General features: G+C 73.8%; 58 protein-coding genes and 1 riboswitch (1 of these 59 running past the window's edge). Of the genes, 16 read left to right on the top strand and 42 right to left on the bottom strand.

Features of this window, described 5'->3' with window-relative positions:
- Together H9624_RS08870 and H9624_RS08865 are read left to right on the top strand one after the other, a co-directional pair.
- Window positions 1–310: the 3' portion of a nitroreductase family protein gene (locus tag H9624_RS08870; RefSeq protein ID WP_251839528.1), read on the top strand. 248 nt of this gene lie to the left of the window's left edge; the window shows 310 of its 558 coding nt (coding positions 249–558); its start codon lies beyond the left edge, outside the window; the stop codon is at window positions 308–310.
- A gap of 68 nt (window positions 311–378) precedes the next feature.
- On the top strand, window positions 379–1,545 hold the full coding sequence (locus tag H9624_RS08865) for a class I SAM-dependent methyltransferase (protein WP_251839527.1): 1,167 nt from the start codon (window positions 379–381) through the stop codon (window positions 1,543–1,545).
- Window positions 1,546–1,623: 78 nt separating this feature from the next.
- Here H9624_RS08865 and H9624_RS08860 read toward each other — a convergent pair whose 3' ends face one another.
- From H9624_RS08860 to H9624_RS08850, 3 genes are all read right to left on the bottom strand, one after another.
- Entirely contained in the window at window positions 1,624–1,992 is a 369-nt protein-coding gene (locus H9624_RS08860; protein ID WP_251839526.1) for a hypothetical protein, read from the bottom strand.
- A 73-nt stretch (window positions 1,993–2,065) separates the two neighbouring features.
- Window positions 2,066–2,716 (bottom strand): dihydrofolate reductase family protein, encoded by a 651-nt coding sequence (locus H9624_RS08855; protein ID WP_251839525.1) that lies wholly within the window; start codon window positions 2,714–2,716, stop codon window positions 2,066–2,068.
- 55 nt (window positions 2,717–2,771) lie between these two features.
- Window positions 2,772–3,638, bottom strand: a complete 867-nt coding sequence (locus tag H9624_RS08850) for a CPBP family intramembrane glutamic endopeptidase (protein WP_251839524.1) — start codon at window positions 3,636–3,638, stop codon at window positions 2,772–2,774.
- Window positions 3,639–3,811: 173 nt separating this feature from the next.
- Between H9624_RS08850 and H9624_RS08845 the strand changes: the two genes are divergently transcribed.
- The 6 genes from H9624_RS08845 to H9624_RS08820 all read left to right on the top strand — a co-directional run bounded on the left by H9624_RS08845 (window position 3,812) and on the right by H9624_RS08820 (window position 7,884).
- Entirely contained in the window at window positions 3,812–4,552 is a 741-nt protein-coding gene (locus H9624_RS08845; protein WP_251839523.1) for a VOC family protein, read from the top strand.
- A gap of 318 nt (window positions 4,553–4,870) precedes the next feature.
- On the top strand, window positions 4,871–5,311 hold the full coding sequence (locus H9624_RS08840; RefSeq protein WP_251839522.1) for a hypothetical protein: 441 nt from the start codon (window positions 4,871–4,873) through the stop codon (window positions 5,309–5,311).
- A gap of 78 nt (window positions 5,312–5,389) precedes the next feature.
- Window positions 5,390–5,902, top strand: a complete 513-nt coding sequence (locus H9624_RS08835; RefSeq protein ID WP_251839521.1) for a hypothetical protein — start codon at window positions 5,390–5,392, stop codon at window positions 5,900–5,902.
- A 125-nt stretch (window positions 5,903–6,027) separates the two neighbouring features.
- Window positions 6,028–6,963: a hypothetical protein gene (locus tag H9624_RS08830; RefSeq protein ID WP_251839520.1), complete on the top strand. Its 936-nt coding sequence runs from the start codon at window positions 6,028–6,030 to the stop codon at window positions 6,961–6,963.
- A gap of 287 nt (window positions 6,964–7,250) precedes the next feature.
- Window positions 7,251–7,490, top strand: a complete 240-nt coding sequence (locus H9624_RS08825) for a PspC domain-containing protein (protein WP_251839519.1) — start codon at window positions 7,251–7,253, stop codon at window positions 7,488–7,490.
- A gap of 100 nt (window positions 7,491–7,590) precedes the next feature.
- Complete coding sequence (locus tag H9624_RS08820) at window positions 7,591–7,884, top strand: DUF4287 domain-containing protein (RefSeq protein ID WP_251839518.1); 294 nt, start codon at window positions 7,591–7,593, stop codon at window positions 7,882–7,884.
- A gap of 14 nt (window positions 7,885–7,898) precedes the next feature.
- On the opposite strand, the gene H9624_RS08815 is transcribed toward H9624_RS08820, so the two are convergent.
- The gene (locus H9624_RS08815) at window positions 7,899–8,213 is read right to left on the bottom strand and encodes a hypothetical protein (RefSeq protein WP_251839517.1); all 315 of its coding nucleotides are present in this window, start codon (window positions 8,211–8,213) and stop codon (window positions 7,899–7,901) included.
- Between the two features lie 73 nt (window positions 8,214–8,286).
- The gene (locus H9624_RS08810; RefSeq protein ID WP_251839516.1) at window positions 8,287–8,742 is read right to left on the bottom strand and encodes a hypothetical protein; all 456 of its coding nucleotides are present in this window, start codon (window positions 8,740–8,742) and stop codon (window positions 8,287–8,289) included.
- A gap of 201 nt (window positions 8,743–8,943) precedes the next feature.
- Here H9624_RS08810 and H9624_RS08805 point away from each other — a divergent pair, with 201 nt between their 5' ends.
- The gene (locus tag H9624_RS08805; RefSeq protein WP_251839515.1) at window positions 8,944–9,852 is read left to right on the top strand and encodes a hypothetical protein; all 909 of its coding nucleotides are present in this window, start codon (window positions 8,944–8,946) and stop codon (window positions 9,850–9,852) included.
- A gap of 53 nt (window positions 9,853–9,905) precedes the next feature.
- On the opposite strand, the gene H9624_RS08800 is transcribed toward H9624_RS08805, so the two are convergent.
- From H9624_RS08800 to H9624_RS08785, 4 genes are read right to left on the bottom strand one after another with little or no spacing between them, the layout of a single operon-like run.
- Window positions 9,906–12,278: an ATP-binding cassette domain-containing protein gene (locus tag H9624_RS08800; RefSeq protein WP_251839514.1), complete on the bottom strand. Its 2,373-nt coding sequence runs from the start codon at window positions 12,276–12,278 to the stop codon at window positions 9,906–9,908.
- Window positions 12,279–12,300: 22 nt separating this feature from the next.
- The gene (locus H9624_RS08795; protein WP_251839513.1) at window positions 12,301–12,708 is read right to left on the bottom strand and encodes a VOC family protein; all 408 of its coding nucleotides are present in this window, start codon (window positions 12,706–12,708) and stop codon (window positions 12,301–12,303) included.
- Between the two features lie 5 nt (window positions 12,709–12,713).
- Window positions 12,714–13,157, bottom strand: coding sequence for a helix-turn-helix transcriptional regulator (locus H9624_RS08790; protein ID WP_251839512.1), 444 nt, complete (start codon window positions 13,155–13,157; stop codon window positions 12,714–12,716).
- A 33-nt stretch (window positions 13,158–13,190) separates the two neighbouring features.
- Entirely contained in the window at window positions 13,191–14,150 is a 960-nt protein-coding gene (locus tag H9624_RS08785) for a TetR/AcrR family transcriptional regulator (protein WP_251839511.1), read from the bottom strand.
- Window positions 14,151–14,239: 89 nt separating this feature from the next.
- Here H9624_RS08785 and H9624_RS08780 point away from each other — a divergent pair, with 89 nt between their 5' ends.
- A complete protein-coding gene (locus H9624_RS08780) occupies window positions 14,240–15,139 on the top strand; it encodes an ABC transporter ATP-binding protein (RefSeq protein ID WP_251839510.1) in 900 nt (299 codons plus the stop codon).
- Window positions 15,136–15,930: an ABC transporter permease gene (locus H9624_RS08775; RefSeq protein ID WP_251839509.1), complete on the top strand. Its 795-nt coding sequence runs from the start codon at window positions 15,136–15,138 to the stop codon at window positions 15,928–15,930. The genes H9624_RS08780 and H9624_RS08775 overlap by 4 nt, the downstream gene beginning before the upstream one ends.
- Before the next feature lie 28 nt (window positions 15,931–15,958).
- On the opposite strand, the gene H9624_RS08770 is transcribed toward H9624_RS08775, so the two are convergent.
- Window positions 15,959–16,291, bottom strand: coding sequence for a single-stranded DNA-binding protein (locus H9624_RS08770; RefSeq protein ID WP_251839508.1), 333 nt, complete (start codon window positions 16,289–16,291; stop codon window positions 15,959–15,961).
- A gap of 200 nt (window positions 16,292–16,491) precedes the next feature.
- On the opposite strand from H9624_RS08770, the gene H9624_RS08765 reads away from it, so the two are divergent.
- Window positions 16,492–16,980 carry a hypothetical protein gene (locus H9624_RS08765; protein ID WP_251839507.1) on the top strand — a complete coding sequence of 163 codons (489 nt, stop codon included), beginning with the start codon at window positions 16,492–16,494 and terminating at the stop codon, window positions 16,978–16,980.
- Window positions 16,981–17,004: 24 nt separating this feature from the next.
- Here the strand turns inward: H9624_RS08765 and H9624_RS08760 are convergent, their stop codons facing one another.
- Window positions 17,005–17,958, bottom strand: a complete 954-nt coding sequence (locus H9624_RS08760) for an aldo/keto reductase (RefSeq protein WP_251839549.1) — start codon at window positions 17,956–17,958, stop codon at window positions 17,005–17,007.
- Between the two features lie 153 nt (window positions 17,959–18,111).
- On the opposite strand from H9624_RS08760, the gene H9624_RS08755 reads away from it, so the two are divergent.
- Window positions 18,112–18,462 (top strand): RNA polymerase-binding protein RbpA, encoded by a 351-nt coding sequence (locus H9624_RS08755; protein WP_251839506.1) that lies wholly within the window; start codon window positions 18,112–18,114, stop codon window positions 18,460–18,462.
- Window positions 18,463–18,528: 66 nt separating this feature from the next.
- Here H9624_RS08755 and H9624_RS08750 read toward each other — a convergent pair whose 3' ends face one another.
- The 9 genes from H9624_RS08750 to H9624_RS08710 all read right to left on the bottom strand — a co-directional run bounded on the left by H9624_RS08750 (window position 18,529) and on the right by H9624_RS08710 (window position 28,351).
- Entirely contained in the window at window positions 18,529–19,272 is a 744-nt protein-coding gene (locus H9624_RS08750; protein WP_251839505.1) for a polyprenol monophosphomannose synthase, read from the bottom strand.
- Window positions 19,269–20,822, bottom strand: coding sequence for an apolipoprotein N-acyltransferase (lnt, locus tag H9624_RS08745; protein ID WP_251839504.1), 1,554 nt, complete (start codon window positions 20,820–20,822; stop codon window positions 19,269–19,271). The genes H9624_RS08750 and lnt overlap by 4 nt, the downstream gene beginning before the upstream one ends.
- Window positions 20,823–21,201: 379 nt before the next feature.
- The gene (locus H9624_RS08740) at window positions 21,202–24,033 is read right to left on the bottom strand and encodes a DEAD/DEAH box helicase (RefSeq protein ID WP_251839503.1); all 2,832 of its coding nucleotides are present in this window, start codon (window positions 24,031–24,033) and stop codon (window positions 21,202–21,204) included.
- The gene (locus tag H9624_RS16880; RefSeq protein ID WP_251839502.1) at window positions 24,030–24,968 is read right to left on the bottom strand and encodes a diacylglycerol/lipid kinase family protein; all 939 of its coding nucleotides are present in this window, start codon (window positions 24,966–24,968) and stop codon (window positions 24,030–24,032) included. The genes H9624_RS08740 and H9624_RS16880 overlap by 4 nt, the downstream gene beginning before the upstream one ends.
- A complete protein-coding gene (gene tatC, locus H9624_RS08730; RefSeq protein ID WP_251839501.1) occupies window positions 24,965–25,765 on the bottom strand; it encodes a twin-arginine translocase subunit TatC in 801 nt (266 codons plus the stop codon). The genes H9624_RS16880 and tatC overlap by 4 nt, the downstream gene beginning before the upstream one ends.
- A 24-nt stretch (window positions 25,766–25,789) precedes the next feature.
- The gene (gene tatA / locus H9624_RS08725) at window positions 25,790–26,068 is read right to left on the bottom strand and encodes a twin-arginine translocase TatA/TatE family subunit (RefSeq protein WP_251839500.1); all 279 of its coding nucleotides are present in this window, start codon (window positions 26,066–26,068) and stop codon (window positions 25,790–25,792) included.
- 48 nt (window positions 26,069–26,116) lie between these two features.
- The gene (locus H9624_RS08720) at window positions 26,117–26,428 is read right to left on the bottom strand and encodes a hypothetical protein (RefSeq protein WP_251839499.1); all 312 of its coding nucleotides are present in this window, start codon (window positions 26,426–26,428) and stop codon (window positions 26,117–26,119) included.
- Window positions 26,425–27,396 carry a helix-turn-helix transcriptional regulator gene (locus H9624_RS08715; protein WP_251839498.1) on the bottom strand — a complete coding sequence of 324 codons (972 nt, stop codon included), beginning with the start codon at window positions 27,394–27,396 and terminating at the stop codon, window positions 26,425–26,427. The genes H9624_RS08720 and H9624_RS08715 overlap by 4 nt, the downstream gene beginning before the upstream one ends.
- A complete protein-coding gene (locus H9624_RS08710; RefSeq protein ID WP_251839497.1) occupies window positions 27,389–28,351 on the bottom strand; it encodes a helix-turn-helix transcriptional regulator in 963 nt (320 codons plus the stop codon). The genes H9624_RS08715 and H9624_RS08710 overlap by 8 nt, the downstream gene beginning before the upstream one ends.
- A 256-nt stretch (window positions 28,352–28,607) precedes the next feature.
- Between H9624_RS08710 and H9624_RS08705 the strand changes: the two genes are divergently transcribed.
- Window positions 28,608–29,702, top strand: a complete 1,095-nt coding sequence (locus tag H9624_RS08705; RefSeq protein ID WP_251839496.1) for a DUF3866 family protein — start codon at window positions 28,608–28,610, stop codon at window positions 29,700–29,702.
- A 43-nt stretch (window positions 29,703–29,745) separates the two neighbouring features.
- On the opposite strand, the gene H9624_RS08700 is transcribed toward H9624_RS08705, so the two are convergent.
- From H9624_RS08700 to rpe, 6 genes are all read right to left on the bottom strand, one after another.
- A complete protein-coding gene (locus H9624_RS08700) occupies window positions 29,746–30,198 on the bottom strand; it encodes a PH domain-containing protein (protein WP_251839495.1) in 453 nt (150 codons plus the stop codon).
- A complete protein-coding gene (gene hisG / locus H9624_RS08695) occupies window positions 30,195–31,037 on the bottom strand; it encodes an ATP phosphoribosyltransferase (protein WP_251839494.1) in 843 nt (280 codons plus the stop codon). Before hisG ends, H9624_RS08700 begins: the two co-directional genes overlap by 4 nt.
- A gap of 26 nt (window positions 31,038–31,063) precedes the next feature.
- Window positions 31,064–31,327: a phosphoribosyl-ATP diphosphatase gene (locus H9624_RS08690; protein ID WP_251303076.1), complete on the bottom strand. Its 264-nt coding sequence runs from the start codon at window positions 31,325–31,327 to the stop codon at window positions 31,064–31,066.
- Window positions 31,328–31,377: 50 nt separating this feature from the next.
- A complete protein-coding gene (locus H9624_RS08685) occupies window positions 31,378–32,352 on the bottom strand; it encodes an ABC transporter substrate-binding protein (protein WP_251839493.1) in 975 nt (324 codons plus the stop codon).
- On the bottom strand, window positions 32,349–33,203 hold the full coding sequence (locus tag H9624_RS16505; RefSeq protein WP_286010973.1) for an ABC transporter permease: 855 nt from the start codon (window positions 33,201–33,203) through the stop codon (window positions 32,349–32,351). Before H9624_RS16505 ends, H9624_RS08685 begins: the two co-directional genes overlap by 4 nt.
- A gap of 89 nt (window positions 33,204–33,292) precedes the next feature.
- Window positions 33,293–33,416: riboswitch (FMN riboswitch) on the bottom strand.
- Window positions 33,417–33,650: 234 nt separating this feature from the next.
- Window positions 33,651–34,310, bottom strand: coding sequence for a ribulose-phosphate 3-epimerase (rpe, locus tag H9624_RS08675; protein WP_251839492.1), 660 nt, complete (start codon window positions 34,308–34,310; stop codon window positions 33,651–33,653).
- A gap of 417 nt (window positions 34,311–34,727) precedes the next feature.
- Here rpe and H9624_RS08670 point away from each other — a divergent pair, with 417 nt between their 5' ends.
- Entirely contained in the window at window positions 34,728–36,233 is a 1,506-nt protein-coding gene (locus H9624_RS08670) for an HNH endonuclease signature motif containing protein (protein ID WP_251839491.1), read from the top strand.
- A gap of 170 nt (window positions 36,234–36,403) precedes the next feature.
- On the opposite strand, the gene H9624_RS08665 is transcribed toward H9624_RS08670, so the two are convergent.
- The 3 genes from H9624_RS08665 to H9624_RS08655 are packed head-to-tail and all read right to left on the bottom strand — an operon-like array spanning window position 36,404 to window position 39,484.
- Complete coding sequence (locus H9624_RS08665) at window positions 36,404–37,885, bottom strand: RsmB/NOP family class I SAM-dependent RNA methyltransferase (protein ID WP_251839490.1); 1,482 nt, start codon at window positions 37,883–37,885, stop codon at window positions 36,404–36,406.
- Complete coding sequence (fmt, locus tag H9624_RS08660; RefSeq protein WP_251839489.1) at window positions 37,882–38,823, bottom strand: methionyl-tRNA formyltransferase; 942 nt, start codon at window positions 38,821–38,823, stop codon at window positions 37,882–37,884. Before fmt ends, H9624_RS08665 begins: the two co-directional genes overlap by 4 nt.
- Before the next feature lie 31 nt (window positions 38,824–38,854).
- Window positions 38,855–39,484, bottom strand: a complete 630-nt coding sequence (locus tag H9624_RS08655; protein WP_251839488.1) for an HAD family hydrolase — start codon at window positions 39,482–39,484, stop codon at window positions 38,855–38,857.
- An 88-nt stretch (window positions 39,485–39,572) separates the two neighbouring features.
- On the opposite strand from H9624_RS08655, the gene H9624_RS08650 reads away from it, so the two are divergent.
- Window positions 39,573–40,634 carry a YeiH family protein gene (locus H9624_RS08650; protein ID WP_251839487.1) on the top strand — a complete coding sequence of 354 codons (1,062 nt, stop codon included), beginning with the start codon at window positions 39,573–39,575 and terminating at the stop codon, window positions 40,632–40,634.
- Window positions 40,635–40,894: 260 nt separating this feature from the next.
- On the opposite strand, the gene H9624_RS08645 is transcribed toward H9624_RS08650, so the two are convergent.
- From H9624_RS08645 to pyrR, 13 genes are all read right to left on the bottom strand, one after another.
- Window positions 40,895–41,305, bottom strand: a complete 411-nt coding sequence (locus tag H9624_RS08645) for a VOC family protein (protein ID WP_251839486.1) — start codon at window positions 41,303–41,305, stop codon at window positions 40,895–40,897.
- A 52-nt stretch (window positions 41,306–41,357) separates the two neighbouring features.
- Complete coding sequence (locus H9624_RS08640; protein WP_251839485.1) at window positions 41,358–43,388, bottom strand: primosomal protein N'; 2,031 nt, start codon at window positions 43,386–43,388, stop codon at window positions 41,358–41,360.
- Between the two features lie 90 nt (window positions 43,389–43,478).
- Complete coding sequence (gene metK, locus H9624_RS08635) at window positions 43,479–44,684, bottom strand: methionine adenosyltransferase (RefSeq protein WP_251839484.1); 1,206 nt, start codon at window positions 44,682–44,684, stop codon at window positions 43,479–43,481.
- 14 nt (window positions 44,685–44,698) lie between these two features.
- Complete coding sequence (gene coaBC, locus H9624_RS08630) at window positions 44,699–45,898, bottom strand: bifunctional phosphopantothenoylcysteine decarboxylase/phosphopantothenate--cysteine ligase CoaBC (RefSeq protein WP_251839548.1); 1,200 nt, start codon at window positions 45,896–45,898, stop codon at window positions 44,699–44,701.
- 20 nt (window positions 45,899–45,918) lie between these two features.
- On the bottom strand, window positions 45,919–46,182 hold the full coding sequence (rpoZ, locus tag H9624_RS08625; RefSeq protein WP_110851226.1) for a DNA-directed RNA polymerase subunit omega: 264 nt from the start codon (window positions 46,180–46,182) through the stop codon (window positions 45,919–45,921).
- A 65-nt stretch (window positions 46,183–46,247) separates the two neighbouring features.
- Entirely contained in the window at window positions 46,248–46,829 is a 582-nt protein-coding gene (gene gmk, locus H9624_RS08620) for a guanylate kinase (protein WP_251839547.1), read from the bottom strand.
- A 2-nt stretch (window positions 46,830–46,831) separates the two neighbouring features.
- A complete protein-coding gene (gene mihF, locus H9624_RS08615; protein ID WP_110851360.1) occupies window positions 46,832–47,143 on the bottom strand; it encodes an integration host factor, actinobacterial type in 312 nt (103 codons plus the stop codon).
- 339 nt (window positions 47,144–47,482) lie between these two features.
- Window positions 47,483–48,328, bottom strand: coding sequence for an orotidine-5'-phosphate decarboxylase (gene pyrF / locus H9624_RS08610; RefSeq protein WP_307784948.1), 846 nt, complete (start codon window positions 48,326–48,328; stop codon window positions 47,483–47,485).
- 89 nt (window positions 48,329–48,417) lie between these two features.
- Entirely contained in the window at window positions 48,418–51,705 is a 3,288-nt protein-coding gene (gene carB / locus H9624_RS08605) for a carbamoyl-phosphate synthase large subunit (protein WP_251839483.1), read from the bottom strand.
- Window positions 51,705–52,919, bottom strand: coding sequence for a glutamine-hydrolyzing carbamoyl-phosphate synthase small subunit (gene carA, locus H9624_RS08600; protein ID WP_251839482.1), 1,215 nt, complete (start codon window positions 52,917–52,919; stop codon window positions 51,705–51,707). The genes carB and carA overlap by 1 nt, the downstream gene beginning before the upstream one ends.
- Complete coding sequence (locus tag H9624_RS08595; RefSeq protein ID WP_251839481.1) at window positions 52,916–54,235, bottom strand: dihydroorotase; 1,320 nt, start codon at window positions 54,233–54,235, stop codon at window positions 52,916–52,918. The genes carA and H9624_RS08595 overlap by 4 nt, the downstream gene beginning before the upstream one ends.
- Window positions 54,232–55,218, bottom strand: coding sequence for an aspartate carbamoyltransferase catalytic subunit (locus H9624_RS08590; protein ID WP_251839480.1), 987 nt, complete (start codon window positions 55,216–55,218; stop codon window positions 54,232–54,234). Before H9624_RS08590 ends, H9624_RS08595 begins: the two co-directional genes overlap by 4 nt.
- The gene (gene pyrR, locus H9624_RS08585; protein ID WP_251839479.1) at window positions 55,215–55,775 is read right to left on the bottom strand and encodes a bifunctional pyr operon transcriptional regulator/uracil phosphoribosyltransferase PyrR; all 561 of its coding nucleotides are present in this window, start codon (window positions 55,773–55,775) and stop codon (window positions 55,215–55,217) included. The genes H9624_RS08590 and pyrR overlap by 4 nt, the downstream gene beginning before the upstream one ends.
- Window positions 55,776–55,954 lie beyond the last annotated feature (179 nt).

The following is a 55,954-nucleotide window of genomic DNA, read 5'->3' as shown; positions in this document are numbered from 1 at the left end:
CGTGGCGGTCGAGGGGGAGGGGCGCTCCGTCGCCTACGACGACGGTCGGCTGGCCGAGCGCGTCATGCTCGCTGCCGCCGCGCTCGGCATCGGCAGCGGGACGGCGTGGTTCAGCAGCCCTGCTGGGCGGCAGCAGGTGCGCGAGCTCCTCGGCCTGCCCGGACACCTCGAGCCGTGGTCGGCGATCGGCCTCGGCTACACCGACACGGGCCAGGCGCAGGCGACCCCGCAGATGTCGGGTCGCAAGCCGCTCGAGGAGATGACGAGCTGGAACCGGTACGGCCGGCCCCCCGAGACACGAGCGACGTGACGCTCCGTACACGCCCGCCGTCGACGAGCTGAACGCCGGCGGGGGAGCCGTGCTGGGATGATGGCGGGATGAGTGCCCTCGCGTTCGACCTCGACCAGCTCCGCAGGTACCCCGACGTGGAAGCCCCCGATCTCGTCGCCGTCGACGCCACCGACCGGCTGGTGCTCGACGAAGCCGCGACGGCGCTTGCCGCGGCCGGCCCGGGGGAGGTCGTCGTGGTCGGCGACCGGTACGGTGCGCTCACGCTCGGCGCGATCGCCCTGCACGGGGCGCGCGACGTGCGGGTGCACCAGGACGTCATCGTCCACGAGCGCGCCCTCGAGGCCAACGCCGAGCGGGTGGGCCTCGCCGGGACCTACCGGTCGCTGGGCCTCGTCCCGGAGCTCGTGACCGGCGCGCGGGTCGTCCTGCTGCAGCTGCCCCGCGGGCTCGCCGCGCTCGAGGAGATCGCCGAGCTCGTCGCCGCCCACGCAGCACCCGACGTCGTCGTCGTCGCGGGCGGGCGCCTCAAGCACATGTCGCGCAGCATGAACGAGGTCCTGGGTCAGCACTTCGCCGACGTCTCCGCGTCCCTCGCCCGACAGAAGTCACGCTGCCTCGTCGCGCGGCAGCCGACCTCGCTCGGGACCTTCCCGTCCTTCCCGCGCAAGCACTTCGACGAGCAGCACGGCGTGTGGATCGCTGCACACGGTGCCGCCTTCGCCGGCCCGTCCCTCGACCTCGGGACGCGCTACCTGCTGACGTTCCTGGGGGAGATGAGCCCCCTGGCGCGCGACGCCATCGATCTCGGCTGTGGCACCGGGGTGCTCGCCGCACAGCTCGCCGCCGCCCGCCCGGACCTCAAGGTCGTCGCGACCGACACGTCCCGCGCGGCCGTGCGCTCCACGCGCGTGACGCTCGAGGCGAACTCGCTCGGCGAGCGCGTCCAGGTGGTGCGGGAGGACGGGCTCGAGAGCCAGCCGCCCGTGTCGGCCGACCTCATCGTGTGCAACCCGCCCTTCCACGTCGGTGCCAGCGTGCAGCCCGACGTCGCGATCGAGCTGTTCAAGGGGGCCGCCCGGGTGCTCCGTCCCGGCGGTGAGCTGTGGACGGTGTTCAACTCCCGGCTCGGTCATGCCGGCGCACTGCGCCGGATCGTGGGGTCCACCAAGGTGATGGGCGACAACGGCAAGTTCACCGTGACGCGCTCGATCAAGCAGCCGACCCGAGGGGAGAGCGGCGCGGCGCCTCAGTAGGCGCCGGAGCCGGGGCGTCCTCTGCGGAGCCAGGGTGGAATGACATAATGTACATTATCGGCGATACACCCAAGACGGTCAGCCGGGCTGTCTGGCAGCGGTGACCGTCCACAGCACGATGACGACCGCCTCGTCGTCGGCTGGGTCCTCGAGACAGCGCTCGGCCTGCTCGGGATAGCTGGCGACGAACGGTTCCTCCCCGCCGCCCGCCTCCAGCTCGTCGCCGATGCGGACGGCGCGGCCTCGATCGTCCAGGATGCTGCCGTCGTCGTCGAGCCTGGTGCCGGCAGGCCAGATGACGACGGTGGCGACCTCGTCGTGCGGGCCGGCGAGCCCCAGACACCCCTTCTCGTTGACACCCAGCGTGCCGAACCACGCAGCATCGCCCCCGCCGACGTCCATGCCCTGGATCAGTGCCACGTGGCCGGCGGCCTCGGCGGTGCGCACGCCGCCCACTGCGCCACAGGACGCCAGGAGAAGCACGGCGCCGACGGAGACCAGCGTGCGCCGCCGTCGGACTTCACTCACTCGAGCGTCTCGTGAACGTCAGGTGGGTGACGCCGCTGGACGTCGAGACCACGTCGATGTCATAACTGTGCTCCAGCCCCTCCAGACCGTCCCACAGCAAGGCGCCGCGCCCGAGGACGATGGGCACCTGGACGAGGTGGATGTGGTCGACGAGGCCCGCGGCGATGAACTCTCGCGCGACGGTCGCCCCGCCACCGATACGGACGTCGAGGCCGCCGGCGGCCCGACGTGCGACGTCGAGCGCCTCCGCCGGTGAGGCGTCGAGGAAGTGGAAGGTCGTGCCGCCCGCCATCTCGATCGGCGCGCGCGGGCGGTGGGTGAGCACGATGACCGAGGTGTGGAACGGGGGCTCGCTCCCCCACCAGCCCCGCCAGTCGGCGTCGTCCTGCCAGCCGGGTGGCCCGAACTTGCCCGCCCCCATGATCTCCGCACCGATGCCCGGCTCGTGCCAACGAGCCATCGCGTCGTCGACCCCGGCACTGCCCGTCGGTGCGCCCACCAGCCTGGCCCCGAAGCTGGTGGCGAACATCCACTCGTGGAGCCGCTCCCCCGCGTGCCCCATCGGGGTCTCGAGACTCTGCACCTCCCCCGCGACATAACCGTCGAGTGAGATCGACAGGTTGTGGATCCGGGTCCTGGACATCGCTACCTCCTCCGGCCGACTGTGCGGTGGTGCTGACCGCCGGCGCGTGCCGAAGTCATCGGCCAGGCACGACATCGGGCTCGGGCCGGGTCCAGTTCTCCTTGCCCGGCCACAGGAACCCGGCGACCGTCGGCGACGTCGCGAAGGCCACCACCGCCGTCGCCACGACGAACACGGTCTCGTCACTCACCGTGACCTCGAGGTACTGGCCGGAGACGACGAGCTGCATGACCACCTGGAACGCGAGGTGCCACCCGACCGTGGCCCACACCGAGCCGGAGATCAGCCGGATGCACCCGACGACGACCCCCATCCCGAGGAACAGGACCAGACGCTCGAGGAGGACGCCCCATCCCTCGGTGATCACCCACAGCGCCGTGCCGAACAGCATGAAGAGGAGTGCCTGGACGAGGACGGCGAGCCAGGGCGCCATGGCGGCGGTGAGGTTGCGGTAGACGTACCCGCGGAAGAGCAGCTCCTCCGGGAACGCCTCGTAGACGAGGACCAGGACGACGAGCAGGAGCACGGCGCCGACGGTCTCGGCGAGCGTCGCGTCGATCTCGATCCGCAGCCACCCGGCCGCCAGGGCGACCGCCAGCCCGACCGCCGCCGGCACCAACCAGCTCAGGGCCCCGGAGACCAGATCACGGACCGCGCGCCGCCCACCGGACAGCCCCAGCGTCCCGACGGGGCGCCTGTCCAGCAGGCGCCGCGCCGCCACGACGAGGACACCGGCGACGATCAGCGCCGCCACGGCACTGACGGCGTGCCTCGCCAGTGAGAGCCCCTCGCCCCACACCCGAGTGGTCAGGGCCGCGATGCCCAGCCAGCCCAGGAGGGCACCCGTGACGACGACGGCCAACCGAGCCGCGACGGGCAGACGCACGGCCTCCGACACCTGACCGCGATCGGGATGGGTCATCTCTCGACGCTATGCCAGCCGCTCCGTTCCCCGCAGCCGTTTTCCTCGAGTCCTCCCGCGCGGCGCGGTGGACCCGTCGACGGCGAGGTCGGCGACCGCGTCAGGTGCGACGTCGGTGGTGAAGTGGGAGGCCTGGGGTGTACCGCTCCCCCGGCCGGTCCTACCGTGGTGCCATGCGTCTGGAGAACATCGTGCTCGACGCCGTCGACCCGGGCCGGGTCGGCCGGTTCTGGGAGGCCGTCCTCGGGGGCGAGCGGCTCAGTGACGGGCCGGAGGGGTTCGAGACCCGGCTCCCGATCCCCGACGGCCCGGTCATCGACCTGTGCGTCCAGCCGGTCCCCGAGCCACCGGCCGAGCCGCTGCGACTGCACCTCGACCTGCTCGGCGGGGACCGCCAGCTCGAGCTCGTCGACAGGTTCCTCGAGCTCGGTGCCCGGCACCTCGACATCGGGCAGGGCGACGTGCCGTGGGTCGTCCTCGCCGATCCCGAGGGCAACCCGTTCTGCGTCATGGAGCACCGGGACGTCTACAGCGACACCGGGCCGATCGCGGCTCTCCCCCTCGACTCCGCCGACCCCGAGCGCGACCTCGAGTTCTGGTCGTGGCTCACCGGCTGGACCAGGGCCGACGGCGTCGCGCCCTGCTCGCTGCGGCACCCGTCCCGTCGCGGTCCGCTCCTCGAGCTGTGCACCGAGCCGGCCCCCAAGGGCGGCGCGAAGAACCGGGTCCATCTCGATGTCCGCCTCGAGCCCGGTGACGACGCCGACGACGTCGCCGCGGGCATCGTCGCGCGTGGCGGACGGGAGCTCGACCCGGGCTGGGGTGACCTGCCGTGGCGGGTGTACGCCGACCCGTCCGGCAACGAGCTGTGCGTACTGCCCGCAGCTCCCCCCTCCCCTCCCCCCGGTCCGTAGCCGGCGAGCACCGGCACCAGCTCGTCGTGCCGATCTTCCCGTCCGACTTCACCTGGGAGGACGGGGCCGGCACGCTCTCTGGGCTCAACCACACGTTCTCGGCAGGTGACTCCGTGTCACTGGGAGCGGATACAGCGAGAATCCTCCGTCGGTCGCTGAGCACCTTCCGGATGGCTGTGAAGGCGACCAGTACTTCATCGTGCACTCGGCGTGAGAATGAGCGCCCTCGTCGGCCAACACCGCGCCACCTTCCAGGAATCGGGCACCCGGCGCGCACTCCTTTCCAACGCCCCCTCCTGCGGACGTACGGTTACGTGCATGATCACGCCGGTGCGCCCGATCCTGATGGCCATTGGTGTCCTCGCAGCTGCGTCGGCTTGTACCAGTGCGAGCGTGGCAGTCGAGCGCGTCCAGTGGTCGGTGAGCGAAGACGCCAGCGGGCACCAGCTCTCTCTTCTGGTGTACGCGGGAGGAAGCACATGCGTCGACTACGACAGAGTTGACGTCGACGAGGGCGGCGAGGTCGTGGAAATCAGGGCGTATCTGCGCGTGGACAAGAACAGCCCCTGCAGTGAGGACCTCCGGATCGAGGAAGTCGCCGTAGAGCTGACTGAGCCCCTTGGGGACCGCAGCCTCGTGGGGTGTGCTGGACCGGACACGATCTGGCCCGAATGGAGCTTCGGGGATGCCACGGACTGCGCAGCACCTTCGAGCTGGGCGAAGCAGACCCTCGAGCGCGACTCACACAGTCCGGCATGATCGCGGGATCGTCACATTCGACGGAACTTGCCCGGCGGCCCGAGCGTTAGTGGTTCGACACCGGACGAGGGAGCACACGTGGGTAGGCAAGAAGCACATGGGACGGCGGGCGACGCCGTCCTCAACGGCGTGCTGACCGGCGTCTGGTACGCGCTGCCCGACGTCGTCGCGTCGCGTCGAGCACGCGGGTGGCTCAAGGTGGCGGTGATCGTCGGGGGTGCGGCGTGGGCCGCGCGAGCCGCTCGGGTGGCCGACGGCGGCACCCCGGACGCCGCCGAGGGAGGCGGGAAGGCGCCAGCAGCAGAGGCGGTGCCCACCGCCCTCGTGGCACGCATGGCGACCGCGCCCGTGATCGACGCGCAGGCACTCGGGCTGGGTGACACCCCACCGAACCGGGCTCGGCCGGTCAGGGCGGTGGCCGGCGTGGCGTTGGCCGCGCTGGGTGTCGGCGCGTCGGTGGCAGGCGAGCGCGCGATCCACCGGTGGGGCGAGCGGCTGACGGCACGCGGTGTGCGGTACGCACACACCCGGATCGGGCTGGTGGCCGGTGGCGTGACCGGCCTGAGCACCTGGGCGTTGGCGCGTGACTGACTACTGAGGGGTCGTCATCGCGCCGGCGGGGTCGGCGCGGAGACCCGTCCGCGCGCCCGTCACGGGATCCCTGGAGGGATGCCGTTCCGACGACCGCTGACACTGGCGGGCGTAGTGTTCCGCGCATGGACGTCGTGGCCTGGCTGCTCGACTCGGACCCCGCACTGCGCTGGCAGGTGTTTTCCGACCTCACCGACGCACCGGAGGACGAGGTGAGCGCGGAGCGCGCCCGGGTCGCGACGACCGGCTGGGGCGCGCAGCTCCTCGCCGAGCAGGCCGACGACGGTCGCTGGGACGGCGGCACCTACCGCCCCGGGTGGGTGGACGAGTCGCGTCCGTTCTTCGACGCGTGGACGGCCACCCACTTCGCCCTCCAGCAGCTCGCCGACCTCGGCCTGGACCCGCGCAGCCGACAGGCCGGACGCGCCCTCACCCTGGTACGCGAGCACGTGCGCTGGGAGCACGAGGGCGAGCCCTTCCTCGACGGCGAGGTCGAGCCCTGCATCAACGGCGTCGCGCTGCGCACGGCCGCGTACTTCGAGCAGGACGCCTCCCCCATGGTCTCCACCCTGCTGGCCGGCCGCCTGCCGGACGGCGGGTGGAACTGCTGGGCCGAGCACGGTGCCTCGGTCTCCTCCTTCCACTCCACCATCTGCGTCGTCGAGGGCCTGCTCGCGTGGGAGCGTGCCGGCCACGACGATCCCGACGTCCGCGAGGCCCGGCTCGCGGGCGAGGAGTACCTGCTCGAGCGCGGCCTGTTCCGTCGTCGCTCCGACGGCGCCGTCGCCGACCCGCGGATGACGATGCTGTCCTACCCCGTGCGCTGGTACCACGACGTCCTGCGCGGCCTCGAGCACTTCCGGCTGGCCGACCGCCGCGACCCTCGCCTCGCGGAGGCGGTCGAGCTCGTCCGGGGCAAGGCGGACGAGCGAGGGCTGTGGACGCTGGAGCTGCACCACGAGGGACCCACCCTCCTCGACCTCGGCGAGGGCGAGGGCTTCCCCAGCCGGTGGGTGACCCTCCGGGCCCTGCGCGTGCTGCGCTGGTGGGACGCGGCCTGAGTCGCCACAGGGTGGCCACGAGTGCGACGAGCGGAGTGACGTCCTGGCTGAGCGCTCGCATCACCTGGCTGCCACCACACGGCGCAGGACCACCTCCCGCGGTGTTCGCCAAGTCGGAGACGCGCAGCCGTGGCGAGCTCGGCGCCCGCCCCCACCCGCTGGGGACGCCCTGAGGCCTCGCCGGAGGGTGATCCCCGCGTGCCCCGCGCGCACGGCAACGCGGACCAGGGTGGGATCAGGGTGCTCCCCGATGCCCGGGCACCGGCGGCGGCCCTAGCGTGGACGCCATGAGCACCTTCTTCGACAGCATCCGCCGCACCGGCTTCCGGCGCGGCCCCCAGCGCATCCTCGGCGGCGTCTGCGGTGGGGTCGCCGCCCGCCTCGGCGCCAACGTCATGATCGTGCGCCTGCTCCTCCTGCTCGCGTTCCTGCTGCCGGGCATCGGGTGGGTGCTCTACGTCGCGCTGTGGGCCCTGCTCCCCTGGCAGGACGGCAGCATCCCGCTCGAGCGGGTCCTCTCCCGCTGACGCGGCTGGCGCGCCGCTGCCCTCGGACGGCGGGGTTGACCGCCTCTGTACGGTGAGGCGCACCGGGCGCGCGCCGGCGCTCCCGCGGAGAGGAGCAGCGATGTCCTTCCAGGCCTACCTCGACGCCGTCGAGACCAAGACCGGCCTCACGCCGCGCCAGCTGCTGGAGCAGGCCAACGACCGGGGCTTCGGCCCGGACACCAAGGCCACGCCGATCGTCGAGTGGCTGCGCGACGAGCACGGGCTCGGACGAGGCCACGCCATGGCGATGGTCCACGTCATCACCAAGGGCGAGCGCATCAGCGCCACGCACGTCGGCTCCGGCGGCTCCCACGCCGACGCCTCCGACCGCCTGTGGCTCGACGGCAAGGACACCCGGCCCGACGACTCGTGAGCCCGGCGCCCCGGTCAGGGGTTGAGGAACAGCGCGGCCGTCGTCAGCACCGCGAGGACGGCCAGCACCCGGACCGCGCGGCTCCGAGCACCTGCCGGCCGCGCCGCGCCGAGCGCGGCGGCCACGGCCAGGCTGAGCGGCACGAGCCACCAGCCGAGGAACCCGTAGGCGTCCCACGGCCAGTGCGAGACCTCGCCGATGTCCCGCAGCTGCGGGAGGAACGCGAGCACGACCCCGATCGGGACGGGGACAGCGAACACGAGCATGAGCCAGGTCAGCGCGCTGCTGCTGGCGGTGGGGACTGCGGGGCTGGGGGCAGGCGTTGCCACGAGCGGGCCTTCCGTGAACGTCGTCGTCATCCGGTCCCCCGGGGGCAACGCTACCGGTCGCGGGCTCGTGCCGTCAGCCCTCCGCAGCGCCGACGCCGTCGAACGGCGTGATGAGTGCGAGGCCGGCCTCGGTGCCCTCGATCCCGAAGTCCGAGTCGCTGAGGTAGAGCCGGAGACGGCCCGCGCCGTCCAGGGGGTCACCGTCGGGGTACGCGCCTCCTGCCTCGCACGAGCGCGGGGTGGCGGCGACGTCGATGGTGGTTCCCGGCTCGGCCGTCCCCTTGAGGACGCGGTCGACCTCCACGCGCCACACCGTCGCGGTCACCCCGAACATGGCCCGCTCCCCCACCCGCTCGAGCGGCCGGCCCTCCACGACGACGTTGGCCAGCTCGGTCCGGGCGGCGTCGTCGTCGGCGGGTGCCCAGGAGATGCAGGCGCCCTGTGCGGCCGGGACACCGCAGCCGGCAGCGACGAGCAGCGCGATCAGCGCGGCCCAGGTCCCGGGCCTCTGTCGGCGGCGTCGCTCCATACCTGTCTGTGTCGCCGCGGTCGCTCTCCTTGCACGCCTCAGCAGTCCAGCTGCACCAGGGGGGACTCGTCCGTCGTGCTGCCCGTGGGGATCCCGGAGGCGGCCGAGGAGACCGGGTCCACGAACGGTGCCCCCCGGACGTGGTTGTCGGTGGTGGACGCCATACTGGCGCGACACAACGACTGAAGGGACCACACCGCCGTGACGACCGAACGAACCTTCTCGACCTACCGGATGGCTCGGACCGCCGCAGCGCTGGCGGTTGGAGCGCTCCTGGCCGGCGGGCTCGCCGTGCCCGCCTCTGCCTCCGGCTCGACCACCGTGCCGACCGCCCAGCCCGGTATCCCCGCCGATGACGGCTCGAGCACGAGGGACATCGACGACGGCGGTATCGGCGGCACCGGCAACGAGTTCCACCTCGCGGACTTCTTCGGCAACACGCAGTACTCGTTCCGCTACGGGAACCCGGGCGGCCGCTTCTACGTCGGCGACTGGGACTGGGACAGCTTCGACTCCTTGGCCTACCGGATCGGCAGCACGTTCTACATCCGCAACAGCTACACCGCTGGGCGCCCCCACGAGGTCCTCTCCTACGGCCGGCCCGGGGACCGGATCTACGTCGGCGACTGGGACGGGGACGGCAAGGACACCCTCGCCGTTCGCCGCGGAGTGGAGTACCACATCAAGAACTCCCTCACGGGTGGGCCCGCGGACGCCGTCGTCTACTACGGCCGCGCCGGCGACGACGTCCTCGTCGGCGACTGGGACGGGGACGGCAAGGACACGTTCGCGGTCCGGCGGGGAAACACCTACCACATCAGCAACACCTTCGACGGTGGGGACGCCGACAAGGTGGTCACCTACGGCCGCGCCGGGGACGAGGTCTACGTCGGGGACTGGGGCGGCGGCCCGTGGGGTCCCGACGGCATCTCCACGCTGGCAGTCCGGCGTGGCAAGACCTACTACTTCAAGGACCGCATCGCGGGAGGCGACGCCGACCACGTGGTGACGTACGGACGCGAGTCGGACACCACGGTGGTCGGCAACTGGTACGGCGCCGGCGTGGACGACAGCCTCACCCCTGACACCCTCGGCATCCGCCGCCCCTGAGTGGGCACGAGAAGGCCCCCGCCGTGTGTCACGGCGGGGGCCTTCTCGTGCGATCAGCCGCCGACGTACGCGGCGAGGTGCTCGCCGGTGAGGGTGGCCCGGCCAGCGACGAGGTCGGCGGGCGTGCCCTCGAAGACCACCCGTCCGCCGTCGTTCCCGGCGCCCGGGCCGAGGTCGACGAGCCAGTCGGCGTGGGCCATGACGGCCTGGTGGTGCTCGATGACGACGACCGTGCGGCCGGAGTCGACGAGGCGGTCGAGCAGCGCGAGCAGCTGCTGGACGTCGGCGAGGTGCAGGCCGGTCGTCGGCTCGTCGAGGACGAGGACGGACCCCTTCTCCCCCATGTGGACGGCGAGCTTGAGCCGCTGGCGCTCCCCGCCGGAGAGCGTGGTGAGCGGCTGGCCGAGGGTGAGGTAGCCGAGGCCGACGTCAGCGAGGCGCTCGAGGATGGCGTGCGCGGCCGGGGTGCGGGACTCGCCGTCGGCGAAGAAGGCCTCCGCCTCGGCGACGGGCATCTCGAGCACCTCGGCGATGTTCCGCCCCCCGAGGGTGTACTCGAGCACCGCCGCCTGGAAGCGCCGGCCCTCGCACTCCTCGCAGGTGGTGGTGACGGTGTCCATGAACCCGAGCTCGGTGAAGATGACCCCGGCGCCGTTGCACACGGGGCACGCCCCCTCGGAGTTCGCGCTGAACAGCGCGGGCTTGACGCCGTTGGCCTTGGCGAAGGCCTTGCGCACCGGCTCGAGCAGGCCGGTGTAGGTGGCCGGGTTGGAGCGGCGCGAGCCCTTGATCTGGCCCTGGTCCACGACGATGACGCCCTCGCGTCCCCCGAGGTTCCCGTGGATGAGGGAGCTCTTGCCGGAGCCGGCCACGCCGGTGACGACGGTGAGGACCCCGGTGGGGATGTCGACGTCGACCCCGGTGAGGTTGTTCTGTCGCGCGCCGCGGATCTCCAGGGCGCCGGTGCGCTCGCGGACGGTGTCCTTGAGGTGCACCCGGTCGTCGAGGTGGCGGCCGGTGAGCGTGCCGCTCGACCGCAGACCCTCGAGGCTGCCCTCGTAGACGATCTCCCCGCCGCCGGTGCCGGCCCCCGGACCGAGGTCGACGACGTGGTCGGCGATGGCGATCGTCTCCGGCTTGTGCTCGACGACGAGGACGGTGTTGCCCTTGTCGCGCAGCTGCGTGAGCAGGGCGTTCATCCGCTCGATGTCGTGAGGGTGCAGCCCGACCGTGGGCTCGTCGAAGACGTAGGTGACGTCGGTGAGGGAGGAGCCGAGGTGACGGATCATCTTGACGCGCTGGGCCTCGCCGCCGGACAGCGTGCCCGAGGGGCGTTCGAGGGACAGGTACCCCAGGCCGATCCCGACGAAGGAGTCGAGCAGGTGGCGCAGGTTGTCGAGCAGCGGGCCGACGGAGGGCTCGTCGAGCCCCCGCACCCACTCGGCGAGGTCACTGATCTGCATCGCGCAGGCGTCGGCGATGCTGACGCCGCGGATCGTCGACTCGCGGGCGTGGGGGGCCAGCCGCGTGCCCTCGCAGTCGGGGCAGGTCTGGTAGACGACGGCGCGGTCGACGAAGGCCCGGATGTGCGGCTGCATCGCGTCGCGGTCCTTGGCGAGCATCGACTTCTTGATCTTCGGGACGAGGCCCTCGTAGGTCATGTTCGCCCCGCCGACGGGGACCTTGACGGGCTCCTTGTAGAGGAAGTCGTGCAGCTCACGCTTGGTGTAGTCGCGGATCGGCTTGTCCGGCTTGAGGAAGCCGGACTCCATGAAGAGCTTGACGTACCAGCCGTCGGCGACGTACCCCGGGACGGTGATCGCGCCCTCGGCGAGGGACTTGGACTCGTCGTAGAGCTGGGCGAGGTCGATGTCGGTGACCGCGCCGCGTCCCTCGCAGCGGGGGCACATGCCGCCGAGCTGGTTGAAGGTCGCCTTGACGGCCTTCTTCCCGCCGACGGAGATGGCTCCCTGCGAGGTGACGGACGGGACGTTGAAGGAGTAGGCGTTCGGGGACCCGACGTGCGGCTCACCGAGCCGGCTGAAGAGCATGCGCAGGAACGCGTTCGCGTCGGTCACCGTGCCGACGGTGGAGCGCGGGTTCGCGCCGAGCCGCTCCTGGTCGACGATGATCGCCGTCGTCAGGCCCTCGAGGACGTCGACGTCGGGGCGTGCCTGGGTGGGCATGAAGCCCTGGAGGAAGGTGCTGTAGGTCTCGTTGATGAGCCGTCGCGACTCCGCGGCCACGGTGTCGAAGACGAGTGAGCTCTTGCCCGAGCCGGAGACCCCGGTGAACACCGTGAGCCGCCGCTTGGGGATGTCGACGTCGACGTCCTGGAGGTTGTTCTCCCGGGCGCCGCGCACGCGGATGAGGTCGTGAGTGTCGGCCTGCGTCGCGGGGGCCGTCGAGGTGTCGGTCGTCGTCATCCGGGTCTCCGTTGGTGTGTCGTCAGCTCTGCTGGAGCCGGACGGTGTTGCCGGCCGGGTCGCGGAACGCGCAGTCCCGCACGCCCCAGTCCTGGTCGGTGGGCTCCTGCATGATCTCGACGTCGGCGGCCTGGGCCCGCTCGAAGGCGGCGTCGAGGTCCGGGGTGGCGAGGAGGACGCTGGCGAAGGTGCCCTTGGCCATCATCTCCGCGATGGTCTGCTGCTCGTCCTCGGTGATGTTGGGGTCCGCCGTCGGCGGGTAGAGGACGATCGAGGTGCCGGGCTGGCTGGGCGCGCCGATGGTGATCCAGCGCATGGCGCCCTGGCCGACGTCCTGGCGGACCTCGAAGCCGAGCGCGTCCCGGTAGAAGGCGAGCGAGGCCTCCGGGTCGGTGGTGGGCAGGAAGCTGGCGTGAATGGTGATGTCCATGGCGGTCACGCTAGGGGCACGGCAGCGACGCGGGCTTCTTGATTCCTGACCGGTCTGGTGACGCGCTTGGAGACGCACGGCGGGATCCCGCCGGGCAGGTCCGAGGCGCGCTCGCGGTACGCGCTGGGCGGCACCCCGACGAGCTCCCGGAAGCGCGTGCTGAACGTCCCCAGGGAGGAGAAGCCGACGGCGAAGCAGATCTCGGTGACGCTCAGCTCGCCCCGGCGCAGCAGCGTCATCGCGCGCTCGATGCGGCGGGTCATGAGGTAGGAGTAGGGCGGCTCGCCGTAGGCGCGACGGAACTCCCGGCTCAGGTGCCCGGCGGACATGTGGACGCCGCGAGCGAGGGCGGGGACGTCGAGGGGCTGCGCGTACTCGCGGTCGATCCGGTCGCGGACACGGCGGAGCAGCGCGAGGTCCTGCAGGCGCTGCTCGGCGGCGGTGTCCACGGCGCCGATCGTGCCACGTCCGGCCCGGCGTGCCTAGGCCCCGCCGCCCGTTCCGCGTGCCGCCCGCTCCCGCGCACGGGCCACCGCCTCCCGCTCCCGCTTGAGGGCCTCTCGCAGCCGGCGCTCGCCCTCGCGGACCGCCTTCTCCGCCTCGCGGCGCGCGGCTCTGGCCTCCCGCACCTTCGGGTCCTTGGGGAAGCCCTCGGCCGGGGCGCCAGCCGGCTCCTCGGGAGACTGCCTGGGGGCGTCGTCGGCCCGCGAGTCGACGTAGAGCGCGACGCCGTCGAGCAGGCGCTCGAGCCCGAAGGCGAAGGGGTCGCTGTCGTCCGTGAGCACCCCGCTGTCGAGTGCGACGCGCAGGCTCGGGAAGGCCTCCGCGGTCACCAGGGTGCCGAGCACCTGGGCCATGACGCGGTCCAGGTCGTCAGGGGTGACCCCGTCCGCAGCGGCTCGGGCGTCGTAGCCGCGCTGGACGCTCGCGGTCCAGCGGACCTGGCCCATGACGAGGAGCAGGACGGCGGTGCGTTCCAGCCAGCTGAGCGGCGTGTCCGCGAGGGTGCCCAGTCCCGCGTCGAACCAGGCGGCGTTCCCCGGGGTCCCGGGGACACCGGCGATCGGAAGGTCGAGCAGCCACGGGTGGGCCTCGTACACGGCGAGGACCTCGCGGTGGTACGCGGCCAGGCGGGCACGCCAGTCCCCTGCCTCCGACAGGCTCAGCGGCGGGAGGCCCAGGGCCGTGTCCCCCATGACCATGAGGAGCTCGTCCTTGTTGGTGACGTAGCGGTACAGCGACATCGTCGTGAACCCGAGGCGGCTCGCCACTGCCGTCATCGACACGGCCCCCAACCCGTCGGCGTCGGCGATCTCGATCGCTGCCTCGACGATGCGCTCGATGCTCAGCTCGCGCTTGGGACCACGCTGGGGGTGGGCGGCCACGCCCCACGCCAGTGCCACGCCACGTGGCAGCGGCACGTCCTCGGGCTCCGTGTCCATTCGCCCAGCCTAACCGTGTAGGGGGTAGACACCTCTGTGTATGCCATCTACTGTTTAGGCCATACACACCACTGAGACGGGAGATCACCATGGACCCGACGATCCTCGTCCGCGGCGTACGGAAGTCCTTCGGAGCCCTGGAGGTCCTCACCGGGGTGGACCTCACCGTCGACCCCGGCATGGTCCATGCGCTGCTCGGGCCGAACGGCGCCGGCAAGACGACGCTGGTCAACATCCTCGCCACCCTCGTCCGGCCGGACGCCGGTACCGTCACGGTCGCCGGGGCGGACCCGGTCCGCGACCCCGTCGCGGTCCGCCGCAGGATCGCCCTCACCGGCCAGGCGGCCGCCGTCGACGAGCTCCTCACGGCGACGGAGAACATCCGGATGATGGCCGCCCTCCAGGGGCTGGGACGCCGCGCGGCGCGCCTTCGCAGCCGCGAGCTCATCGAGAGCTTCGGGCTCGGCCCGGCCGCCTCCCGCCAGGTGCGGACCTACTCGGGCGGCATGCGGCGGCGCCTCGACCTCGCACTGAGCCTCGTGGTGGCGGTGCCCGTCGTCTTCCTCGACGAGCCGACCACCGGGCTCGACCCGAGCAGCCGCCGTGAGCTGTGGGACGTCATCCGCTCGCTGCGGGAGGGCGGGGCGACGGTCCTGCTCACGACGCAGAACCTCGAGGAGGCCGACGAGCTCGCCGACCGGGTCTCCATCCTGCGTGAGGGCGCCATCGTCGCCGAGGGCACACCGGCCGAGCTCAAGCGGGCGGTCGGCCAGGACGTCGTGGAGCTACGGGGGCCGGGCGGCGAGGTCCTCCACGCCGAGCCGACGGACGGCAGCCCCGCCGGGCTGCGGGACGCGCTCGACACCATCGACGCCCTCGGGCTGCGCGGCGAGCTCCACCTGCGCCGCCCGAGCCTCGACGACGTCTTCTTCGCCATGACCGAGGCCGCGCCCGGTTCCCCCGCTCTCACCGGAAGGACGCCCGCATGACCGTCCTCAGCACCGCCCCTCCCGCCCGTCCCCTCAGGCTCGGCACCGAGGAGGCCGTCTTCATCGGCCGCAGCCTGAGGCACAGCACGCGCAACGTCGAGTCGCTCCTCATGGCCGTGCTGCTGCCCGTGCTGCTCATGCTGCTGTTCGTCTACGTCTTCGGCGGCGCCCTGGACCCGGGCGGCGGGTACGTCGACTACGTCGTGCCGGGGATCATCCTGCTCTGTGCCGGCTACGGCGCAGCCTCCACCGCCGTCGACGTCGCCGGGGACGCTGCCTCCGGGATCATGGACCGCTTCCGCACGCTGCCGATGCGCAGCTGGGCCGTCGTCACCGGGCACGTCGTCGCCAGCCTGCTCCGCAACCTGCTGGCCACCGGGATCGTCGTCGGGGTAGCGGTGCTCGTCGGGTTCCGGCCGACCGCGAACGCGGCCGAGTGGCTGGTGGCCGTGCTCGTCGTCGCGGTCTACGTCCTGGCGATCACCTACCTGTTCGCCGCGATCGGGCTGGCCACCGGCAGTCCGGAGGCCGCGACGGGCTACGGCTTCGTCCTGCTCTTCCTGCCCTACCTGTCCACTGCCTTCGTCGGCGCCGACTCCTTGCCGACCTGGCTGCGCGGCTTCGCGGAGCACCAGCCCATCACGCCCGTGATCGAGACCCTCCGTGGCCTGCTCATGGGCGCCAACGCGGGCAGCGCACCCGTGCTCGCCGCCGCATGGCTGGCGGGCATCCTGCTCGGGGCGGTCCTCTGGGCAGCCGTCCAGTTCCGGCGGCGCGCGGGGCGGCGGTGAGAGGCATGCCCCGTCGGGCGGCGCCCGGCTACGTGCCGGGCAGCCGGCGCAGGCGCTGCGCCTCGACCTCGTAGCGCGAGGCGCGGCCGGCCCCGGTCGCGAAGAACCGGCGTCGCAGCGCGCCCTCGACCGCGACGACGCTCCCCTCCCCCACCCGCCCCGCGACCCGGCGGGTGCGCCCGCTCCAGCAGGCGACGTCGATGGTGTCGACACGAGCTCGCCCCTCGCCGGCGTCCGGGCGCGGGACGACGAGCCGGAAGGTCGACAGCCGGTCCCCGCTCGGCAGCTCCCGCTCCTCGACCTCCCCGCTCACCCGGCCGACGAGGCTGACGGCGTTGTGCCCCACCTGGTCACTGGTCATCGTGTGCTCCTCTCCGCCCCCAGCATGGGACGACCGCGCGACACTGCCGGCCCTCGCGACGGTCACCGGTGGACGAGCACCGCGACCGGGGCGCTGGGGAGCGCTCGTCGTTGCTCCACAGCGCGGTCACCGGTCCGGCCGTCCCCAGCCCCGCCGGTGGAGCCGGCCGCAGGTCGCCGCCTCCTGGGAGCGTCAGTCCCATGACCACAGACCACACACTGGCACCGGACACGTGGGCCTCCGCCCTCGACAGCACCGGGACGGAGGACGAGGCGTGGCTGCACGCCGGAGGGATCGTCCTGGGTGACGACGACGCCGTCGCCTGCGCGGCGGGCGCGGTCCGTGCGGCAGCAGGCGGCGACGGGTTGTCGATGTGGCTCATCGCCCTCGACGAGGACGGCCGGTCCACGGGCCTGGTCGTCGAGCTCGCCGGGCTCGCCGACGCTCCCCCGCCGGGTGAGGTGCTCACCGTGCTCACGCGGATGAGCCGCGCGATGGACCGGGTGAGCCCACTCGGTTCCCTCGTCGTCGCCCTCGCCTCGCCCGGCGGCGGGGACCGGGTCGCGCGCGAGGTCCGCTGGGGCGACGCCGTCGCCGACGCCGCGCGCTCCGGCGTCCTGCCCGTGCGTGCGGTCGTCGCCGTCGGTGCGCACCGGGCCCGCCTGCTGCACGCGGCGGTCCGCAGATGAGCGTCAGGCCGGCAAGCTGCCAGTTCAGCCCGCGGCGGGGCCGGGGGCCGCCTCGTCGATCGCGAGGAGCGTGTCCGCGTCGGGCTCCCACAGGCCGGCGGAGACGTTCTGCTCCACCTGCTCGGGCGAGCGCGCACCGGCGATGACGCTCGCGACACCGGGCTGGGCCGAGAGGCCACCCATGGCGAGGGTGAGGAGCGGGACGCCGGCCTGCTGAGCGACGGCCTCCAGCGCCTCGATGCGGTCGAAGTCGGCGCTCGCGAGGCGCTCGGGCCGCTGCTCGAGGCGGCTGCCCGCCGGGGCCGGCTCGCCGCGCCGGTACTTGCCGGTGAGGAGGCCGGAGGCGAGCGGCCAGTACGGCAGGATGCCGGCACCGACGTGCGCGGCCGCCGGGACCACCTCGGCCTCGATCTCGCGGGACAGCAGCGAGTAGGCGTTCTGTACCGAGATGAAGGGAGCCAGACCGCCCGTGCGCGCCGTCCAGTCCGCGTCGACGAGCTCCCAGCCGGTGACGTTCGAGCAGCCCGTGTAGAGGACCTTGCCCTCGCGCACGAGCTCGTCCAGTGCGCCGAGGGTCTCCTCCAGCGGGGTGACGGGATCGAGGCGGTGGACCTGGTAGAGGTCGATGTGGTCGGTGCGCAGGCGGCGCAGCGAGCCCTCGACGGCCCGGCGGATGTACCGGCGCGAGCCGCGCACGCCGTAGTCGTCGCCGTTGAGCCCCCGGGTGTCCATCCCGAACTTCGTCGCGACGACGACGTCCTCGCGTCGGCCCGCCAGGGCGGCGCCGAGGAGCTCCTCGCCCTGGCCCGGCTCACCGCCGTAGACGTCGGCGGTGTCGAACAGGGTGATACCGGCCTCAATGGCTGCGCTCACCACGCGCTGCACCTCGTCCGGCGGTAAGGTCGCTCCGAAACTGTTGCACCCCAGGCCGACAGCGGACACCACGAGGCCGCTGGAACCCAGCTGGCGATACGTCATCTCGGTCACACCGGGACCCTACCCGGCGAAGGTCTGCGGGACCTTCACAGGACGTTCACCACGACCGTGGAACAACTCGACACCATCGTTCGTTGGGCCCAGTAGAAGCTTTCACACCGGCGCGTCTCGCACGCGCCCGAGAGGAGACGCGTCATGGCAGATCGATCACTGCGCGGAGTCGGGATCGGCGCGAAGAGCCTCGAGAGCGAGGTGGGCGTCCAGTACGCCGAGCGTACCGAGGCCCACTACGAGTGCCCCAACGGCCACACCATCGTCCTGCCCTTCGCGGCCGAGGCCGAGATGCCCGCCCTGTGGGAGTGCCGCTGCGGCGAGGAGGCGCTCCTGCGCGACGCCACCCGCCCCGAGCCGACCAAGCCGGTCAAGAAGCCGCGTACCCACTGGGACATGCTGCTCGAGCGTCGCACCATCCCCGAGCTCGAGGAGCTGCTCACCGAGCGGCTGGAGCTGCTGCGCAGCGGTCAGCTGCGTCGGCGCAGCGCCTGACGCACGAGGCACGACGACGAGGGCCCGCAGGCACAGCCTGCGGGCCCTCTCGCGCGTCCTGGTGGCTCAGCGGCGCCGGACGAGCGCGAGCAGCTGGCGGGTGCGGTGCGACAGCCCCCACACGGTCGTGCGGACCAGCGCCTCGGTGATGATCGAGCGGCTCATCTTCGACACGCCCTCCGCCCGCTCGACGAAGCTGATCGGCACCTCGGCCACCCGCCCGCCCGCGCGGTGCACCCGCCAGGTCATGTCGACCTGGAAGCAGTAGCCCTGCGACTCGATCTCCCCCAGCGGGAGCGCCCCGAGCACGTCCGCCCGGAAGACCCGAAAACCGGCGGTGGCGTCGCGCACCGGCAGGCCCAGCGCGAGCCGGACGTAGGTGTTGGCGCCCCGCGAGAGGAGCTCGCGGTGGCGGGGCCAGTTGACGACCTCTCCCCCGGGCACCCACCGGGAGCCGATGACGAGCTCGGGCGCGTCCGGACGCTGCGCGCGGGCGAGGAGGTCGGGCAGCTGCTCGGGCCGGTGCGAGCCGTCGGCGTCCATCTCGACGACGAGCTCGTAGCCCCGCTCGAGCGCCCACTGGAAGCCGGCCACGTACGCACGTCCCAGTCCCTGCTTGCCCGGGCGGTGCAGGACGTGGACGCGGTCGTCACGGGCCGCTGCCGCGTCGGCGACCGCGCCGGTGCCGTCGGGGCTGTTGTCGTCGGCGACGAGGATGTCGGCGTCCGGGACGGCCTGCCGGGTGCGCTCCAGCGCGGCAGGGAGCGACTCACGCTCGTTGTAGGTCGGGATGATGACGAGAGTCCTCATGCGGTCCTCCTCGGACGTCGGGACCGCTGACGAACGGTGGTGGCCAGGCCCGCCGCAGCGGCGACGGCCGCGAGGGCGGCGGCGGCGAGCGTGGGCCACACGCCCAGCCGGTCGGCGACCGTCAGCGAGGTGCGTAGCGGCAGGTCGGCGACGAAGCGGTCGGCGGTGAACAGCCCCGAGGACTGGGTGACGACCCCGTTGGGCGAGATGATCCCGCTGGCCCCCACGGTGGAGATCTGAACGGTCGACCGGCCGTGCTCCACCGCGCGGAAGACCGACATCGCCAGCTGCTGGGTGGACTCCTGGGTGTAGCCGAAGGAGGCGTTGTTCGTCGGCACGACGATGAGCTCGCCTCCGGCCAGGACCGCGTCCCGCATGAGCCCGCCGTAGGCGACCTCGAAGCAGATCCCGACGGCGAGGTCGACGACGCGCTCGAGCCGCGGGCTGTCCAGCTCGATGATCCCGACCTCCTCGCCGGGGAGCATGTCGGTGGACACGAGGTCGACGGCGTCGGTCACCTTCCGCGCGAGGTCGCGCAGCGGGATGTACTCGGCGAACGGGGCGGGGTGCTGCTTGGCGTAGACGTCCACCTGCCCCTCGCCCGGCACCCAGAGGATCGCCTCGTTGTACCGGTAGTCCTCCCCGTAGCGCTGCCCGCCCACGAGGATCGGCGCGTCGACGGCGGCCGCCGCGCGGTCGACGAGGCGGCCGGCCTCTGCGTCCTCGCGCGGGTCGATGTCGGTGGAGTTCTCGGGCCACAGGACGACGTCCAGCTCACCGGGCTCGACGTCCTCGAGGAGCGCCTCGGTCCCGGTGACGTGGCGCTCGAGGACGTCCCGGCGCACCGCGAACGCGTCCAGTCCTGGCCCGGGGACGTTGCCCTGGACCGCACCGACGCGCAGCGTGCCGCTCTCGGCGCGCGTGTCGACGGGCACGACGAGGCCGACGGCGACGATCGCGGCCGCCGCGACGAGCGCCCCGCTGGCGCGTCCCACCCGCGCGCGGCGCAGGTGGCTCAGGGCGAGGGCGAGCAGCGCCCCGATGACGACGACGGCGCCGGAGACGAGCGGCTCCCCGCCGAGGGACGCCAGGCGCAGCAGCGGCCCGTTCGTCTGGGAGAAGGCGAGCTTGCCCCACGGCATGCCGCCGAAGGGCACCAGGCCGCGGGCCGCCTCGGTCGCGACCCAGAGGCACGCGACGACGACGACGCCGAGTGCCGGGTGCCGGGCCACCGGTCCCCAGCGGGCCGCCAGCACCCACCCGGCGGCGAAGACGGCGACGAAGAGCGCCTCGGCCACGCCGAGCAGCACCCACGGCACCGCACCGGCGGCCTCCTCGGCCCACCACAGGTGGATGAGGAAGAACACCGCTCCCCACACCCAGCCGTAGCAGAGCGCGCGCGGCACCGTGGCGCCGCGCAGCGCGAGGAGGAGCAGGGCGATGCCGACCGCGGCGAGGGGCCACCAGGAGCGCCCCGGGAAGGCGGCCTCGGTCGCCAGGGCCCCGAGGACGCTGAGGAGCACGGCGACGCGACGGGAGGGCAGGGGCACCAGACAAGGATAGGTGTCCGAGAGGCCGGTCCTGACCCCACCGTCGGGGCCTCGGGGGGACGGACGTGACCGACCCGCGTGTCCTTCGGACCGACGCTGCGGGGGCAGCTGTCGTTATCTACTGAACACGCGGGCCTGGCCACTGTCCGCCGCGGCGCTCGTCCCGGTCGGCGCGATGGCCACCGGTGCGGGCGGGCGGTACGAGAGACGAAACTAGCGCCCGGCGCCCACCGCATCAAGCCCACGAAACCGCAGGTCAGCGGCATGCACGCAGGTCAGCACCGGTGCTTGTCGGGCCCCGTGATCTCCCCGTGACCGGCGTGTCGCGGCGTGTCGTGGGATGTCTCACGGACCCGCGCCGGTCAGCGCGCTCGCCGTCTCAGACGCTGGACCACGCGACGACACCGCGGCGGACGAGCTCGATGGCACGCCGGGCCGTCCGGCGTCCCTCGGCGTCCGGCGCGGCGGTGGCGAGCTGGTCGAGGACGTCGAGGATCTGCTTGCACCACCGCACGAAGTCCCCGGCCCCGATCTCCGTCCCGTCCAGGACCGTGTCGAGCGGCGCGCCCTTGGCCCACGCGTGGACGATGGAGACGATCCCGGCGTCGACCGGCTCGGAGGACGGCACGCCGTGCTGGGACTCCCGCTCGGCGAGCTCGTCCGAGACCCGCACGGTCTGCCGCACGGCGTCCCCTAGCGCACCGCCGCCGGCGCCCGTGGGGGCGCTGAGGGCGTCGTTGCGGGCGCTGTAGACGACGGTGGAGACGACGGCGGCGAGCTGGGCGGCGTCGAGGCCCGCCCACAGGCCGCGGCGCAGGCACTCGGCGAGGACGAGGTCCTTCTCCGCGTACAGGCGCGCGAGCCAGCGGCCGTTGTCGGTGACGGCCATGCCGCCCTCACCGTCCGGCTCGAGGTAGCCGAGCTCGGTGAGGAGCGCGCAGACCTTGTCGAAGTCGCGGGCGATCGAGGACGTCCGGGTCTCGATGCGCTGGAGCAGGCGCTGGTGCTCGGCGTCCAGGGCCACCCACCGGTTGGCCCAGCGGGCGTGCTCCTCACGGTCGCTGCACCCGTGGCACGGGTGGGCGCGCAGCTGGCGGCGCAGCTCGTCGATCTGCTCACCGATGTCGGCGCCCGCCTGACCGGCGCGGGAGGTGACCGCGGCGGGCGGCGCCGACTGGACGGCGCTGCGCAGCCGCGCGGCGAGGTCGCGGCGCTGGCCGGCGTCCCGCAGGTTGGCGTGCTTGGGGACGGGGACGGTGGCAACGGTCGTGGCGCCGTGGGGCAGCTCGGTGCTCGTGAGCGTGCGGACGCGCGGCTCGGGGGTGAGGACCCGGAGCACCGGGGAGTCGAGGCGGTCGGCGTCCACGTCCAGGACGAGCGCCCACAGGGTGCGCCGGCCGCGGCGGTACTCGAGGACGTCGCCGCGCCGGACGGCCGCCAGGGAGGCGTGGACGGCACGCTGCGCGGCGCGCGAGCGCTCCCGCGACCGGTCCTTCTCGAGCTCGCTGATCCGCTGGCGCAGCCGCGCGTACTCGGTGAAGTCACCGAGGTGGCACGTCATCGCGGTGGCGTACCCGGCCAGCGCCTCCTCGTTGCGCCGCGCCTGCCGCGCCAGCCCGACGACGCCGCGGTCGGCCTGGAACTGGGCGAAGGAGCTCTCGAGGGTCTCGCGGGCCTGCGGGTAGGCGAGCGTCCCGAGGAGGTTGACGGCCATGTTGTACGTCGGGTGGAAGCTCGAGCGCAGCGGGTAGGTGCGGCGCGACGCGAGGCCCGCCAGCGCGGCGGGGTCGACGTCCTCGCCGTAGAGCACGATGGCGTGCCCCTCGACGTCGATGCCGCGGCGCCCGGCCCGGCCGGTCAGCTGGGTGTACTCCCCCGGCGTGAGGGCGGCGTGGGCGGTGCCGTTCCACTTGTCGAGCCGCTCGAGGACGACGGAGCGCGCCGGCATGTTGATCCCGAGCGCCAGCGTCTCGGTCGCGTAGACGACCTTGACCAGCCCCGCGGTGAAGAGCGCCTCGACGGTCTCCTTGAACACCGGCAGGAGGCCGGCGTGGTGGGCGGCGACCCCGCGCTGCAGGGCCTGGGACCACGCGTGGTAGCCGACGACGGCGAGGTCCTCCGGCGGCAGCGCCGCGCACCGCTCCTCGATGACCTGGGCGATGGCGCGGGCCTCGGCGGCGTTCGTCAGACGCACACGCGAGCGCAGCGTCTGCTCGACGGCGGCCTCGCAGCCCGCGCGGGAGAAGACGAAGACGATGGCGGGCAGCAGCCCGGCCTCGTCGAGGCGCTCGACGACGACCGGCCGGGGCGCGGGGCGCACGTGGCCGATCCGCGCGGGCGGGCGGGCCCGGCCGCCCCGCGGGTCGCGGCGGCGCCCGGGCGGCGCGGAGCCGGTGCGGGCGGCTCGCCGCACCGCCTCGGCGAGGTCGGGGTTGATGGGCGGGTTGGGCCCGGGGTCGGTGGGGTCCACCCGGGCGCTGTAGAGGTCGAGGACACGGTCGCGCACCATGACGTGCTGCCACAGCGGGACCGGCCGGTGCTCGGAGACGACGACGGCGGTGTCCCCGCGGACCATGGTGAGCCAGTCGCCGAACTCCTCGGCGTTGGAGACCGTGGCCGAGAGGGAGACGAGGAGGACGTCGTCGGCGAGGTGGAGGATGACCTCCTCCCACACCGGCCCGCGGAAGCGGTCGGCGAGGTAGTGGACCTCGTCCATGACGACGTAGCCGAGGTCCGCGAGGGTCGGCGAGCCCGCGTAGAGCATGTTGCGCAGCACCTCGGTGGTCATGACGACGACGTCCGCCTCGCCGTTGATCGTCGTGTCACCGGTGAGGAGACCGACCCGGCTCTCGCCGTGCGCGGCGACGAGGTCGAGGTACTTCTGGTTGCTCAGCGCCTTGATGGGCGTGGTGTAGAAGGTCTTGCGCCCGGTCCGCAGCCCGAGGTGGACGGCGAACTCCCCCACGACGGTCTTGCCCGCACCCGTAGGCGCGGCGACGAGGACGCTGCGCCCCTCCTCGAGCTGCTCGCAGGCCTCCCGTTGGAAGTCGTCGAGCTGGAAGCCGATCCCGGCGGCGAACGCGGCGAGCTCGCTGCGCTCGGCACGGGCTCGGCGGCGCGCGGCGGCGTAGCGCTCGGCGGGGCTCGGCTCGGTGGAGGTGTCCGTCCCCTCGACCGCAGTCTCGGGCCGGCGCTTGCGTCGTGGGCTCACGCCTCGACTCTAGGCGCCAGCACCGACAGTGCACGCGGGTGGACGTCGCACTGGAGGGGCAGCGCGGTGAGCGGCTCGCCGTCGACGATCGCCACCGGCGGGTTGGCCCCCAGCGCGGTGAAGGGCTCGATGCGCACGCTGCGCGCCCGCCGCACCCTCACCGCGGGGTGGTCGACGTGCCGCCCCGAGAACAGGAGCGGGAAGAGGCGCACGACGGCGGGACGCGAGAGCCCGCTCGCGGTGACGAGGTCGAGCAGGCCGTCGTCGGGCACCGCTCCGGGCGCCACCTTCATCCCGCCGCCGAAGAGCGGGGTGTTGGAGACCGTGACGAGCGTGGCCTCCTGCTCCCACGTCTCGCCGTCGGCGGTGATCCGGAAGCCGTAGGGGCGGAAGGCCGAGAGCTCGGAGAAGATCGCCCGGACGTAGCGACCGCCGTCGCGGGGCCAGCGCAGACGGGAGGCGTGGTGGGCGACGGCGGCGTCCAGGCCCGCGCACAGCGAGCTCACGTACCAGCGGCTCGTCGGCTGGCCGGGGGTGCTGACGGCGACGGCGTCGACCTGCCTCGCGCCGTCGTCGTCGGTGAGGGCGCGGCGCAGGACGGCGAGGGCGGCGGGCACGTCGTGGACCGGGAGGCCGAGCGCCCCGGCGATGTCGTTGCCGCTGCCGACGGCGACGATCCCGAGCGGCACGCCCGTCCCGGCGAGGACGTTCGCGCCGAGGTTGACCATCCCGTCCCCGCCGACGACGACGACGGCGTCCAGCCCGTCGGCGAGGGCTGCGCGGGCGCGGGACAGGGCGTCGGCGTAGTCGCGGCCGGTGAGGTCGAGGGGCTCGTGGCCGGCCTCGCCCAGCCCGGCGAGGACCTCCTCCCGCGACCGGGCGGCCCGGCCGCGTCCTGCCGTGGGGTTGGTGACGACGCCGATGCGCCGGCTCACGAGTCCGGCTCGAGGAGCTCGGCCTCGTGGGCTGCCTGCCGGCGCGCGGCGCGGCGGTCGTGGAGCGCGGCGATGCCGACGGCCCCGAAGTACAGGGCGCACATGGGCACGGCCAGCGCGATCATCGTCCACGGGTCCGGGGTGGGGCTGGCGATGCCGGCGAAGACGAAGACGAGGAGCACCGCCCAGCGCCACCCGGCGAGGAGCGCGCGCGCCGACACGAGCCCGATCGCGTTGAGGAGCACCATGACGAGCGGGACGAGGAAGGCGATGGCGAAGGCGAGGACCACCCGCATGACGAAGCGGACGTAGTCCGTCGCGGGCATGTAGTTGAGCGCGCCCTCGGGGGTGAACTGGGTGAGGACCTTGATCGCGTTCGGCAGGACGAGCCACGCGAGCGCGGCGCCGCCGAGGAAGAGCGGCACCCCGGCGACGACGAACAGGAGGCTGCGGCGCTTCTCGCTGCGGGTGAGGCCGGGGGCGATGTAGGCCCACACCTGGTAGAGCCACCACGGGCTGGCGAGGAACGTCGCCACCCACAGCGAGACCCGGACCTGCATGTCGAAGGCGGCGGCCGGGGTGGTGAAGGTGAGTGCCGCGTTGAGCCCGGCGTCGTCGACGGCGAGGACGGGGGCCTGGATGGCGTCGAAGACGGGTTCGTAGAGGAACCAGCCCACGACGGTCATGACGGCGATCCCCGCGAGGGCGAGCAGCACGCGGCGACGCAGCTCGCGCAGGTGCTCGACGAGCCGCATGCGGCCCTCGGGGTTGCGGGCGCGCCCCGTCCTCAGCGCCACGGAGTCCTCGTCCTGCGGCGGGTGCTAGCGGCCCGTCCCACCCGGTGGCGTGGTGCCGGGGTCGTCCGCGGAGGGCGGCGCCGTCGTCGGGTTGGGCGTGGTGCTCGGGGAGGTCGGGCCACCGGACACGGGGCCGGAGGGCGGCGGCGTGGAGTCGTCCTCACGCAGCTCGGTGACCTCCTTCTTGAAGATCTTGAGGGACTTGCCGATGCTGCTCGCCACGTCCGGGAGCCGCTTCGCGCCGAACAGGATGACGATGATGAGGACGATGATGAGGATCTGCCACATTGAGGGGGGTCGCATGACGTGCCTTCGCGTCGGGTCCGGGGACTTCGAGTCTACGCCGCGGCCTCAGCGCAGCCCGACCCGGCGCCACCGGGTCATGGCCTGCGTCGCCCGGTCGGCACGCCGCTCGCGGCGGGCGCGCAGGTTGGCCTGCCGGCGGTGGCGGGCCTCGGCGACCTCGGCGGGCGGGACGAGGTAGGCCGGGACGATCGGCGCGGGCGGCTCGGTGCCGGTCACCGCCGCGAGCCGCTCGCTCAGCTGCTCGAGGCCGCGCAGCTCGGTGAGCAGCGTCTTGCCGCGGCGCCACAGGCCCAGGCCGATGACGGCGTACAGGGCCAGCGCCGCGAGCACGAGGACGAGCCAGAGCCACCAGGTCATGAGCCCGAGGATATGTCGTCGTAGGCGGCCAGGGCGTCCGCCGCGTGGCGCGCGACCGCCGCGGCGAGCTCGGGAGGGGCGACGGCGCGCACCTCGGCACCGAGCCCGAGGACGACGTTCGCCAGCCACGCCGGGTCCGCCACCCGCAGGCGCACCCGCATCCCGCCGTCGGGCAGGTCCTCGTGGTCGACGACGGGCACCCGCTCGGCCAGCCAGCGCGCGCGGGGGGCGAGCTCGAGCTCGGCGAGGAGGTCGTCGTCGTCGAGCTCGGGCTCGGTGCTGCGGCCGGTGGCCTCCGGGGCGTGGACGGCAGGGGTCTCGAGGACCTCCGCGGCGAGCACCCGGTCGAGGCGGAAGTGCCGCAGCCCGTCGACCCGGTGGCACCAGGCACGCAGGTACCAGCGGCTCCCGTCCCAGACGAGCTCGAGGGGGTCGACGTCGCGCTCGGTGACGACGTCGGACGCCGAGACGTAACGGAGGTGGAGCCGGCGGCCGGCCGCGAGGGCCTGGCGGACCGGGGCCAGGGCGGCGGTCGCGTCGCTCACGTGGACGTCGACGGCCTGGGCGGCGCGGGCGGCCTCCCCCGCCGCGGCGGTGAGCTTGGCGGTGGTGCTGCGCAGGACGTCGTCGTCGATGCCGCCGTCGGCGCTCAGCGCCTCCAGGGGCTTGAGCGCGACGAGCAGAGCCAGCGCCTCGTGGGCGCCGAGGCGCAGCGGGCGGTCCATGCCGCGCGGGTTGGTCAGCGTGAGGACCTGCCGGTCGTACTCGTCGGCGGCAAAGTCGATGAGGTCGTCGGGCAGGTAGCCGGGCGTGCCGGTCACCCACAGGAGGTTGACGTCGGCGAGGACCTGGCGCTCGCTCACCGCGAAGTGGGCGGCGACGTCGGCGACGGGCACCCCGGGGTTCTCCCCGAGGTAGGCGATGAGGGCGAGCAGACGCGTGAGGCGCTCCCCGGTGGTCTCAGGCACGGGCGGCCTCCCCCAGGGCGGCAACGGCGCGCAGACGCGCGAGGACCGCCTCGCGCAGGGCGGGCGGCTCGAGGACCAGGACGGCGGGCCCGTAGGCGGCGATCTCGGCGGCGAGGGAGAAGTCGTCGTCGGTCTCCACGACGACGACGTCGCGTCCGTCGCGCTCGCCGCGCTCCTCGACGGCGCGGGCACGCAGCGCGGCGCCACGCTCGGGCAGGACGGCGAGGACGGCACGCGCGCCGCCGCTGCCGGCGAGGATCGCCTGGGCGTCGTGCTCGGGGACCTCGAAGGCGCCGGCCGGTCCGGTGGCCCTGACGGCGCCGACGACGCGGGAGAGGCGGAAGACGCGGGGGGCGTCACGGTCGAGGTCGTGGCCGATGAGGTACCAGCCGCGGTCGCGGCTCACCAGGCGCCACGGCTGGACGCGGCGGGTGGTCTCCTCGCCGGTCGAGGCGGCCCGGTAGGTGAAGGAGACGGCCTGCCGGGCGCCGATCGCGTCCAGGAGCGGTCCGAGGGCCGTCTCGGCGGGCTGCACGCGCAGCGCGACGCCGATGTGGGAGTCGGGGTCCGCGCCGGCGGCGACGGCGCGCAGCTTGGTGAGGCCGCGGTGGGCGGAGCCGTGGAGGTGGGCGTCCTGCCAGACCGTCGCGGCCAGGGACAGCACGCCGATCTCCGCGGCGGTGAAGGTGACCTCGGGCAGCGAGTAGCCGGCCGTGTCGAGGCGGTAGCCGACGGCGTCCTCGTGGACGGGGTCGACGTCGGTGACGATCGGGACGCCGAGGTGGCGCAGGAGGTCCTTGTCGCGCTCGAACATCCGCTCGAAGGCGACGTCGTTCGTCGCGTCGAGGTAGCCGTTGACGGACGCGCGGATGTCGGCCTTGGTCAGCCGGCCCGGGGCGTGCCGGAGCGCGATGAGGAGGTCGAGCAGCCGCTCGGCCGGGTCCACGCGAGTCACGGTGCCCACCGTACTTGCTGCCACGCCGCTTCCCCGGCACGCGCCCCGCGCGCGCCTCTCCCCCCAGCGCCCCCTCCCCCTGTCGCCCCCTCCCCCTGTCGCCGAGCGCTGAGTTGTTCCTCCGCGCCCCCGACGTCCGCCGCCGCGCGCCCGATCCCCAGCGCCCCGTCCCCCAGCGCCCCCCTCCAGTCGCCGAGCGCTGACGTGTTCCTCAGCGGTCCCGGCGTCCGCGGCCCGGCGACGGTAGCGTGCACGGGTGATCTCCTGGCGTGACGGTGTGGTGAGGGCGGTGCGCGGCTCGTGGGCCGGCGCCGTCGAGCTCGAGGTGGACCTCGACCGGCCGGCCGGGGACCGCACCTCCGTGCGCGCCCTCGCCTACACCGGCCTGGTCGGTGAGCCCGAGGTCGGGGACCGCGTGACGCTCACCGTCTCCGCGCTCGTCCGCGGGCTCGGCACCGGCGGTTACGCGATGGTCGTCGCCATCCCCGACCGCCTGCCCGCCGACCCGCCGCCCGGGCCCGGCCACGTCGTCAAGGCCCGCTACACGCCGCTGCAGCCGATGCTCCTCGGGGTGGACGAGCAGGAGTCGCCCTGGCACGAGCAGATGCGCGAGGCCGACGACCTGGGCGGGCTCGCCGTCGTCGTCGCCGACCTGCACTCCGCCCTGCCCGCCGTCCTCGCGGGGGTACGGGCCGCCGGGGCCGGGCGCCGGGTCGCCTACGTGATGACCGACGGTGGGGCGCTGCCGCTGGCCTTCTCCCGCTCCGTCGCGCAGCTGCGCGACGCGGGCTGGCTGACCTCGACGATCACGGCCGGGCAGGCCTTCGGCGGGGACCTCGAGGCCGTCAACGTCCACACCGCGCTGCTCGCTGCACGGCACGTCGTGGGCGCCGACGTCGTCGTCGTCACCCAGGGGCCGGGCAACCTCGGGACCGGGACGCGGTGGGGCTTCTCCGGCGTCGCGGCCGGCGAGGCCGTCAACGCGGCGGCGGTCCTGGGCGGTCGCCCGGTGGCGGCGCTCCGCGTGTCCGAGGCCGACCCGCGCGACCGGCACCGTGGCGTCTCCCACCACTCGACCACCGCCTACGGGCGGGTGGCGCTGCGCCCGGCCGACGTCGTCGTGCCCGTCGCCGACGGCGAGCTGTGGTCGCGGGTGCGCGAGCAGGCGGCCACCCTGTGCGAGCCGGTCGGCCTCCACCGGCTCGTCGAGGTGCCGGTGGCGGGGCTGCGAGAGGCGCTCGAGGACTCCCCCGTGCGCCTGTCGACGATGGGCCGCGGGCTCGACCAGGACGAGGCCGCCTTCATCGCCTCCGCCGCGGCCGGTGCCCACGCCGCGACGCTCACCGCCTGACCGCCCCCGCCGGCGACACCTGGCCGCGGGCGCGCGGGACCGGTCAGCCGGGCTGGTCGGACTCGTGGAGCTGGACGAGCGCGGCAAGGCGGCCGACCTCGCGGCGCGCGTACTCGCCGTCGGCCGACTGGATCGCCATGACCGGCAGCGTCGTGCCGTCGGACAGGTCGAGCTGCGCCCAGGCGCTGTTCACCCCGAAGCGCACCTCCACGACCTGCTCCCACTCCAGGCGGCGGACCTTGATGAAGTTGCGGACGGTGAGGCCGTCGTCGTCGGGCACGGCGCGGACGGCCGCCTGCCGGAAGCACAACCACGCGAGCACGACGGCGGTGGCGAGGGTCCCGACGACGTCGGCCCACGACATGTCGAGGTCGTTGGCGGCCATGACCGCGAAGAGCGCGGGCGGCCCGAGCACGGTGAGGACGAACAGGACCGAGGCCACCCACCGCGCCGCCCGCGGGCGGAACGGACGGAGCAGCTCGGCCGAGAGGTTCACAGCCGAGACGCGTGGATGGACGTGACGATGATCGCCCGCGCCCCGACCTCGTACAGCTCGTCCATCACGCGGTTGGCCTCCTCGCGCAGCACCATGGCGCGGACCGCGCGCCAGTTGCCGTCGTGCAGCGGGGAGACGGTGGGCGACTCGAGACCGGGGGTGACCGCGACGGCCTTCTCCACGTGCTCGACCGGCACGTCGTAGTCCATGAGGACGTAGCGGCGCGCGACGAGGACGCCCTGCAGGCGGCGGTCGAGGACGGCGACGGCGGCGTCGGCGGGACGGCTCGCGGGACGGATGAGCACGGCCTCGGACTGGAGGATCGGGTCGCCGAAGACCTCGAGCCCGGCCGCGCGCAGCGTGGAGCCGGTCTCGACGACGTCCGCGACGGCGTCGGCGATGCCGAGCTGGACCGAGGACTCCACGGCGCCGTCGAGGTGGACGACGCTCGCCTCGATGCCGCGCTCGGCGAGGTAGTTGCCCACGAGGACGTCGTAGCTCGTCGCCACCCGCGCGCCCGCGAGCTCCTCGACGGAGCGGATGGTGCCGGCGGGCGCCGCGAAGCGGAACGTGGAGCGGGCGAAGCCGAGCGGCCGGTGCTCGACGGCGGAGGTGCCGGAGTCGAGGAGGAGGTCGCGGCCGGTGATGCCGACGTCCACGGTGCCGGTGCCGACGTAGACGGCGATGTCGCGGGGACGGAGGAAGAAGAACTCGACCCCGTTGGCGGGGTCGGGCAGGACGAGCTCGCGGTCACGGCGGCGGCGGTAGCCGGCCTCCGCGAGCATCTGGGTGGCGGGCTCGGACAGCGAGCCCTTGTTCGGGACGGCGATGCGCAGCACGGGGATATGTCTCCGGGTCGGGTCGGTCAGAGCTTGCGGTAGACGTCCTCGAGGCTGATGCCGCGAGCGACCATCATGACCTGGACGTGGTAGAGCAGCTGGGAGATCTCCAGGGCGGTGGCGTCCTCGCCCTCGTACTCGGCTGCCATCCACACCTCGGCCGCCTCCTCGACGATCTTCTTGCCGATCGCATGGACGCCGGCGTCCAGCTGGGCGACGGTCCCGGAGTTCTCGGGCCGCGTGTCCGCCTTGTGCTTGAGCTCGGCATACAGGTCGTCGAAGGTCTTCACGCCCCTCAGGATAGGCCCCCGCCGCGGCGCACCCGGGACGGCGTCCACGCTCAGCCGAGCGTCCGGACGGCGTCCGCGGCGTCGACGTCGCCCTCGAGCAGGCCCTGCTCGGCCATGAAGGTGACCATCGCCTCCCAGCGCGCGGGGTCGCTCGTGCCGGTGGCGCTGCCGTACAGCGGGACGGTCGCCTCGACGGTGGCGATCGCGGCCTCGCGCGCGGCCGGGTCGGCCAGGCCGGGGACGTGCTCGGCAGCGACCTCGACGGCGCCGGCCGGGTCCTCGACGACGTCCCTCACCCCGCGCATGGTGGCCTCGACGACGGCGGCCGTCGCGGCGTCGTCGGCAATGTCCTCGTGGGCGCCGATACCGATGCCGACGAGCGGGACGTCACCGAGCGGGATCGTGCGCACGTCCACGCCCGCCTGCGCGAACCGGACGGCGTCGTTGTTGGCGAAGCCCATGACGGCGTCGACGTGGCCGGCGCTGAGCGCGGCCTGCTGGGTGTAGCCGATGGACTCGACGGTGACGTCCTCCTCGCTCAGGCCGGCGTCGCTGAGGAGGGCGAGGAGACCGAAGTACGTCTCACCGAAGGGGCCGGGGATGCCGACGGAGTGGCCGGCGAGGTCCGCGGCGGTGGTGATGTCGGAGTCGGCGGGCACGATGAGGACGACGGGGTACTCCTCGTAGAGCGTCGCGACGTTGACCACCGGGACGCCGGCCGAGCGCGCCTGGAGCATCTCGTCCCCGCCGGCGACGACGAGGTCCTCCTCCCCCGCCTCGAGCGCGCCGAGGAGCGACTCGGAGGCGCCGTGGTGGCGCAGGGTGACGTCGACGCCCGCGTCCTCGTAGTAGCCGCGCGCCTCGGCGACGTAGAAGGGCGCGAACTGGACGTCGGGCGTGTAGGTGAGGCCGATGACGAGCTCGTCGGAGCCGGTGGTGGGCGCCTCGGGCGTCGGCGGCTCGGCGCAGGCGGCGAGGGCCAGGGTCGCGGCGGTGAGGGCGAGGGCGGTGCGGCGGCGGGTCACGAGGTGCTCCTGAGGGCGGGGCGGGCGGCACGGCGGGAGCCGAACCGGGTGCGGACGGTGGGGCGGTCGTCGACGGCGAGGCGCTCGACGACGCGCAGGGCGGCGTACATGACGACGGCGAGGAGGGCGAGGACGGCGAGGGTCGCGAAGAGGCCGGTGGTGTCGGCGGAGTTCGCCTGGACCGACAGGACCATGCCCAGGCCGCGGCCACCCATGACGAACTCCCCGACGACGGCGCCGGTCACCGAGAGGGTGAAGCCGTTGCGCAGGCCGGTGAGCAGGCTGGGCAGGGACATCGGGACCTCGATGTGGCGCAGCATCGACCAGCCGTGGGCGCCGTCGAGGCGGGCGGCGTCGACGACCTCGAGGTCCAGGGTGCGCAGGCCGAGGATCGTCGCGAGGAGGATCGGGAAGAAGACGAGCAGGGCGCAGAGCAGGACGATCGGCAGCAGCCCGTACCCGACCCAGATGACGAGGAGCGGGGCGAGGGCGACCGCGGGCAGGGCCTGCGAGGCCGCGACGTAGGGCTGCAGACCGGCGGCGGCCCACCGGTTGCGGGCGATGAGGTAGCCGAGCGGGAAGGCGACGGCGGCACCGAGGACGCTGCCGAGCAGCGCCTCCACGAAGGTGATCCACGTGTAGGCGAGGAGCTGGCCCGCGGTGAGCTCGGTCCACAACCGCGCGGCGACGGCGCTGGGTGCGGGGAGGAAGAACGGGGAGACCACCCCGGCGCGGGTGACCGCCTCCCACACGAGGAGGACGAGGACGCCGAGGACGAGCGGCGTGAGCCACACGACGCGGCGGGCGCGGCGGTGGGCCGCGAGCGTGCGCGCGAGCGGTGCCTGCTCCATGTCGTCCCTCCCGGTTCACTGACGGTGTGATCCGGGGTCGACGAACGCGCGAGCGTCCGCGGCGCCTCGCCGACGGGTCGGCAAAGACGCCCGTGCATCCTCCCATCCGGACTTTCACCGTCGGTCCTGGAGTTCCACCAGGTCAACCACCTCGGAAGGTGGGTCGCGGACTGTCACCGCCGGTTCGGAATCTCACCGACCCCGGAGCACGTTCTTGCAGCATCAAGCATGCCACAGGCCGGTTTGTTCCCGGGCACGTGTCGGGACTGTGCCACGAGCAGGGCCGGGAGGGCGCGGCGCGGCGGGCGACACGCTCGGTGTGCGGCCGGTGGCGGCTCGGTTGTGGCACGGACCGGCCGCGCCGGTTGGGCGGGCGGTGGGTGCGCTCTACGCGCACACAGGCGGCCGCCGACGCGCACCACCGGAGCGGTGGCCGCTACACGTCGGTCAGCGGGCTGCTGCTGCGAGCTCGCGGAGGGCCGTGACCTCGGCGTTCGGGTCCTCGGCACCGTAGACGGCGGAGCCGGCGACGAAGGTGTCCGCACCGGCGCGCGCGGCGGTGGCGATGGTGTCGCGCGAGATTCCGCCGTCGACCTGGAGCCAGATGTCCCGACCGGAGGCGTCGATCGCCTCCCGGGCGGCGGCGATCTTGCTGACGGTCGACTCGAGGAAGCGCTGGCCGCCGAAGCCGGGCTCGACCGTCATGACGAGGAGCATGTCGAGCTCCTCGAGGTAGTCGAGGTACGGCGCGATGTCGGTCGTCGGCCGGACGGCGATGGCCGCGCGGGCGCCGGCGGCGCGGATCTCACGGGCGAGCCGGATCGGGGCCACCGAGGCCTCGGCGTGGAAGGTGACCGACGCGCAGCCTGCCTCTGCGTAGCCGCGGGCCCAGCGGTCCGCGTCCTCGATCATGAGGTGCGCGTCGACCGGGACGGCACTCGCCGCGACGATCCGCTCGACCACCGGCAGCCCTAGCGTGAGGTTGGGGACGAAGTGGTTGTCCATGACGTCCACGTGCACGAGGTCGGCGCCAGAGATGCGCCCGAGCTCCCCCGTGAGGTCGGCGAAGTCGGCGTTGAGGATGCTGGGAGTGATGCGTACGGCCACGGTCCGAGCCTACCCATGCGGGTGCAGCCGGGTCCTCCCGTCCCGTCGATCGACGCCCGAGCGGTTCGCCTGTGATGCACCACCCGCTTGCCTGGGCGCTCGCGGCGGCTCGGGTCGGATGTCGGTGGTCGCTGGGACGATGTGACCAGGCGCACATCAAGGGTGGGAGGGGTGAGCACAGTGGCTGCGGAGAAGGCACCGGTCCCCCGCCCTCACTCGAACGCGGCCTGGCGGCGCCGCTGGCGCGATGGCACTCGCCCTTTCGTCGTCAGCGCCGAATGTCAGTGGTCGCTGGGACGATGTGACCAGCAGCACGTCAAGGCCTCGTAGGGGGTGAGGACAGTGGTCGGGGAGATCGGCGACGGAGCAGGTTCCTCACCCGGGCGTGGCTCGGGCGCGGGGCTGGCTGCAGACCCCGTGGACGCGCTGGCCTCAGTCCTGGAGTCGGTATCGGGGCTCGAGGGAACCCGCTGGCACGAGGTCGACGGTCACCGCCTGCAGGAAGCGCTGGCGCTGGTGGAGCAGATCGAGCGGCGGCTGGGCGGGGTCCGTTCAGCGCAGCTGGCGACGATCGAGGCGAACGGGTTGTGGGCGCTGGACGGGCAACGGACCTTCGCCGCGTGGCTGCGCACGCAGACCGATGCGACGCCGGCCGCCGCCTCGCGGCAGGTGCGCCAGGCTCGTGCGCTGCGTGACCTGCTGCCCAAGGCGCGCGTGGCGCTGTCGGAGGGGCGGATCAGCGAGGAGCACGTGGGTGTGCTGGTGCGTGGGGCGCTGACGACGAACCGGCTGCGTGCGCAGCTGTCCGACAGTGAGCTCGGTGAGGGGTTCCTGGTCGAGCAGGCCGAGCGGATGGACGCGGGGTCCTTCGCCAAGCTCGTGGGGACCTGGGCGATCGCCTCGGACCCCGAGGCCGCCGACCGGGCGTGGCGGGAGGACGGCGCCAAGGAGCAGCTGACCCTGTCGCGGACCATGGACGGGTATCACCTCAACGGGTGGCTCGATGAGCTCTCCGGCCAGAGCGTGGACACGGCGCTACGGGCCCATATGGGCCGCAAGGCGAAGGGCGATGAGCGCGCCCCGGCCCAGCGGCGGGCGGCGGCGTTGACGTCGTTGGCGCGGCAGTCACTGGATGCCGGTGAGCAGGGCAAGGGTGCCCGTATCCGGCCTCACGTGACTGTCACCGCGGACATCGAGACCCTGCGGGCGCTGGCCGCCGCGACCGGCTCACCCCGCCCGCCCGTGACAGCCAGTGGGCGGGAGCACGAGCCGGGCGGTGAGCTGGGGTTCTGGGAAGAGGCCCTGTGCACCGCACCGGGTGGGCCGCGCGATCCCGGTCAGCCCGGCGGTGACACCTTCCAGCCGTCCGTGCCCGGCGGGCCCCGCGATCCCGGCCAGTCCGGCGGCGACCCCTTCCAGCTGTCACCGGAGGCACGGGCGTGGATGGACGCGTGGCAGCCCGGTGACACCCACGTCATCGCCACCGCCATCGACCCCAGGGCCATGACCGGCATCGAGCCGGCGACCCTGGAGGACGGAACCCCGGTCCCGCCGGCGATGCTGGCAAGGCTCGTGTGCGAGTCCTCGCTGTCGCGGGTGGTGTTCGGACCGGACTCCACGGTGCTGGACGTGGGGCGTGAGCAGCGGATCTTCCCGGCCCACATGGTCCGCGCGGTCGTCGCCCGGGACAAGACGTGCCAGTACCCCGACTGCGACCAGCCACCCGGGGTCGGGGAGATCCACCACTCCCTGCAGTGGTACCGCGACGGCGGAGCCACCTGCGTGGAGCACGGCATCCTGCTGTGCTGGCACCACCACGACTGGGTCCACGCCTACGGCATCACCATCGTCCGCGCCGCAGGGCGCTGGTACTTCTACTCCCGCCACGGCCAGCTCATCACCGCCAAGCACGAACAGACCTAGAAACGCCAGGGGACAGCCCTGCCCACCGGCCGGTGAACGAGCGGCCAAGCGCCGCGCGAACCGAGGCGTGGCCGAGCAGAGGTGCCGATGGCGCGGGCATGCCGCAGTGCCCGGCAGGCGCGAGGTCGAGCGCCGCCCGGCCCAGGTGCCGCCGAGGAGACTTCCGGCGGTCAGGCGTCCTTGCGCAGCAGCGAGAGGAACATCGCGTCCGTGCCGTGCAGGTGGGGCCACAGCTGGACATCCGGCCCCTCGCCGAGGTCGGGCACGTCGGTACCTGTCGCCGCGGTCAGTGCCGCGCGAGCGTCGAGGCGCGTGATGTCCTCACGTCCGCGCAGGACGTCCTCGACCACGGCACTCGTCTCCGCCAGGTGCGGGGAGCACGTGACGTAGGCGACCACTCCCCCGGGCCGCACCGCCTCGAGCGCCGAGCCGAGCAGCTCGCGCTGGAGCGACGTGAGGCCGGGCAGGTCGCTCGGCTGACGGCGCCAGCGCGACTCCGGACGGCGCCGCAGCGCACCCAGACCCGTGCACGGCGCGTCGACGAGCACCCGGTCGTACACGCCCGGTTCGGCCTCGCCGATCTCCCGGCCGTCGCCGGTGCGGACGTCGACGCTGTCGCGCAGCGCGGCCGTGGACTGGCGGACCAGACGGGCGCGGTGGGGGGCGACCTCGTTGGCGAGCAGGTGGACCTCGCGCTCAGCGGCGATGGCGCCGAGGAGGGCCGACTTGCCACCCGGTCCGGCGCACAGGTCGAGCCAACGGCTCTCCTGCTCACCGTCCGGCCCGGGGAGCGTCTCGGCCGCGGCGAGGGCGAGAGCGACGAGCTGGCTGCCCTCGTCCTGGACCCCGGCCAGAGCGTCGCGCACGGCAGGCAGGGAGGCGGGGTCGCCCCCGGCGAGGCGAAGCGCGGTGGGCGCCCAGCTACCGGGCGTGCCGCGCTCCCCCAGCGTCCGCGTCACCTGCTCGGCGAGCTCCTCCGGGGAGACGAGTCCGGGACGGGCCACGAGCGTCACCGCGGGCGGGGCGTTGTCGGCCCGCAGCAGCTCGGCGAGCTCCTCGGTGGGCCGGTCGGCGGCGCGGAGCGAGGAGCGCAGGGCCCGCACCACCCACGCGGGGTGGGACTCGACGGCCACGAGGTACGCGCCGTCGTCGGGGATCTCCTCGCGGAGCTGGGCGAGCCAGGTGTCGAGGTCCTGGCGCCCGACGGCGCGGAGCACCGCGTTGGCGAAACCGCTCGCGCCGGTGCCGACGCGGGCCCGCACGAGGTTGACCGTCTGCGACACGGCGGCGTGCGAGGGCACGCGCATGCCGAGGATCTGGTGGGCGCCCATGCGCAGGAGGTCGAGGACGGGCGGGTCGAGCTGGTCGAGGGGGCGGCCGTTGGTGCAGCGCGCGAGGATCGCGTCGTAGCGGCCGCGCAGGCGGAGCGTGCCGTAGACGAGCTCGGTGGCGAAGGCGGCGTCGCGGCCGGTCAGGCCGCGCTCACGCAGCATCTTGGGCAGCGCGAGGTTGGCGTAGGCGTCGCTCGTCGCGACCGCCTCGAGGGTGTCGGCGGCCGCGGTGCGGGCCTCGTCAGCCGCCTCCCGACGGCGCGGGCCGGTGGGGCGCCCCCCGCCGCGGCGGGGACGGGAGCCCGGGTGCTGCTCGCTCATGCTGCCTCCCCGCCGAGACGCGCGTCCTCGGGCAACCGGGCGCCGCGCGCCCAGTCGGCCGCGGCCATCCACGAGCGACCAGCCGGGGCGACGTGCCCGAGCTCGACGGCGCCGTTCCCGGTGCCGACGAGCACCTCCGTCTTCCCCGCGCGCACCGCGCCGGGGGCCAGGTCGGTGACGTCGGCACGCACCGTGACGGGACCGAGCTTGAGCCGGGAGCCGTCGGGCGCCGTCGTCCACGGTCCGGGCGCGGGGGTGGTGCCGCGGACGAGACGGTCCACCGCGACGGCCGGCGCGGCCCAGTCGACCCGCGCGTCGGTAACCTCCAGGCGCGGAGCGTGGCTCACGCCGTCGGCCGGCTGGGGGACGGGGACGGCGCTGCCGGACTCGAGCGCGTCGAGGGTGGCGAGGAGGAGCGGGGCGCCGGACTCGGCGAGGCGGGCGAGAAGGTCACCGGAGGTGTCGCCCGGGCGCACCGTCTCGGTGAGGGTGCCGAGCACCGGGCCGGTGTCCAGGCCCTCCTCGATGCGGAAGGTCGTGGCGCCGGTGACGTCGTCGCCGGCGATGACGGCGTGCTGGACCGGTGCGGCGCCGCGCCACGCGGGCAGCAGCGAGAAGTGGAGGTTGACCCACCCGTGGCGCGGGACGTCGAGCAGGGCCGGCGGGATGAGGGCGCCGTAGGCGACGACGGGCGCGGCGTCGACGCCGAGGGCGGCGATCTCCTCCTGGACCTCGGGGTCGCGCAGGGTGCGCGGCGTGAGGACGGGGATGTCGTGCTCGCGGGCCCACGCCGCCACCGGGCTCGGGTGGAGGGTGCGGCCGCGCCCACGGCGGGCGTCGGGCCGGGTGAGGACGGCGACCACCTCGTGCGCGGAGTCCGCGAGGGCACGCAGGGACGGGAGGGCGACCTCGGGGGTGCCGGCGAAGAGGAGGCGCATGGTCCAGCAGTCTAGGCGCCCGGCGGGAGCGTCAGACCGGCAGGCCGAGCTCGCGGAGGTCGGCGCGCAGCTGCTCGGCCCCGGTGAAGTGGCGCGCCACGAGGCCGGCGCCGGAGGCGGCGTCGACGTTGCGCAGGGAGTCGTCGGTGAAGACCGTGAGCGGCGGGTCGAGCTTGAAGCGCTGGATGAGAAGGTCGTAGATCGCCGGGTCCGGCTTGGCCACGCCCACCTCGCCGGAGACGAGGACGCCCTCGAGCCGGTTGATGACCGGGGCGGAGCGGGCGGCCTCGTGGAAGTTCTCGGCCGACCAGTTCGTCAGGCCGAGCACCCGGATGTCGGCGGCGATGAGCTCCTCGACGATCTCGGTGGTGCCGGGGACCGGGCCTCCGAGGGAGCGGGCGAAGTTCGTCACGTAGTGGTCGAAGTCGTCGGCGCGGTGGGGGTGGCTGCGCTCGAGGGCGGCGCGGGCGTCGGCGAAGCTGCGTCCGGCGTCCTGCTCGTGGTTGAAGCCGGGGAAGTCGATCTCGTCGTGGAAGGCGTCGAACTCCTCGCGGGTCCAGCGCCCGGCGAAGGCCTCGTACGGGTCCCACCTCACGAGCACCTGGCCGAGGTCGAACACGACGGTGGTGATGGGGCCGGTGAGCGGGACGGAGGACTGCATCGCGGATCGCCTTCCTGTAGGAGTCGCCTCGACACTAGACGACGGCGCCATTCGGCGCGGCGCGGCGCCCGGGGCGAGGATGGAGGCCATGTCGACCGACCGCAGCGCGCCCGCCGTCCCCGCCGCCGCCACGTGGCGCGCCAAGGTGCCGGGCCTCGCGCTGGCGGTGGTGCTGGCGATGGTGGCGACGGCGATCGGCACCACGGTGCCCGTCATCGGCAGCCCGGTGAGCGGCGTCGTCCTCGGGGTACTCGCCGGCGTCCTCGTCCGACGGCGGACGGACGCCTCGTCCGTCGCGGCCCTCTCCCCCGGGCTCAAGCTGGCGAGCAAGCTCGTCCTGCAGGTCGCCGTCGTCCTCCTCGGGGCGCGGCTGTCGCTGGCGCAGGTCGCGCAGGTGGGCGTCGACTCGCTGCCGGTCATGCTCGGCACGGTGGTCGTCTGCCTCGTCGCGGCCGCCACCCTGGGCCGGCTGCTCGGCATCGACGGCGAGCTCCGCGTCCTCATCGGGACCGGCACGGCGATCTGCGGCGCCTCGGCCATCGCGGCCGTCACCCCGGTGGTCCGGGCCTCCGGCAGCAACGTCGCCTACGCCCTGTCGACCGTGTTCGCCTTCAACATCGCCGCCGTCCTCCTCTTCCCGCCACTCGGGCAGCTGCTCGGGATGAGCGAGGAGGCCTTCGGGCTCTTCGCGGGCACGGCGGTCAACGACACCTCGTCCGTCGTCGCCGCGGCGACGACCTTCGGCTCCGTGGCCGCTGACCACGCCGTGGTCGTCAAGCTCGTGCGGACGCTGCTCATCATCCCCATCGTCATCGGACTCGCACTCCTCGTCGCGCGCCGCGACCGGCGGGCCGCGGGGGACGACGCCGGACCCCGGCCGGCGGTGTGGCGGCTCGTGCCGTGGTTCCTCGTCGGCTTCCTGCTGCTGGCGACGCTCAACAGCATCGGGCTGGTGCCCGAGACGTGGCACGACCCGCTCGCGACGGCAGCGACCTTCCTCATCACCGTGGCGCTGACGGCGATCGGTCTGTCGACCGACGTGCCGGCGCTCCGCGCCGCTGGGCTGAAGCCGCTCGCCTTCGGTGGGATCCTCTGGCTGCTGGTCACCCTGAGCGCGCTCGGTCTCATGGCGCTGACCGGCGCCCTCTGACCGGAGCGTATCCAGCCAGGCCGACCCGGGGTCTCAGGTCGAGCAGCTCCGCGCCCGTGCGGAGGACTCAGTGCGGTGACCGGAGGTCCGCGAAGGCTGGGGTGGCCCGGCAGCAGAGCCCGGCCCGTCGGGGACCGGCACCGCGACGACACCCGGGTGGTCGGTACCCACGAAGTCCGAGGCCAGAAGCGCCACGGCCGGCGCAGTGCGCAGGCAGCGCCGCGTCGACGCGGCGGTGGCACAAGGATCGCCACGGACGGTCAGGACGTCTCGTCCTCCTCGTACCCGATGAGCCAGTGCACGCCGAACCGGTCGACGACCTGCCCGTCGGTGGCCCCCCACGGACGCTCCTGGAGGTCGTCGACCACCCGGCCGCCCTCGGCGAGCCTCCGGAACCACTCGTGCAGGGTGGCCGGAGGGGCCGCTCCGAGCAGCGAGAACATCAGTCCCTCGCTGTGGAACGCGGACTGGTCGCCCGTGGCGTCGGCGGCGTACAGGGTGACCGGCCCGTCGGAGAGCACCCCGTGGGCGATCGCCCCGGGAGGGCCGTCCGTGCGCCCGAAGTCCTCCAGCGTGTGCAGCCGTGCCGAGCATCCGAAGACCCCGGCGTAGAAGGTCAGCGCCTCCCGGGCGGTGCCCGGAAGGAAGATGTACGGCACCGGTGCTGTCATGTCCGGCAGCGTAGTCCGGCCCACCGTGACAGCTGCGGCCCGTGGCCGCCCGTCACAGCTCGGTGGGATCGACCTGGATGCGGACGGAGTCCGGCTCCTTGTGGGCGCTACGCACGGCGGCGGCCTGCGCCAGCGCCCTGGTGAGCCGGCTGCCCTGGCCGAGGTCGCTGCGCACGAGCGCCTGGACCTCCTCCTCCGAGAACGGCACGGGTCCGAGCACCTCGACGCCGTCGGGCCGCTCGAGGTGGCGCAGCAGGCCCGCGACGGCGCGGGCGCTACCGCGGACCGAGGCCATGCGGCTGGCGGGCGGGAGGTGGAGCTCGTGCCGCTCGGCGAGCTCGCGCTCGGCGAAGCCGGCCGGGTCCCACCGCACGAGCGCCTGGCCGGGAATGGGCGCGGGATCGCCGAGGAGCATGACCCGACCCCCCTCCGACGCCGGCCGCACCAGGGCGGCCGCCGCCAGCCAGCGGCGCAGCGCCTCGGACGGCGCGGCGAGGTCCTGACGGCCCGACACGGCGGCGGCGTCGAGCAGCAGCGCGCCCTGGTAGCCGCCCCGGGCGACCGGCTCGGCACCAGGCGTGGCGACGACGACGCGCGCCTTCTCGTCCACCTCCCGCACGACCCCGTGGTCGGCACGCGCGCCGGACAGCACGACCGGCACCTTGGGGAAGGCGCGACCGAGCTCCTCGGCGGTGCGCGCCGAGCCGACGCGGCTCGCGCGCATGGCGGAGCTCCCGCAGGTGGGGCAGGCCCAGGTGCGGTCCGGGCGCCCGCACCAGCGGCACGAGGGCACGCTCGTGCGCCCGCCGAGCTGCAGCGGGCCGTGGCACTCACGGCAGCGTGCAGGCTCGCGGCAGCCCTGGCAGGCGACGACGGGCAGGTAGCCGGAGCGCGGCACCTGGACGAGGACCGGCCCCTTCTCCAGCGCCTTGCGCACGAGCTCCCACGCCGGGCGCGGGATCCGGGCGGCCGCCGCCGGCCCCTCGCGGGCGAGGTCGATTTCCCCCGGCGCCTCGATCCGCGGGGTGCGCTCGCGCACCGTGGCGCGCGAGGCGGTGACGGAGGCGGCCCAGCCGGTGGCGACGAGCAGCCCCGCCTCCACGCTCCGCGTCCACCCGCCGAGCAGCAGCGCGGCGCCCTCCTGGGCGGCGCGCAGCGTGAGCACCTCGCGGGCGTGCGGGTAGGGCGCGCGAGGCTCGGCGAGGAGGTCGTCGCCGTCGTCCCAGCACACGAGCAGGCCCACGCGCCGGACGGGCGCGAAGGCCGCTGCCCGTGTGCCGACGACGACGCGCGCCTGTCCCGTGAGCAGCCGGACGAAGGCGCGGTACCGGCGCGAGGGGCCGTGGTCGGCCTGCAGCGACACGACCGGCTCCCCCGGCAGGGCGGCGGTGAGCGCCGCCTCGACGACCTCGGCCTCGTGGGCCGAGGGCACGACGACGACGACCCCGCGCCCGGAGGCGAGCGTGGCGGCAGCGGCCTCGGCGATCGAGGCGAGCCGGTCGGGCACGCCCGGCCCGTGCGCCGGCAGGGCCGACCACACCGCGCGGGGCGACTCCCCCGCCGCCAGCCGCCGCACGTAGGCGGCACCCCCGACGTAGTGGTCCCACGCCGTCCCGGGCAGGTGCGCGGCCGTGGTGCCGGTGCGGTCGGCAGCCGTGCCCTCCAGCACGGCCTTCTCGGTGGTGGCGTGCCGCGGGGGCACCGCGAGCCGGACGACGTCCATGAGGGAGCCGGCGTAGCGGTCCGCCACCGCCCGGCACAGCGCGGCGATCTCCGGGGTGAGGACCGGCAGCGCGGACACCACGCGCCGCAGCGGCATGAGCGTGCCGTGGTGGTCGGTGGTGGCGGCGCGCTCGAGGACGTACCCGGTGCGGTCCTTGCCGGCGAAACGCACCGAGACGCGGGTGCCGGGCTGGGCGGCGGCGTCCTGCTCCGGCGTCACGCGGTAGTCGAAGGGACGGTCAAGGTGCGGCAGCGACATGTCGACCGCCACCCGCGCGACGGGCAGCTCGACACCCGCCGCCTCGGCGCCGGAGACCGTGCGCACGGCGACGGTCTGCTCGAGCAGGGCGGGCTGGTGCACCGGTCTCACCTCCGCTCCCATCTCACCACGGGCCACCGACACCGCGGTGGTCGTCCACAGGCAGCGCGCGGCCCGGCGCCCGAGGAACCCTCAGCCGACGGCGCGGCGCAGCTCCTCGACGCGGTCGGTGCGCTCCCAGGTGAAGCTCGGCAGCTCGCGTCCGAAGTGCCCGTAGGCGCTGGTGTCGCGGTAGATCGGTCGCAGCAGGTCGAGCGCGTCGACGATCGCGGCGGGGCGCAGGTCGAAGACCTCGCTGATCGCCGCGTTGATCCTCTCGACGGCGACCGTCTCGGTCCCGAAGGTCTCGACGTACAGCCCCACGGGGTGGGCCTTGCCGATGGCGTAGGCGACGTGGACCTCGCAGCGGCGCGCGAGACCGGCGGCGACGACGTTCTTCGCGACCCAGCGGGTGGCGTAGGACGCGGAGCGGTCCACCTTCGACGGGTCCTTGCCGGAGAAGGCTCCCCCGCCGTGACGGGCCATGCCCCCGTAGGTGTCGACGATGATCTTGCGACCGGTGAGCCCGGCGTCGCCCATGGGCCCGCCGACGACGAACTTGCCGGTCGGGTTGACGTAGAGGGTGTGCCCGGCCGTGTCGAGATCACCGGCGTGCTCGGCGAGCACGGGCGCGACGACCTCCGCGGCGACGGCGGAGCGCAGCCACTCGGCGGTGACGTCGGCGTCGTGCTGGGTGGAGACGACGAGGGAGTCGAGCGCGACGGGACGGTCGCCGTCGTAGGCGATGGTCACCTGGGTCTTGCCGTCCGGGCGCAGGCCGGGGACGATCCCCTCCTTGCGCACGTGCGTGAGCCGCTCGGCGAGGCGGTGCGCGAGCCAGATCGGCAGCGGCATGAGCTGGGGTGTGTCGTCACTCGCGTAGCCGACCATGAAGCCCTGGTCGCCGGCGCCCTGCGCGTCGTACCGGTCGCGGCTCTCGCCGGCGCGGTCCTCCCACGAGGTGTCCACGCCGGTGGCGATGTCCGGGGACTGCTGGCCGATCGACACCTGCACGCCGCAGGACTTCCCGTCGAAGCCGATGGCGGAGGAGGTGTAGCCGATCGCGTTGACCTCGGCGCGCACGAGCTGCGGGATCTCGACGTAGGCGGAGGTCGTCACCTCACCGGCGACGGTCACCAGCCCGGTCGTCACGAGCGTCTCGACGGCGACCCGCGCGCGCGGGTCCTCCCGGAGGATCGCGTCGAGGATGGAGTCGGAGATCCGGTCGCACACCTTGTCGGGGTGCCCCTCGGTCACCGACTCGGAGGTGAACAGACGCAGGTTGGGCTTGGAGGTCACCGGTCGATCCTAGTTCAGCGCAGACGCGGCACAACGAGGTCCCACAGCCCGCGCGCGACGTCGTCCTTGCTGCCGGCGGCCTCGCCGACCACCTCGCCCGCGCCGTCGAGCACGGTGACGGCGTTGGCGACGGCGCCGAAGCCGCGGCCCTGGCCGACGGCGTTGACGGCGAGCAGGTCCGCGCCCTTGCGCCGGGCCTTGGCACGCCCGAGCTCGAGCACCTCGTCGGCGTCACCGGTCTCGGCGGCGAAGCCGACGACGACGAGCCGCTCCCGCTCACGGTGGGCGACGGTCGCGAGGATGTCGGGGTTCTCGACGAGCTCGACCGCCTGCGGGGCTGAGCCGTCCTTCTTGATCTTGCGCTCCGCCGTCGTCGCGGGGCGGAAGTCGGCGACGGCGGCGGCCATGACAAGCACGTCGGCGTCGGCGGTCGCGGTGTCCACGGCGTCGGCGAGCTCACGCGTGGTCTCGACCTCGACGACGTCGACGGCGGGGTGCTGGGCGGCACGGCGGGCGGCCTCGTCGATCGAGGCGGCGAGCAAGGTCACCCGGGCGCCGCGGCAGGCGGCCTCGCGGGCGATCGCGGCGCCCTGCCGGCCCGAGGAGCGGTTGCCGAGGAAACGGACCGGGTCGAGCGGCTCGCGGGTGCCGCCGGCGCTGACGACGACGGTGCGACCGGCGAGGTCCTGCGGCGCGAGCAGCGCGAGGGCGGCCGCGGTGATGGCCTCCGGCTCGGGCAGCCGGCCAGGGCCGGTGTCCGAGCCGGTGAGCCGCCCGGAGTCGGGCTCGAGGACCGTGACGCCGCGGGCACGCAGGGTGGCGACGTTCGCGACGGTCGCCGGGTGCTGCCACATCTCCGTGTGCATCGCCGGGGCGAGCAGCACGGGGGCGGTGACGGTGAGGAGCGTCGTCGTCAGCAGGTCGTCCGCCCGGCCGGTGGCGGCCCGCGAGAGCAGGTCCGCGGTGGCGGGGGCGACGACGACGAGGTCGGCGCTGCGACCGAGGGCGACGTGGTCGACCCCGGTGGCGCCCTCGAAGACGCTCGTCGTCACCGGCTCACCGGACAGCGCCTCCCAGGTGGGCCGCCCGACGAACTCGAGGGCGGCCTCGGTGGGGACGACCCGGACGCGGTGCCCTGCCTCGCGCAGCGCGCGCAGGACGAAGACCGCCTTGTAGGCGGCGATCCCCCCGGTGACGCCGAGGAGGACGCGCAGCCCGGTCGCCCCCGGCACGCTCACTCCTGGGTCGGGTTGACCGTCAGCAGTCCCTCGTTGATCTCGCGCAGCGCGATCGACAGGGGCTTGTCGGTCTGGCCGTGCGGGACGAGCGGGCCGACGAACTCGAGCAGCCCCTCCTGGAGCTGGGAGTTGTAGGCGTTGATCTGACGGGCGCGCTTGGCGCCGTAGATGACGAGGGCGTACTTGGAGTCCGCCGCCTCGAGCAGCTTGTCGATCGGGGGGTTGGTGATGCCAACGGGCTGGGCAACGGTTCCGGACATGCTCACCTCACGTGTTCGTTTCGGGGCGCGCCTGCACCGGGTGCGGGCACGCGCAACGTCCGAGTCTACTCGGTCGGCAGGCCCATGAGGGAGACGAGCTCGTCCGTGGCGCGTGTCACGACGTCGTTGACGACGATGTCGTCGAACTCGTCGGCGTGCGCGAGCTCCTCACGGGCGGTGCGCAGGCGACGCTCGCGCTCCTCCGGGCCCTCGGTGCCGCGGCCCACGAGCCGGCGCTCGAGCTCCTCGAAGGAGGGCGGGGCGAGGAAGACGAAGTGGGCGTTGGGCATCGTCTTGCGCACCTGGCGGGCGCCCTGGAGGTCGATCTCCAGGAGCGCGGGCTCGCCGCTGCGCAGCTGCTCCTCGACGGGGCCGCGCGGGGTGCCGTAGCGGTTCTGGCCGTGGACGACGGCCCACTCGAGGAGCTCGCCGTCGGCGATCATCCGCTCGAACTCCTCCGCGGAGACGAAGTGGTAGTGCACGCCGTCGACCTCACCGGGCCGGGGCGCACGGGTGGTGGCAGAGACCGACAGCCACACCCGGGGGTAGCGGCGGCGGATGTCGGCGGAGACGGTGCCCTTGCCGACGGCGGTGGGCCCGGCGAGGACGGTGAGGCGGGCCTCGGAGGCGGGAGTGGTGGTCGGCACGGTCACCCGAACCGCTCGACGAGGGACTCGACCTGGTTGTGGCCCAGGCCGCGCACGCGGCGGGCCTCGGAGATGCCGACCTCGGCCATGATCGCCCGGCTCTTCACCTTGCCGACGCCGGGGAGGGACTCGAGGAGCTCGACGACGCGCATCTTGCCGAGGGCCTCGTCGTCGGCGGCGTCGGCGATGACCTGGGAGAGGGAGGTCTGGGAGTACTTGAGGCGGTTCTTCACCTCGGCCCGACGGGTGCGGGCGGCCGCTGCCTTGGCCAGCGCGGCGGCGCGTTGCTCGGGGGTCAAGGAGGGCAGAGCCACGTTCATCACCTCGGGGACGGGGACACGGGAGGGGCTGAGGGCAAGGTACCCAGCGACCAGCTCAGTGTGCCAGTACCCGCAAGGCCCCAGAGCCCGCCCGGCCGGGGCGGCGGCGTCGTCCTCACCACACTTCGCGTCATCGCGCCACCGGAGCGCGCCGACCTCCCCGGTCGTCCTCTCACCTCCCCGGCTCGCGCGGGCTGTGGTGAGGAGAAGCGGGGAGGTCGGCGACGGCGTCGCTCAGGCGACCGCGACGACGGCGCCCGCCAGTCGCCGGGCTACGACGCCGGAAGGGGCAGGTCGGGGCGAGCGCGCCGCCGGGCGACGGCGGTGGGGCGGTCAGCCGGCAAGTGCGGTGCGGACCTCGGCGACGGCCTGCTCGGCGGCGGCCACGAGGCCGTCCGGACCCGCGGCGAGAACCGCGCGAGAGGTGCTGGCGAGCACCGCCTGCTCCGCTCCCGCGAAGACCTCCGTGACCTCGGCACGTCCGGCGCCCTGCGCGCCGAAACCGGGGGCGAGCAGCGGGGCCCGGGAGCCGGCGAGGTCGATGCCGAGCTCGCGCGCGGCGGCGCCGATGGTGGCGCCGACGACGAGCCCCACGGAGCCGAGCCCGGTGGGTGCCGGGCCGCTCGCGTTGAGCACGCCCACGCCGTCGACGATCCCGGCGGCCACCGCGCGCCCGTCGGCGCCGACGGCGTGCTGCACCGAGGCTCCCTCCGGGTTGGAGGTGAGGGCAAGGACGAACACTCCCCTGCCGGTGGCGTGGGCGAGCTCGACGGCGGGCGCGAGGGAACCGAGCCCGAGGTACGGGGACAGGGTGATCGCGTCCGCGGCCAGGGGCGCGCCGTCGGCGAGGTACGCGTGGGCGTAGCCGGCCATGGTCGAGCCGATGTCCCCGCGCTTGACGTCGAGGACGCTCAGCGTGCCGGTGTCCCGGCAGGCCGCCAGGACGTCCTCGAGGACGGCGACGCCCGCCGAGCCGTGCCGCTCGAACAGCGCCGACTGCGGCTTGAGCGCCGCCACCCGCCCCCCGAGCACCTCGACGACGCACATCGCGAACGTGCGCAGACCCGTCACGTCGTCGGGCAGCCCCCACGCGTCCAGCAGGCCGGGGTGGGGGTCGATGCCGACGCACACCGGTCCGTGCTCGGCCATCGCCGCGGCGAGCCGGGTGCCGAAGGGCACCGGCTCGGCCGGAGGAATCCGGCTGTCGGCGGGAGGGGTGGGATTGCCGGCCGGAGGAATCCGGCTCTCGGCGGAGGGGGGTGCGGGGGTCACCGGGCGGCCCGGGCGGCGTCGTGCTCCTGGAGGGAGGTGACGGTCATCGGGCCGAGGCCGGCGGCCTCGATGGCCTGGACCGCGGCGGAGAGCTCCTGGACGGTCGTGATGATCGGCTTGTCGGCCGCCGTCGTCGCCGTGCGGATCTCGTAGCCGTCGGCGCGGGCGCCCTGGCCGGAGGGGGTGTTGACGACCATGTCGACCTGGCCGGTCTCGATGAGGTCGACGATCGTCGGCTCGCCGTCGGGGCCGCGCCCGTCGGAGGCCTTGCGCACCAGCCGCGCGGGGATGCCGTTGCGGCGCAGCACCGAGGCGGTGCCGCTCGTCGCGAGGATCTCGAAGCCGAGGCTCTGCAGGCGTGCGACCGGGATGGCCAGCGCCCGCTTGTCGCGGTCCGCGACGGACACGAAGACGGTGCCCGTGGTCGGCAGCCCGCCGTAGGCGGCCGCCTGCGACTTGGCGAAGGCCCGGGGGAAGTCGACGTCGTAGCCCATGACCTCGCCGGTCGAGCGCATCTCCGGGCCGAGCACGGTGTCGACGACGGAGCCCGCGCGGGTGGCGAAGCGCTTGAAGGGCAGCACCGCCTCCTTGACGGCGATCGGCGCGTCGAGGTCGAGGCGCGTCGCGTCGTGCTCGGGCAGGATCCCCCGCTCGCGCAGCTCGGCGATCGTCGCCCCGGCCATGACGAGCGAGGCGGCCTTGGCCAGCGGCACGCCGGTGGCCTTGGCGACGAAGGGCACCGTGCGCGAGGCGCGCGGGTTGGCCTCGATGACGTAGAGGACGTCGGAGACGAGCGCGAACTGGATGTTGATGAGCCCGCGCACGCCCACGCCGTCGGCGATGGCGCGGGTGGACTCGGCGATCCGGGCGATCTCCCGCTCGGAGATCGTCACCGGCGGCAGCACGCAGGCGGAGTCGCCGGAGTGGATGCCGGCCTCCTCGATGTGCTCCATGACGCCGCCGAGGAAGAGCTCGGTGCCGTCGTAGATGGCGTCGACGTCGATCTCGGTCGCGTCGTCGAGGAAGCGGTCGATGAGGAGTGGGCCGGTGGTCGCGCCGATGCCGGCACGCTCCGCGTAGTCACGCAGCTGCTCGACGTCGTAGACGATCTCCATCCCGCGCCCACCGAGCACGTACGAGGGGCGCACGAGCACCGGGTAGCCGATGCCCTCGGCCACCACCTCGGCCTGCGCGAGCGTCGTCGCGGTGCCGAAGGCGGGGGCGGGCAGGCCGGCGGCGGCGAGGACGGCGCCGAAGCGGCCGCGGTCCTCGGCGGCGTCGATGGCCTCGGGCGGGGTGCCGAGGATCGGCACGCCGGCGTCGGCGAGGCGCTGGGCCAGGCCGAGCGGGGTCTGGCCACCGAGCTGGACGACGACGCCGGCCACCGGGCCGACGGCGAGCTCGGCGTGGTAGACCTCGAGGACGTCCTCGAAGGTGAGCGGCTCGAAGTAGAGCCGGTCGGAGATGTCGTAGTCGGTGGAGACCGTCTCCGGGTTGCAGTTGACCATGACGGTCTCGAACTGCTCGGCCAGCGCCATGGTGGCGTGGACGCACGAGTAGTCGAACTCGATGCCCTGGCCGATCCGGTTCGGTCCCGAGCCGAGGATGATGACGGCGGGACGCTCGCGCGGCTCGACCTCCGTCTCCTCGTCGTAGGAGGAGTAGTGGTAGGGGGTCTGGGCGGCGAACTCCGCGGCGCAGGTGTCGACCGTCTTGTAGACGGGGCGCAGTCCGTAGGCGTGGCGCACCTCGCGGACGGTGTCCTCCGACAGGCCGCGCAGCTGGCCGACCTGGACGTCGGAGAAGCCGTGGCGCTTGGCCTCGGCGAGCAGCTCGGGGGTGAGCGCCGGCGCCTCGCGCAGCTCGGCGGCCACCTCGTCGAGGAGCACCATCTGGTCGAGGAACCACGGGTCGATGGAGGTGGCCTCGAAGAGCTGCTCGACGGTCGCGCCACCACGGATGGCCTGCTGCACCTGGACGAGGCGCTCCGTCGTGGGGACCCGCACGGTCTCGAGGAGCGCGGCGGTCTGCTCGGCGTCGGGTGCCTCGCCCTGCCAGTGGAAGACGCTGCCCTTGGCGTCGATCGAGCGCATCGCCTTCTGGAGGGCCTCGGTGTAGCTGCGGCCCAGCGCCATCGCCTCGCCCACCGACTTCATGGTGGTGGTGAGGACGGGGTCGGCGGCGGGGAACTTCTCGAAGGCGAAGCGCGGGACCTTGACGACGACGTAGTCCAGCGCCGGCTCGAAGGAGGCCGGGGTGGTCTTCGTGATGTCGTTGGGGATCTCCTCGAGCGTGTAGCCCACGGCCAGGCGCGCGGCGATCTTGGCGATCGGGAAGCCGGTGGCCTTGGAGGCCAGCGCGGAGGAGCGCGAGACGCGCGGGTTCATCTCGATGACGACGATGCGGCCGGTGTCCGGCTCGACGGCGAACTGGACGTTGCAGCCACCGGTGTCCACGCCCACGGCGCGGATGATCGCGATGCCGATGTCGCGCATCTTCTGGAACTCGCGGTCGGTGAGCGTCATCGCCGGGGCGACGGTGATCGAGTCACCGGTGTGGACGCCCACGGGGTCGACGTTCTCGATCGAGCACACGACGATGACGTTGTCGGCCTTGTCGCGGATGAGCTCGAGCTCGAACTCCTTCCACCCGAGGATCGACTCCTCGAGGAGGACCTCGGTGGTCGGCGAGTAGTGCAGGCCGGCACCGGCGATCCGCTCGAGGTCCTCGGGGTTGTACGCGAGGCCCGAGCCGAGGCCACCCATGGTGAAGGACGGGCGCACGACGAGCGGGTAGCCCAGCTCCTCCGCGGCGGCGTAGCACTCCTCCATCGAGTGGCAGATCGTCGAGCGCGCCGAGCTGGCCCCGCACTGCTCGACGATCTCCTTGAAGGCCTGACGGTCCTCCGCCGCGTGGATGGAGGCGACGGACGCGCCGATGAGCTCGACGTCGTACTCGGCCAGCACCCCGGCCTCGTCCAGCGCGATCGCGGTGTTGAGGGCCGTCTGCCCACCGAGGGTGGGCAGGAGTGCGTCGGGGCGCTCCTTGGCGATGATCGTCGCGACGACCTCGGGGGTGATCGGCTCGACGTAGGTGGCGTCGGCGATCTCCGGGTCGGTCATGATCGTCGCCGGGTTGGAGTTGACGAGGATGACGCGCAGGCCCTCCTCGCGCAGCACCCGGCAGGCCTGGGTGCCGGAGTAGTCGAACTCGGCGGCCTGCCCGATGACGATCGGCCCGGAGCCGATGACGAGAACGGAACGCAGGTCGGTACGACGCGGCATCAGGCGTCCTCTCCGGTCGTCTGGGAGCGCGCCTGCCGCCGGGCGGCGACGAGCTCGAGGAAGCGGTCGAACAGGTGGGCGGCGTCGTGCGGGCCGGCGGCCGCCTCGGGGTGGTACTGGACGGAGAACGCGGGGATGTCCAGGGCGCGCAGGCCCTCGACGACGCCGTCGTTGAGGCTGATGTGGGAGACCTCCACGCGGCCGAAGCGGCCGTCGTCGTAGGGCGCGAGGCTCTCCTCCCCCACGGGCACGTCGACGGCGAAGCCGTGGTTGTGCGCGGTGATCTCGACCTTGCCGGTGGCGCGGTCGAGCACGGGCTGGTTGACGCCGCGGTGGCCGTAGTCGAGCTTGTACGTGCCGTAGCCGAGGGCGCGGCCGAGGAGCTGGTTGCCGAAGCAGATCCCGAAGAAGGGGAGCCCCTGGGCCAGGACCCCGCGCAGCACCTCGACCTCGTGGTCCGCGCTGCCCGGGTCGCCCGGGCCGTTGGAGAAGAAGACGCCGTCGGGCTCGAGGGCGACGATCTCCGCGAGGGTGGTCTGCTGCGGGACGACGTGCACGCGCGCGCCGCGCTCGGCGAGCTGGGCGGGGGTGCGCGCCTTGATCCCGAGGTCGACGGCGACGATCTCGGCGAGCGGCTCCTTGCCGGCGAACTCGCCGGTGGGCTCGACGACGTAGCGCTCCTGGGTGGAGACCTCACCGGCGAGCGCGGCGCCGCTCATCGCGGGCGCCTGGCGGACGAGGTCGACGAGGACGCTGATCGCGGAGGAGTCGCGCCCCATCGCACCGGCGGGCAGCGCGGAGCCGGAGAAGATGCCGGCGCGCATGACGCCACGGTCGCGCAGGTGGCGGGTGAGGGCGCGGGTGTCGAGGTGGCAGATGCCGACGACGCCCTGCTCGCGCAGCTCGTCCTCGAACTCGCGGGTCGAGCGCCAGCTCGAGGCGCGCCGCGCCGGCTCGCGCACGACGAGCCCGGCCACCCAGATGCGGGTGGACTCCGGGTCCTCGTCGTTGGCGCCCGTGTTGCCGATGTGCGGGGCGGTCATCGTGACGATCTGCCGGTGGTAGGACGGGTCGGTGACCGTCTCCTGGTAGCCGGTCATCGCCGTCGCGAAGACGATCTCCCCGACCGTGCGGCCCTCGGCGGCGTAGGCCTGCCCGGACAGGACGTAGCCGTCCTCGAGGACGAGCAGGGCGTCCTCACGCTGGTTCCTCAACGGGTTCCTCCTGTGGTGCTGGCGACGGGCTGGGCGTCGAGCACGGTCGCACGCCCGCGGAGGAACGTGGCCACGACGCGCCCTGGAAGGGTACGGCCCTGGAACGGGGTGTTGCGGCTGGTGGTCGCCTGGTGGGCGCCGTCGACGACGACGCGGGCGGCCGGGTCCACAAGGGTGAGGTTGGCGGGCTCCCCGACGGCGATGGGTCGCCCGTGCCCCTCGACGCGCCCGATCCGGGCGGGTGTCGTCGACAGCACGCGCGCGACGCCGGCCCAGTCGAGCAGGCCGGGCTCGACCATCGTCTCGACGACGACGGGCAGCGCGGTCTCCAGGCCGGTCATGCCGAAGGCGGCGTCGGCCCACTCGCAGTCCTTCGCCTCCACGGGGTGGGGGGCGTGGTCGGTGGCGACGATGTCGATCGTCCCGTCGGCCAGCGCGGCGCGCAGGGCGAGGACGTCCTCCTGCGTGCGCAGCGGCGGGTTGACCTTGTAGACCGGGTTGTAGCTGCGGGCGAGCTCGTCGGTGAGGAGCAGGTGGTGGGGGGTCACCTCGGCGGTGACGTCGATGCCGCGGGCCTTGGCCCAGCGGACGATCTCGACGGACCCGGCGGTCGACAGGTGGCAGATGTGCACCCGGGAGCCGACGTGCTCGGCGAGGAGGACGTCACGGGCGATGATCGCCTCCTCCGCGACGGCCGGCCAGCCGGTGAGCCCGAGCTCGGAGGACACGACGCCCTCGTTCATCTGGGCGCCCGCGGTGAGGCGGGGCTCCTGGGCGTGCTGGGCGATGACGCCGTCGAAGGCCTTGACGTACTCCAGCGCCCGGCGCATGAGGACCGGGTCCCACACGCACAGGCCGTCGTCGGAGAAGACCCGCACGCGGGCCTGGGAGGCGGCCATGGCGCCGAGCTCGGCGAGCTGCTCGCCCTTGAGCCCGACCGTGACGGCGCCGACGGGCAGGACGTCGGCCCAGCCGGCCTCGCGGCCCAGCCGCCACACCTGCTCGACGACGCCGGCGGTGTCGGCGACGGGCTGGGTGTTGGCCATCGCGTGGACGGCGGTGAAGCCGCCGAGCGCGGCGGCGCGGGTGCCGGACCACACGGTCTCGGCGTCCTCGCGGCCGGGCTCGCGCAGGTGGGTGTGGAGGTCGACGAGCCCGGGCAGGGCGACGAGACCGTCCGCGTCGACGACGTGGGCGTCGCTGCCCGCCTGGGCGGCGGCGTCGGCGCCGGTGGCGGTGATGACGCCGTCGGCGAGGAGGAGGTCGGTGGGCTCGGCGCCCAGGGGCGCGGCGCCCCGGATGAGGTGGCTGGTCACGCGGGTGCTCCCTGCGTCGTCGTGGGCGCCGGCGCGCCGGCGAGGAGGTGGTAGAGGACCGCCATGCGCACGGAGACGCCGTTGGCGACCTGCTCGACGATCGTCGAGCGGGGGCTGTCGGCGGCCTCGGCGGAGATCTCCAGGCCGCGGTTCATCGGGCCGGGGTGCATGACGATCGCGTGCTCGGGCAGGCGCGCGAGGCGGGCACCGGTGAGGCCGTAACGGCGGTGGTACTCCTGCGGGGAGGGGAAGAACCCGCCGCCGGAGCTCGACATCCGCTCCCGCTGGACGCGCAGCATCATGACGGCGTCCGGGCCGGTGGCGAGGGCGGCGTCGAGGTCGTACTCGACCTCCGCCGGCCAGGCGTGGGCGCCCACCGGGACCAGGGTGGGCGGGGCGACGAGCGTGACCTGCGCACCGAGCGTCGTGAGGAGGTCGACGTTCGAGCGCGCCACCCGCGAGTGGAGGACGTCGCCCACGACGACCACGCGCAGACCGGTGAGGTCGCGGCCGCGGGAGTCGCCGTCGTCGGCCGCGAGGTGGCGACGGACCGTGTACGCGTCCAGGAGCGCCTGGGTGGGGTGCTGGTGGGTGCCGTCGCCGGCGTTGACGACGGGCACGTCGATCCAGCCGGAGTGGGCCAGCCGGTGCGGGGCACCGGAGGCGCTGTGGCGGATGACGACGGCGTCCGCGCCCATGGCCTGGAGGGTCTGGGCGGTGTCCTTGAGGGACTCGCCCTTGGAGACGCTCGAGCCCTTGGCGGCGAAGTTGATGACGTCGGCCGAGAGCCGCTTGGCGGCGGCCTCGAAGGAGATCCGGGTGCGGGTGGAGTCCTCGAAGAAGAGGTTGACGACGGTGCGGCCACGCAGCGTGGGGAGCTTGCGGATCTCCCGGGACTGGGTGACGGCCATCTCCTCGGCGGTGTCGAGGAGCGCGACGGCCGCGTCCCGGTCGAGGTCGGCGGCGGAGAGCAGGTGCCTCATCGCTCCTCCCCCTCGGCCGGCTTGACGATGGTGACGGCGTCATCGCCGCCGTCGACGTCCGCGAGGGTGACCTGCACCCGCTCGTGACGCGAGGTCGGCAGGTTCTTGCCGACGTAGTCCGCGCGGATGGGCAGCTCGCGGTGCCCGCGGTCGACGAGGACGGCGAGCTGGACCCGGGCCGGGCGGCCGAGGTCGTTGATGGCGTCGAGGGCAGCGCGGATCGTGCGCCCGGAGTAGAGGACGTCGTCGACGAGGACGACGGTGGCGCCGTCGATCCCGCCGGGCGGCACCTCGGTGCGCAGGAGCGTGCGGGTGGGCTGGGAGCGCAGGTCGTCGCGGTACATCGTGACGTCGAGCGTGCCGAGCTCCGCGCTGCCGCCGGCGGCGAGCACGCGCTCGTGCAGCCGCTGGGCGAGCGGGGCGCCGCGCGTGGGGATGCCGAGGAGGACGAGACGGTCCTCCGGGTCGGTGCGCTCGAGGATCTCGTGGGAGATGCGGGTCAACGCCCGGGTGATCTCCGGGGGACCGAGCACGGGTACGACAGGGCCGAGAGACATCTGGCTTGCTCCTTCCCCGCCTCACAGGACGGGTCTTTAAAGGACGGGCAGATCGCGGCCCATGCTAGCGGCGCCGCTCCCCCGCCCCGCCGCGTGTCTCACGCCAGACCGCAGGTGCGACCCACCTCACAGACAAGCGGGCCCTCAACCCAGCGCCGACAGCTGGATCCCGCCCACCC

Source organism: Oceanitalea stevensii (genome assembly GCF_014837105.1).
GTDB lineage: Bacteria > Actinomycetota > Actinomycetes > Actinomycetales > Actinomycetaceae > Oceanitalea > Oceanitalea stevensii.
The sequence above is the reverse complement of the archived record's forward strand: the minus strand, read 5'-3'. Positions and strand labels throughout refer to the sequence as shown.

Coding starts and splice junctions, on each gene's coding strand:
- H9624_RS08865 (WP_251839527.1), top strand. CDS start 379: ATGAGTGCCCTCGCGTTCGACCTCGACCAGCTCCGCAGGTACCCCGAC.
- H9624_RS08855 (WP_251839525.1), bottom strand. CDS start 2,716: ATGTCCAGGACCCGGATCCACAACCTGTCGATCTCACTCGACGGTTAT.
- H9624_RS08850 (WP_251839524.1), bottom strand. CDS start 3,638: ATGACCCATCCCGATCGCGGTCAGGTGTCGGAGGCCGTGCGTCTGCCC.
- H9624_RS08845 (WP_251839523.1), top strand. CDS start 3,812: ATGCGTCTGGAGAACATCGTGCTCGACGCCGTCGACCCGGGCCGGGTC.
- H9624_RS08840 (WP_251839522.1), top strand. CDS start 4,871: ATGATCACGCCGGTGCGCCCGATCCTGATGGCCATTGGTGTCCTCGCA.
- H9624_RS08830 (WP_251839520.1), top strand. CDS start 6,028: ATGGACGTCGTGGCCTGGCTGCTCGACTCGGACCCCGCACTGCGCTGG.
- H9624_RS08825 (WP_251839519.1), top strand. CDS start 7,251: ATGAGCACCTTCTTCGACAGCATCCGCCGCACCGGCTTCCGGCGCGGC.
- H9624_RS08820 (WP_251839518.1), top strand. CDS start 7,591: ATGTCCTTCCAGGCCTACCTCGACGCCGTCGAGACCAAGACCGGCCTC.
- H9624_RS08810 (WP_251839516.1), bottom strand. CDS start 8,742: ATGGAGCGACGCCGCCGACAGAGGCCCGGGACCTGGGCCGCGCTGATC.
- H9624_RS08800 (WP_251839514.1), bottom strand. CDS start 12,278: ATGACGACGACCGACACCTCGACGGCCCCCGCGACGCAGGCCGACACT.
- H9624_RS08795 (WP_251839513.1), bottom strand. CDS start 12,708: ATGGACATCACCATTCACGCCAGCTTCCTGCCCACCACCGACCCGGAG.
- H9624_RS08785 (WP_251839511.1), bottom strand. CDS start 14,150: ATGGACACGGAGCCCGAGGACGTGCCGCTGCCACGTGGCGTGGCACTG.
- H9624_RS08780 (WP_251839510.1), top strand. CDS start 14,240: ATGGACCCGACGATCCTCGTCCGCGGCGTACGGAAGTCCTTCGGAGCC.
- H9624_RS08775 (WP_251839509.1), top strand. CDS start 15,136: ATGACCGTCCTCAGCACCGCCCCTCCCGCCCGTCCCCTCAGGCTCGGC.
- H9624_RS08770 (WP_251839508.1), bottom strand. CDS start 16,291: ATGACCAGTGACCAGGTGGGGCACAACGCCGTCAGCCTCGTCGGCCGG.
- H9624_RS08765 (WP_251839507.1), top strand. CDS start 16,492: ATGACCACAGACCACACACTGGCACCGGACACGTGGGCCTCCGCCCTC.
- H9624_RS08760 (WP_251839549.1), bottom strand. CDS start 17,958: ATGACGTATCGCCAGCTGGGTTCCAGCGGCCTCGTGGTGTCCGCTGTC.
- H9624_RS08755 (WP_251839506.1), top strand. CDS start 18,112: ATGGCAGATCGATCACTGCGCGGAGTCGGGATCGGCGCGAAGAGCCTC.
- H9624_RS08750 (WP_251839505.1), bottom strand. CDS start 19,272: ATGAGGACTCTCGTCATCATCCCGACCTACAACGAGCGTGAGTCGCTC.
- tatA (WP_251839500.1), bottom strand. CDS start 26,068: ATGCGACCCCCCTCAATGTGGCAGATCCTCATCATCGTCCTCATCATC.
- H9624_RS08720 (WP_251839499.1), bottom strand. CDS start 26,428: ATGACCTGGTGGCTCTGGCTCGTCCTCGTGCTCGCGGCGCTGGCCCTG.
- H9624_RS16505 (WP_286010973.1), bottom strand. CDS start 33,203: ATGGAGCAGGCACCGCTCGCGCGCACGCTCGCGGCCCACCGCCGCGCC.
- H9624_RS08665 (WP_251839490.1), bottom strand. CDS start 37,885: ATGAGCGAGCAGCACCCGGGCTCCCGTCCCCGCCGCGGCGGGGGGCGC.
- fmt (WP_251839489.1), bottom strand. CDS start 38,823: ATGCGCCTCCTCTTCGCCGGCACCCCCGAGGTCGCCCTCCCGTCCCTG.
- H9624_RS08655 (WP_251839488.1), bottom strand. CDS start 39,484: ATGCAGTCCTCCGTCCCGCTCACCGGCCCCATCACCACCGTCGTGTTC.
- H9624_RS08650 (WP_251839487.1), top strand. CDS start 39,573: ATGTCGACCGACCGCAGCGCGCCCGCCGTCCCCGCCGCCGCCACGTGG.
- H9624_RS08645 (WP_251839486.1), bottom strand. CDS start 41,305: ATGACAGCACCGGTGCCGTACATCTTCCTTCCGGGCACCGCCCGGGAG.
- rpoZ (WP_110851226.1), bottom strand. CDS start 46,182: ATGTCCGGAACCGTTGCCCAGCCCGTTGGCATCACCAACCCCCCGATC.
- carB (WP_251839483.1), bottom strand. CDS start 51,705: ATGCCGCGTCGTACCGACCTGCGTTCCGTTCTCGTCATCGGCTCCGGG.
- H9624_RS08590 (WP_251839480.1), bottom strand. CDS start 55,218: ATGAGGCACCTGCTCTCCGCCGCCGACCTCGACCGGGACGCGGCCGTC.
- pyrR (WP_251839479.1), bottom strand. CDS start 55,775: ATGTCTCTCGGCCCTGTCGTACCCGTGCTCGGTCCCCCGGAGATCACC.